The organism is Eubacterium sp. BIOML-A2, from assembly GCF_009680135.1.
Taxonomy (GTDB): domain Bacteria; phylum Bacillota; class Clostridia; order Lachnospirales; family Lachnospiraceae; genus Faecalicatena; species Faecalicatena contortus_B.
Genome location: NZ_WKZK01000032.1, coordinates 1 through 51,193, shown reverse-complemented (window position 1 = coordinate 51,193; position 51,193 = coordinate 1). Strand labels below are relative to the sequence as shown.

Annotated in this window: 41 protein-coding genes and 3 pseudogenes; 37 read left to right on the top strand and 7 right to left on the bottom strand. The window is 48.1% G+C overall.

Features of this window, described 5'->3' with window-relative positions:
* Nucleotides 1–404 precede the first annotated feature (404 nt).
* The 6 genes and pseudogenes from GKG43_RS12655 to GKG43_RS12630 form a co-directional block, all read left to right on the top strand.
* Nucleotides 405–1,283: a YicC/YloC family endoribonuclease gene (locus tag GKG43_RS12655; RefSeq protein ID WP_055151261.1), complete on the top strand. Its 879-nt coding sequence runs from the start codon at nucleotides 405–407 to the stop codon at nucleotides 1,281–1,283.
* 12 nt (nucleotides 1,284–1,295) lie between these two features.
* Nucleotides 1,296–1,934, top strand: a complete 639-nt coding sequence (gene gmk, locus GKG43_RS12650) for a guanylate kinase (RefSeq protein WP_050642457.1) — start codon at nucleotides 1,296–1,298, stop codon at nucleotides 1,932–1,934.
* A gap of 3 nt (nucleotides 1,935–1,937) precedes the next feature.
* Nucleotides 1,938–2,183 carry a DNA-directed RNA polymerase subunit omega gene (gene rpoZ / locus GKG43_RS12645; protein ID WP_050642456.1) on the top strand — a complete coding sequence of 82 codons (246 nt, stop codon included), beginning with the start codon at nucleotides 1,938–1,940 and terminating at the stop codon, nucleotides 2,181–2,183.
* A 93-nt stretch (nucleotides 2,184–2,276) separates the two neighbouring features.
* Complete coding sequence (gene rimO, locus GKG43_RS12640; protein WP_055151258.1) at nucleotides 2,277–3,599, top strand: 30S ribosomal protein S12 methylthiotransferase RimO; 1,323 nt, start codon at nucleotides 2,277–2,279, stop codon at nucleotides 3,597–3,599.
* Nucleotides 3,599–4,141, top strand: a complete 543-nt coding sequence (gene pgsA, locus GKG43_RS12635) for a CDP-diacylglycerol--glycerol-3-phosphate 3-phosphatidyltransferase (RefSeq protein WP_050642454.1) — start codon at nucleotides 3,599–3,601, stop codon at nucleotides 4,139–4,141. Before rimO ends, pgsA begins: the two co-directional genes overlap by 1 nt.
* 46 nt (nucleotides 4,142–4,187) lie before the next feature.
* Nucleotides 4,188–4,673, top strand: a pseudogene (locus GKG43_RS12630) (CinA family protein); the annotation flags it as partial.
* Nucleotides 4,674–4,772: 99 nt separating this feature from the next.
* On the opposite strand, the gene GKG43_RS12625 reads toward GKG43_RS12630, so the two are convergent.
* The gene (locus tag GKG43_RS12625) at nucleotides 4,773–5,579 is read right to left on the bottom strand and encodes a class I SAM-dependent methyltransferase (protein ID WP_055151252.1); all 807 of its coding nucleotides are present in this window, start codon (nucleotides 5,577–5,579) and stop codon (nucleotides 4,773–4,775) included.
* Between the two features lie 216 nt (nucleotides 5,580–5,795).
* Between GKG43_RS12625 and GKG43_RS12620 the strand changes: the two genes are divergently transcribed.
* From GKG43_RS12620 to GKG43_RS12575, 10 genes are all read left to right on the top strand, one after another.
* On the top strand, nucleotides 5,796–7,772 hold the full coding sequence (locus tag GKG43_RS12620) for a hypothetical protein (protein ID WP_174518398.1): 1,977 nt from the start codon (nucleotides 5,796–5,798) through the stop codon (nucleotides 7,770–7,772).
* Nucleotides 7,773–7,809: 37 nt separating this feature from the next.
* Nucleotides 7,810–9,867: an HlyD family efflux transporter periplasmic adaptor subunit gene (locus tag GKG43_RS12615; RefSeq protein WP_055151249.1), complete on the top strand. Its 2,058-nt coding sequence runs from the start codon at nucleotides 7,810–7,812 to the stop codon at nucleotides 9,865–9,867.
* Nucleotides 9,868–9,882: 15 nt separating this feature from the next.
* A complete protein-coding gene (locus tag GKG43_RS12610; protein ID WP_055151246.1) occupies nucleotides 9,883–10,554 on the top strand; it encodes an ABC transporter ATP-binding protein in 672 nt (223 codons plus the stop codon).
* Nucleotides 10,551–11,732, top strand: a complete 1,182-nt coding sequence (locus tag GKG43_RS12605) for an ABC transporter permease (protein ID WP_055151243.1) — start codon at nucleotides 10,551–10,553, stop codon at nucleotides 11,730–11,732. The genes GKG43_RS12610 and GKG43_RS12605 overlap by 4 nt, the downstream gene beginning before the upstream one ends.
* 333 nt (nucleotides 11,733–12,065) lie before the next feature.
* The gene (locus tag GKG43_RS12600; RefSeq protein ID WP_025657629.1) at nucleotides 12,066–12,758 is read left to right on the top strand and encodes a nitrogen fixation protein NifU; all 693 of its coding nucleotides are present in this window, start codon (nucleotides 12,066–12,068) and stop codon (nucleotides 12,756–12,758) included.
* A 168-nt stretch (nucleotides 12,759–12,926) separates the two neighbouring features.
* Nucleotides 12,927–13,937, top strand: a complete 1,011-nt coding sequence (locus GKG43_RS12595; RefSeq protein ID WP_055151240.1) for a GGGtGRT protein — start codon at nucleotides 12,927–12,929, stop codon at nucleotides 13,935–13,937.
* A gap of 261 nt (nucleotides 13,938–14,198) precedes the next feature.
* Complete coding sequence (locus GKG43_RS12590) at nucleotides 14,199–14,963, top strand: ABC transporter ATP-binding protein (RefSeq protein ID WP_055151237.1); 765 nt, start codon at nucleotides 14,199–14,201, stop codon at nucleotides 14,961–14,963.
* On the top strand, nucleotides 14,960–15,685 hold the full coding sequence (locus GKG43_RS12585; RefSeq protein WP_050642446.1) for an ABC transporter permease: 726 nt from the start codon (nucleotides 14,960–14,962) through the stop codon (nucleotides 15,683–15,685). Before GKG43_RS12590 ends, GKG43_RS12585 begins: the two co-directional genes overlap by 4 nt.
* Before the next feature lie 14 nt (nucleotides 15,686–15,699).
* Nucleotides 15,700–16,464 (top strand): ABC transporter permease, encoded by a 765-nt coding sequence (locus GKG43_RS12580; protein WP_050642445.1) that lies wholly within the window; start codon nucleotides 15,700–15,702, stop codon nucleotides 16,462–16,464.
* A gap of 145 nt (nucleotides 16,465–16,609) precedes the next feature.
* A complete protein-coding gene (locus GKG43_RS12575) occupies nucleotides 16,610–16,936 on the top strand; it encodes a cupin domain-containing protein (protein WP_050642801.1) in 327 nt (108 codons plus the stop codon).
* A 195-nt stretch (nucleotides 16,937–17,131) separates the two neighbouring features.
* Here the strand turns inward: GKG43_RS12575 and GKG43_RS12570 are convergent, their stop codons facing one another.
* Complete coding sequence (locus GKG43_RS12570; protein ID WP_242857522.1) at nucleotides 17,132–18,196, bottom strand: ATP-dependent RNA helicase; 1,065 nt, start codon at nucleotides 18,194–18,196, stop codon at nucleotides 17,132–17,134.
* Between the two features lie 242 nt (nucleotides 18,197–18,438).
* On the opposite strand from GKG43_RS12570, the gene GKG43_RS12565 reads away from it, so the two are divergent.
* Complete coding sequence (locus GKG43_RS12565) at nucleotides 18,439–19,770, top strand: MATE family efflux transporter (RefSeq protein WP_055151234.1); 1,332 nt, start codon at nucleotides 18,439–18,441, stop codon at nucleotides 19,768–19,770.
* A gap of 89 nt (nucleotides 19,771–19,859) precedes the next feature.
* On the opposite strand, the gene GKG43_RS12560 is transcribed toward GKG43_RS12565, so the two are convergent.
* The 5 genes from GKG43_RS12560 to GKG43_RS12540 are packed head-to-tail and all read right to left on the bottom strand — an operon-like array spanning nucleotide 19,860 to nucleotide 23,177.
* On the bottom strand, nucleotides 19,860–20,399 hold the full coding sequence (locus GKG43_RS12560) for a hypothetical protein (RefSeq protein ID WP_050642443.1): 540 nt from the start codon (nucleotides 20,397–20,399) through the stop codon (nucleotides 19,860–19,862).
* Nucleotides 20,400–20,421: 22 nt separating this feature from the next.
* On the bottom strand, nucleotides 20,422–21,153 hold the full coding sequence (locus GKG43_RS12555; RefSeq protein WP_154253315.1) for an ABC transporter ATP-binding protein: 732 nt from the start codon (nucleotides 21,151–21,153) through the stop codon (nucleotides 20,422–20,424).
* A complete protein-coding gene (locus tag GKG43_RS12550) occupies nucleotides 21,140–21,544 on the bottom strand; it encodes a GntR family transcriptional regulator (RefSeq protein WP_242843901.1) in 405 nt (134 codons plus the stop codon). Before GKG43_RS12550 ends, GKG43_RS12555 begins: the two co-directional genes overlap by 14 nt.
* Nucleotides 21,541–22,323, bottom strand: coding sequence for a hypothetical protein (locus tag GKG43_RS12545; protein ID WP_050642440.1), 783 nt, complete (start codon nucleotides 22,321–22,323; stop codon nucleotides 21,541–21,543). Before GKG43_RS12545 ends, GKG43_RS12550 begins: the two co-directional genes overlap by 4 nt.
* Nucleotides 22,320–23,177: an ABC transporter ATP-binding protein gene (locus GKG43_RS12540; RefSeq protein ID WP_050642439.1), complete on the bottom strand. Its 858-nt coding sequence runs from the start codon at nucleotides 23,175–23,177 to the stop codon at nucleotides 22,320–22,322. The genes GKG43_RS12545 and GKG43_RS12540 overlap by 4 nt, the downstream gene beginning before the upstream one ends.
* A 148-nt stretch (nucleotides 23,178–23,325) precedes the next feature.
* Here GKG43_RS12540 and GKG43_RS12535 point away from each other — a divergent pair, with 148 nt between their 5' ends.
* The 20 genes and pseudogenes from GKG43_RS12535 to GKG43_RS12440 all read left to right on the top strand — a co-directional run bounded on the left by GKG43_RS12535 (nucleotide 23,326) and on the right by GKG43_RS12440 (nucleotide 51,121).
* Nucleotides 23,326–24,261: an L-lactate dehydrogenase gene (locus GKG43_RS12535; RefSeq protein WP_050642438.1), complete on the top strand. Its 936-nt coding sequence runs from the start codon at nucleotides 23,326–23,328 to the stop codon at nucleotides 24,259–24,261.
* Between the two features lie 503 nt (nucleotides 24,262–24,764).
* Nucleotides 24,765–25,406: a flavodoxin family protein gene (locus GKG43_RS12530; protein ID WP_050642437.1), complete on the top strand. Its 642-nt coding sequence runs from the start codon at nucleotides 24,765–24,767 to the stop codon at nucleotides 25,404–25,406.
* 149 nt (nucleotides 25,407–25,555) lie between these two features.
* A complete protein-coding gene (locus GKG43_RS12525; protein WP_055151231.1) occupies nucleotides 25,556–27,367 on the top strand; it encodes an ABC-F family ATP-binding cassette domain-containing protein in 1,812 nt (603 codons plus the stop codon).
* A gap of 273 nt (nucleotides 27,368–27,640) precedes the next feature.
* A complete protein-coding gene (locus tag GKG43_RS12520) occupies nucleotides 27,641–29,128 on the top strand; it encodes an aldehyde dehydrogenase family protein (protein WP_055151227.1) in 1,488 nt (495 codons plus the stop codon).
* A 630-nt stretch (nucleotides 29,129–29,758) separates the two neighbouring features.
* Nucleotides 29,759–30,679 carry a sugar phosphate nucleotidyltransferase gene (locus GKG43_RS12515; RefSeq protein ID WP_055151224.1) on the top strand — a complete coding sequence of 307 codons (921 nt, stop codon included), beginning with the start codon at nucleotides 29,759–29,761 and terminating at the stop codon, nucleotides 30,677–30,679.
* Nucleotides 30,680–30,744: 65 nt separating this feature from the next.
* Complete coding sequence (gene galE / locus GKG43_RS12510) at nucleotides 30,745–31,767, top strand: UDP-glucose 4-epimerase GalE (protein ID WP_050642433.1); 1,023 nt, start codon at nucleotides 30,745–30,747, stop codon at nucleotides 31,765–31,767.
* A 28-nt stretch (nucleotides 31,768–31,795) separates the two neighbouring features.
* The gene (locus tag GKG43_RS12505; protein ID WP_055151221.1) at nucleotides 31,796–39,133 is read left to right on the top strand and encodes a non-ribosomal peptide synthetase; all 7,338 of its coding nucleotides are present in this window, start codon (nucleotides 31,796–31,798) and stop codon (nucleotides 39,131–39,133) included.
* Nucleotides 39,133–40,956, top strand: coding sequence for a histidine kinase N-terminal 7TM domain-containing protein (locus GKG43_RS12500; protein WP_055151218.1), 1,824 nt, complete (start codon nucleotides 39,133–39,135; stop codon nucleotides 40,954–40,956). Before GKG43_RS12505 ends, GKG43_RS12500 begins: the two co-directional genes overlap by 1 nt.
* Nucleotides 40,957–40,961: 5 nt before the next feature.
* Entirely contained in the window at nucleotides 40,962–42,533 is a 1,572-nt protein-coding gene (locus tag GKG43_RS12495; protein ID WP_055151215.1) for an HD domain-containing response regulator, read from the top strand.
* Nucleotides 42,511–44,142: an AMP-binding protein gene (locus tag GKG43_RS12490; protein ID WP_055151212.1), complete on the top strand. Its 1,632-nt coding sequence runs from the start codon at nucleotides 42,511–42,513 to the stop codon at nucleotides 44,140–44,142. The genes GKG43_RS12495 and GKG43_RS12490 overlap by 23 nt, the downstream gene beginning before the upstream one ends.
* A complete protein-coding gene (locus GKG43_RS12485) occupies nucleotides 44,139–44,414 on the top strand; it encodes a phosphopantetheine-binding protein (protein WP_050642428.1) in 276 nt (91 codons plus the stop codon). The genes GKG43_RS12490 and GKG43_RS12485 overlap by 4 nt, the downstream gene beginning before the upstream one ends.
* Nucleotides 44,415–44,540: 126 nt before the next feature.
* Nucleotides 44,541–45,041, top strand: a complete 501-nt coding sequence (ilvN, locus tag GKG43_RS12480; protein WP_050642799.1) for an acetolactate synthase small subunit — start codon at nucleotides 44,541–44,543, stop codon at nucleotides 45,039–45,041.
* A 124-nt stretch (nucleotides 45,042–45,165) separates the two neighbouring features.
* The gene (ilvC, locus tag GKG43_RS12475; protein ID WP_050642427.1) at nucleotides 45,166–46,185 is read left to right on the top strand and encodes a ketol-acid reductoisomerase; all 1,020 of its coding nucleotides are present in this window, start codon (nucleotides 45,166–45,168) and stop codon (nucleotides 46,183–46,185) included.
* A 228-nt stretch (nucleotides 46,186–46,413) separates the two neighbouring features.
* A pseudogene (locus GKG43_RS12470) lies at nucleotides 46,414–46,602 on the top strand (hypothetical protein); the annotation flags it as partial.
* 158 nt (nucleotides 46,603–46,760) lie between these two features.
* Nucleotides 46,761–47,705, top strand: a complete 945-nt coding sequence (locus GKG43_RS12465; RefSeq protein WP_002604485.1) for a DUF6017 domain-containing protein — start codon at nucleotides 46,761–46,763, stop codon at nucleotides 47,703–47,705.
* 36 nt (nucleotides 47,706–47,741) lie between these two features.
* On the top strand, nucleotides 47,742–48,215 hold the full coding sequence (locus tag GKG43_RS12460) for a PcfB family protein (RefSeq protein ID WP_002604484.1): 474 nt from the start codon (nucleotides 47,742–47,744) through the stop codon (nucleotides 48,213–48,215).
* Nucleotides 48,212–48,511 (top strand): annotated as a pseudogene (locus GKG43_RS12455) (type IV secretory system conjugative DNA transfer family protein); the annotation flags it as partial. The gene GKG43_RS12460 and the pseudogene GKG43_RS12455, both read left to right, overlap by 4 nt.
* A 32-nt stretch (nucleotides 48,512–48,543) precedes the next feature.
* Nucleotides 48,544–50,418, top strand: coding sequence for a recombinase family protein (locus GKG43_RS12450; protein WP_022030171.1), 1,875 nt, complete (start codon nucleotides 48,544–48,546; stop codon nucleotides 50,416–50,418).
* Nucleotides 50,419–50,496: 78 nt separating this feature from the next.
* A complete protein-coding gene (locus tag GKG43_RS12445) occupies nucleotides 50,497–50,691 on the top strand; it encodes a transposon-encoded TnpW family protein (protein ID WP_022030172.1) in 195 nt (64 codons plus the stop codon).
* 133 nt (nucleotides 50,692–50,824) lie between these two features.
* Nucleotides 50,825–51,121: a hypothetical protein gene (locus GKG43_RS12440; RefSeq protein ID WP_129879163.1), complete on the top strand. Its 297-nt coding sequence runs from the start codon at nucleotides 50,825–50,827 to the stop codon at nucleotides 51,119–51,121.
* Nucleotides 51,122–51,193: the final 72 nt, after the last annotated feature.

Here is a 51,193-nt window from a genome sequence, read left to right as displayed (position 1 = left end):
CTTTTATGTCCCCAGTAGGTGTACATAAGCAAAGGGATACGGTTCCAGTATCAAAATAATTCAATACACATCTTGAAAATGAAAAGACACGCATAGCCAATCCACATCCGCTGCCCTGGTCCGGGATCCCACCCGGTTGGCGAGTTTTCCAGCCGATTGGATGAACCAGCTTTATGACAGGGAGGCCGGGAAGGTGCTGGGGCTGTATATGCCGTTGCGATATGCACCCGTGCCTTCCCGGTCTCCCTGTCATGAAGCGTCCCCGTCCGTCGACCAGGCTAAAGCTAGCCGACTAACTCCCGAATTTATTTTGCAGAGAGGTTGACCGCAGAGCCCCAAGAGAGGTATAATGTTTCATAATGTGTATGAAACAAACTATTACTGTACAAGAAGGAAGAATAACCATGATAAAGAGCATGACTGGTTTTGGCAGGTGTGAGGTACAAAAAGAGTCCAGAAAGTTTACGGTAGAGCTTAAAGGCGTGAACCACCGTTATCTGGATGTGAACATCAGAATGCCGAAAAAACTTAACTTTTTTGAAACATCCATACGGACTCTGTTAAAGAAGTATGCAAACAGAGGCAAGATTGATATATTCATTACCTATGAAGATACGTCTGAGAATCAGGTTTCCCTCAAATATAATGCCTCCCTGGCGGCAGAGTATCTGAAATATCTGAAACAGATGGAGGAGGAATTCGGCCTGGAGAATGATGTTCGTGTGTCCACATTGTCGCGCTATCCGGAAGTGATTACGATGGAAGAGCAGTGTGAGGACGAGGAAGAACTCTGGAACGGGCTGGAAGAAGCGCTGAAAGGGGCATTCTTACAGTTTGTGGAGACCCGGACCAATGAGGGGGAGAACCTTAGAAACGATATACTGGAAAAGCTGGAAGGCATGGAGAAGCTGGTCGCTTATATTGAAGAGCGTTCTCCGGAGATTATTGCAGAATACCGGACAAAGCTGGAGACAAAGGTTCGCGAGCTTCTGTCGGATACGCAGATTGAAGAAAGCCGTATTGCTGCGGAAGTGGTTCTTTTTGCTGATAAGATCTGTACGGATGAAGAGGTAGTACGCCTGAAAAGCCATATCGGACACATGAGGGATACCTTGGGGGAAAAGGAAGGAATCGGGAGAAAGCTGGACTTCATAGCCCAGGAGATGAACCGTGAGGCGAATACAATTTTGTCCAAGGCCAATGATCTGGAAGTTTCCAATTGTGCGATCGGTCTGAAGACGGAGATTGAAAAGGTCCGCGAGCAGATACAGAATATTGAGTAAAGGATGTCAGTTATGAACAGAAAAGGAATTCTGATAGTAGTATCCGGTTTTTCAGGAGCAGGCAAGGGAACTTTGATGAAAGCGCTGCTGGCGCGTTATGAAGAATACTATGCACTTTCGATCTCGGCAACCACACGCCGGCCGAGGACGGGGGAAGCAGACGGAAGAGAATATTTTTTCAAAACTAAAGAAGAATTTGAAAAAATGATTGCGAAAGGAGAGCTGATAGAGTATGCTAGGTATGTGGAAAATTATTATGGAACACCGCGTGCTTATGTTGAAAAGCAGCTCAATACAGGCAGGGACGTGATTCTGGAGATAGAGATCCAGGGTGCCCTGAAAGTAAAGAAGGCATTTCCCGAGACCCTGCTTTTGTTTGTGACTCCTCCAACGGCGGCCGAGCTGAAGAACCGGCTTGTGGGACGGGGTACGGAGACGATGGAGGTCATCGAATCCAGAATGAAGCGCGCAGTAGAGGAAGCGGAGGGCATGGACAGATATGATTATCTGATTGTCAACGATGAACTGGAAGCCTGTGTGGAAGAGATGCATGGGATCATTCAGGCGGAGCATCGGAGAAGTTTTCGAAATACAGAATTTATGAAAAAAATAAAAGAAGATTTGAACAAGAGTTTGAAAGGAGAATCATAAGATATGCTGCATCCATCTTACACAGATTTAATGAAGGTCGTTAACAAAGACATTGAGGAAGGCGAGACAAAGATTGTAAACAGCCGTTATTCCATCGTACTTGCAACATCGAAGAGGGCAAGACAGCTGATTGACGGGGAACTGCCTCTTGTAAATGCAAGAAGCGAAGAGAAGCCGCTTTCAACCGCAATCGAAGAACTGAACGAAGGAAAGCTGAAGATTATCGCTGAAAATGCAGAAGAAGAATAAGAAATAAAAAGGCAGATGCACTAGAGTATCTGCCTTTTATGAATATCTGCCGGGCATCAAAAGGCGCCGGCAAGGCAGAATATGGGAGGTTTTATGAAGATACTATTTATTTCTCTGGGGTGCGATAAGAACCTGGTGGATACGGAGGTCATGCTGGGGCTTCTGGCATCCAGGGGATATCAGATGACGGATGATGAGTCAGAGGCGGATATTATCGTGATCAATACATGCTGTTTTATTCACGATGCCAAAGAGGAGAGCATCCAGAACATTCTGGAGATGGCCGAATATAAAAAGGACGGCTCTTTGAAGGCGCTTGTTGTGACGGGGTGTCTGGCAGAACGCTACCGCCAGGAGATACTTGATGAGATCCCTGAGGTAGACGCGGTACTGGGGACTACATCCTATGATAAGATCCTGGAAGCCGTGGACGGAGCTCTCAAAGGGAAGCATTCTGTTACGATGTCTGACATTAACGGGATTCCGGATGTGGAGGCAAAGCGTCTTGTGACAACCGGAGGCCATTTTGCTTATCTGAAGATTGCTGAAGGGTGCGATAAACACTGTACTTATTGTATTATTCCAAAGATTCGGGGGAACTTTCGAAGTGTTCCGATGGAAAAGCTAATAACAGAAGCGCAGTATCTGGCAGACCAGGGTGTGAAGGAATTGATCTTGGTGGCACAGGAGACGACACTTTACGGCATAGATATTTACGGAGAAAAGTCGCTGCATCTTCTGTTAAAAGAGCTGTGCAGAATACAGGGAATCCGCTGGATCCGGATACTTTACTGCTATCCGGAGGAGATTACGGACGAACTGATTCAGGTCATGAAGGAGGAAGAGAAGATATGCCATTACCTGGATCTTCCGATTCAGCACGCCAATGACGACATCCTGAAAAGAATGGGCAGAAGAACCTCCAAGCAGGAATTGACTGACATGATCCAAAAGCTGAGAAGAGAGATTCCAGACATCTGTCTAAGGACGACCCTGATTACCGGTTTCCCCGGGGAAACAGCGGAGCAGCACGAGGAACTTATGGAATTCGTGGATGCGATGGAGTTTGACCGGCTGGGAGTCTTCACATATTCACCGGAGGAAGACACGCCGGCAGCGCTTATGCCGGACCAGATTGACGAAGAGGTAAAAGCAGAGCGGCAGGCCGATCTGATGGAACTTCAGCAGGAGATCGCCTTCGACAATGCGGAAAGTATGATCGGCAGGGAAGTGCTGGTTATGATCGAAGGTAAGGTGGCGGATGAAAATGCCTACGTGGGCAGGACTTACCGGGATGCACCGAATGTGGACGGACTTATTTTTGTGAATACGGAAGAAGAGCTGATGTCCGGAGATTTTGCCAAAGTCAGCGTATCCGGCGCAGTAGAATATGATTTGATAGGAGGTCTTGTGTAATGAATTTACCAAACAAACTTACTATTTTGAGGGTGATCATGGTTCCCTTTTTTGTCCTGTTTATGCTGACGGACATTGGGGGACCAGCTAATAAATGGATTTCCCTCATACTTTTCGTGGTAGCCAGCCTGACGGATCTGCTGGATGGGAAAATTGCAAGAAAATATAATCTGGTTACGAATTTTGGAAAATTCATGGATCCCCTGGCGGACAAGCTTCTTGTCTGCTCCGCCATGATCTGCCTGATTGAGATGAATAAACTGGATGCATGGATCGTAATCGTGATCATCAGCCGGGAATTCATCATCAGCGGATTCCGGCTGGTGGCATCCGACAGCGGGGTCGTTATTGCGGCGAGCTACTGGGGTAAGTTCAAGACCGTATTCCAGATGGCAATGATTATCGTTCTGATCGCAGATCTGGGCGGATTCTTTGACATGCTCGGCACCGTACTGGTGTGGGTTGCTCTGGCGCTTACAATTATTTCCCTGCTGGATTACGTGTTTAAAAATAAACAGGTTCTGACACAGGGAGGAATGTAGGATGTATCCGGAATGGGTATTGCATAAAATGAGTGAAGAGGGCAGGAGCCTGGAAGAGTGCCTTGTGGAAAAGCTGGCGGCAGAAAAGCTGACCATAACCACTGCGGAATCCTGTACCGGCGGTCTGATCGCAGGGACAATTGTCAATGTGGCAGGGGCCTCTGATGTGCTGAACGAGGGATATGTGACTTATTCCAATGAGGCAAAGGAAAGGCTGGTGGGCGTCAGCCACGAGACACTGGAAACTTATGGCGCGGTCAGTGAGCAGACCGCACGGGAGATGGCAGAAGGAGCTGCTAAGGCGGCTCGTGCGGATGTGGCTCTCAGCTCTACCGGAATCGCAGGGCCGGGCGGAGGAACTGCAGATAAACCGGTGGGTCTGGTCTATGTGGGGTGCTGCGTCTTCGGAAAAACAAAGGTCATGAAATGTCAGTTTTCCGGTGACAGGGCAGAAAACAGGGCACATACTGTGAAAGAAGCGCTTTCCCTTGCGCTGTCACTTCTGCAGGACGAGGGATCAAATAACAATTAACTTACTGTCTAATAAATATTCACAAGCCGCTGTTCTGGAATGCCAATGGATTTATCCGGCAATTCCAGAACAGCGGCCTTTTCCTATGTGTTGATTAATTTATTGGGGCTGCATGCTTTTTAGTTTTAACTCCAGCATAGCTGCGTAATGTTTCACGCAGAATGTTTCGGGTGCAATCTTTTCCAGCAAAGTCCTGTGTTCCGCTTCCCACTCTATAATTTCTTCCGGAGATAAAGATGCCCCGACGCCGCGGCAGGCCTTCATTCTTCCGTTCCAGCTTTCCCTGGTAAAGGGAACCTCAATATCGTATTCCTCATGATAAACTGCTTCAAAGGTTTCATAGACAATATCAGGCACGGCTATCGGATGTTTTCTCTCGCCCGCCCCCGACCACTTGGGACTGTACTTCAGTACCAGCTTTTCACTCGCACCGGCAATCTCATCCTCAAACGGGAGCCATGCCATGTATAACAGCAGAAGTATTCCGTCCTTTTTCAGTATACGGGCCAATTTTGGCATCACTTTCTTATGGTCAAAATACCAAAAACACTGGCAGGCGGTTATGACATCAAATGAATTGTCAGGGAACTCAAGCTCTTCCGTGGCTGCGGCGTAGTATTGGATGTCCTGATTTAATTCGGCGGACATTCTTTCAGCCTCTGTAACCTGCATATCTGAAATATCCGTTCCTGTCCATTTTGCACCGTACCGATACATATTTCTCGGAAGCACACCGGTCCCCGTACCAATATCTAATACTTTCTGCCCGCTTAAACATAGATTCCGTTCTATGATTTTCTCATAAAAAATCTGTGGATAAATATCCCTGTATCTGGCATAGTCGGCCGATGTCTTACCCCAGTCAAATGCTTTTCCGGAATCTATCTTCTCGTTGCTTATTTCCATATAAACTACCTCCGTTTTCTTCCTGAGAATCCTCGGTAAATCTTTCTGAATGACCTTTTACATTTAAGTATACTACTGTATTCTTATTATTACTATTGAAAACCTCACATAAATTTCACAGAACACGGCGGATTATTTAAGGTTCAGCTAAAGTAACAACTTTATACTACGAAAGAAGTCAGCTATGAAACGGTAATTGAAAGGACAGAGTGTTGTATGAAAAAAAGATATGCAGGTGTTTTAATTGGGATAACAATAACTTTGGGATCGGCTATGCTCAGCGGATGTGCAGAGAAAGAAAATACATCAGATACAGGACAGACAATATACGGACAGGTGAGTGAGATAAGGGGAAAAACTATAACTATAGAAGTTGGTACACAAAAAGAAATGGAATTTCCGGATGATACGGAAAAGTCAGACGATACGGAAAAGTCAGACGACATGGAAAAGCCGGATGATATGGAGGCGGGAGAGATGCCTCAGGGCGGCGGGCAGCCTTCTATGCTGGATTTGACCGGCGAGGAGCAGGATATTAAAGTGGCGGCTGACACGGTGATAAAACGTCAGAGTATAGGCGGCGGAAAACCGGGAGAAATGGGGGAAGCGCCGAAGGGCGGTGCACCTGAAACACAGGAATCCGGTGGAGAACAATCCGCCGACGGAACCGATGGGGCTGTACAGCCGGGAGAGGAAGATGGCAGTGAGAGGCCTTCGGAAGAAAAACCAGATGGAGCCCCGGATGGAGAAGCGCCGGAAGAATTCCAGGAGGAGATAACGCTGGATGACATGGAAGAAGGGGATACCATTGCAGTGACTTTAGATGAGGATGGAAGTGCCTCTGAGATTCTTGTGATGTCTTCGGACGGTATGGGGCAGCCGGGCGGTGTGGAGAGCTATAGTGCGGCAGAAGAATTTACGGAAGATAGCGAGATAGAAGGGGAGAGCATTACATCCACAGGAACGGATGAGAATGCTGCCCATATTTTTGAAGGCGCCTCCGTTGTCATGAAAAACATGACCATTTCAAGGTCGTCAACTGACAGCACAGGCGGGGATAATTCCAGCTTTTATGGTGTAGGCGCGGCAGTGCTGAATACGGACGGGACAGCTTACATCAGTGGAAGCACGATTGAGACAGACGCGGCAGGAGGCGCAGGTATTTTTGCCTATGGAAATGGGACAATATACGCCTCGGATACGAAAATTACTGCAAAACAGGATACCTCAGGAGGAATCCATGCGGCAGGAGGCGGTACCCTGTATGCCTGGGATCTGGAAGTTGATACATCCGGAGAGTCTTCCGCAGCGATACGAAGTGACCGGGGCGGAGGGAGAATGGTCATAGACGGAGGCAGCTATACCTCAAATGGGGTGGGTTCTCCCGCAGTGTACAGTACGGCCGATATTGCAGCCAGCAATGCGGACCTTACGGCCAACGGATCGGAAGCTGTCTGCATTGAAGGACTGAATTCGCTCCGTCTGTATGACTGCAGCCTGACAGGAAATATGAGTGATGCTGAACAAAATGACTGCACCTGGAATGTGATTCTGTACCAGAGTATGTCCGGTGACTCAGAGGTAGGAAACAGTACTTTCGAGATGAAGAACGGAACACTGACAGCCAAAAATGGCGGAATGTTTTACACAACAAATACGGAATCTACGATCACCCTGTCCGGGGTAGATATACAATATGCGGATAACAGCGAATTTTTCCTGCAATGTACAGGAAACAACAATCAGAGAGGCTGGGGGACGGAAGGAGAAAATGGAGCAGACTGTCTGTTTACGGCAGTCCGCCAGAACATGGAAGGCGATGTCATTTGGGACAGTATCAGTAAACTGGACTTTTATATGACAGAGGGAAGTACACTGACCGGTGCGGTTCTGGATGACGAGACTTATGCCAAAGACGGCGGGGATGGCTATTGCAATCTGTACATTGCCGAAGGAGGTACGTGGACGGTGACGAAGGACAGCGTGCTGAGCAGCCTTTCCTGTGCCGGCGCCATTCAGGATTCAGACGGAAAAAGCGTGACCATAAAGGGGAGTGACGGAACTGTGTATGTGAAGGGCGACAGTAATCTGCAGGTAACAGTAGAAGCATATGACGGGAACGGGGATGTATCCGGTGCATCTGTTTTGACAGAATGGTCCGATTATGAGACCGAAAAGCCATCACAGATATAATTGGAAAATATGAGGAGCGGACTGACAGGAGGAAAAGATGGAGAATCAAAATAAAGAGAAAAAGCTGCCGACCTGTATTGAAGGCATTCAAAAATCAGGCAGATTCAAAAGATTAAGAAAGAAAAAAACATTTTGGGCAGGGATATTGTCTGTTGGATTAATAACAGTTATTGTGGCGGGACTTTTATTCCGCAATCAGGCATCAGAAAACAAGGCCGCCGGGATGAGCGTGCAGTCGGCCACAGCATCCACTGGCAGCATCAGTACGACTGTGGTTGGCACGGGAACACTGGCGGAAGGATCAGCCACTGATGTAGCGGTGCCTGTAGGCATTAAAGTAAAAGAAGTGCTGGTAGAGAGCGGCGAAACGGTGAAAGAGGGACAGGAGCTGGCTGCCCTGGATGAGGCATCCATCGCCAGCCAGCTGCTGGAGGTGAAGGAAAGTATCGAAAGCGTAGAAGAAGAGATCAATAATCTGTCTGATGAGGCACAGACCGCCGGTACAACGGAATATCTGGAATCTAAGGTGTTGAACGGGCAGCTTGCGGAATTGAAAGAAGCTCAGGACACGCTGAACACGCTTCTGGAATCAAAAGTCATTACCGCGTCCTGTGCTGGTACAATCAGCAGCATCCATGTTACAGCGGACACAGTGGTCACACAGTCTTCGGGGAACACCGCCGGTTCGGCGTCAGGAACCAGCAGTTCATCGGCTTCGGCATCGGGGAGCAGCTCCTCAGCCGGGACATCGTCGGGGAGTAAAAATATGAACATGTCCGGGACGGCATCCGGCAGCCAGGTGAATATGGTGTATCTTACAGCGGATATTACACAATCTGAGCCTGAAGCTGCTGATCAGGCCGGTACAGATGCTCCTGCGGCAGTCAGCGCAGCAGACGAAGATGAAAGCGGCGCAGCGGATAGCAACGAGGATATAAACAGCCAGGAGGCGATCCGTATTGAGTCCTGCGCTGTAAAGGTGTCAGCTCCTGTCACCGGAGAAAAGCCGCAGACAGAAATTCCGTCAACGGATCAGTATACCGGAACCATTTCATGGAATTGTTCAACGGAAACCTTCCTGGAGAAAACGGTGTATACTGCAACCATAAAGCTGACAGCGAAAGAGGGATATGTTTTTTCGGCGAATATCCTGCCGGAAATACAAGGTGCGGACGTGTCAGGCGAGGTGCTTGCGGATGATGCCGGTAACAGTATTCTAAAAATCAAGGCGGAATTTGCAAAGACCGCAGCGGATAAAGACGCTGCACAATCAGAGTCAGACCAGCCATCAGATAATAACGGGACTGATCAGAACGGAGGCAGCACTTCAGACGATGCCGCAGACGGAGGGAATGCGTTAAGCGGAGGAAGTCCGGCAAGCGGAGGAAGCACGGTAACCGGGGGAGGCGTTACAGCAGGAACCGGCCAGAGCACGGCGGCAGCTTCTAATGATTCAGGAAGCTCCGGCGGCAGTTCTTCAGACGGAACTTCATCATCCGATTACAGTGTCTATGAGGCGGCAGCTTTTTCCATAGCAAGTCCTGATGAGGCGGTCGTATCGATCAATGTAGACGAACTGGATATTCTATCTGTTGAAAAGGGACAGATGGCTGTCATTACATTAGATGCGCTGGAAAACCAGGAATTCGAGGGAACGATAACGAAAGTCTCTGCTACGGCCTCCAGCGGGAGCAGCAGCGCCAAATATCCGGTGGAAATCACGATGAAAAAGACGGATGACATGAAGCTTGGTATGAGTGTTTCTGCAACAATTCAGATTGATGAATCTGAGGATGCGGTTCTCATTCCCATAAACGCTCTTCAGGAGAAGGGGAATCGTACTTTTGTCTATACAGGCACGGATGAAGACGGAAATCCGACCGGTGAAACAGAGGTTGAGACAGGTCTTTCCGATGGAAGCCAGGTGGAAATTATCAGCGGCCTCAAAAGCGGTGACACCGTGTATTACCTGAAAGCAGATGGTTCAGAAAGCGGCTTTGATATGTCCCAGGATATGATGGGCGGCTTCGGACAGGATATGCCCGGTGGAGGCATGCCTGAGGGCGGTCCCGACGGTTTCGATTTTTCAAAATAGCGGAGGGACTAAAATATGATTGTGTTAAATGATGTGTCGAAAGTATACCAAATCGGTGAGTCTGAGGTTTATGCGCTGGACCATGCCAGTATGCGCGTCAGGGAAGGGGAATTTGTCAGTATCATAGGCCCATCCGGAAGCGGGAAATCGACTATGATGAATATTATCGGCTGTCTCGATATGGCAGACAGCGGACAGTATCTGCTGGACAGACAGCCGATCGAGGAGTATACGGAGACAGAGCTGGCAAAAATCAGAAACCGAAAGATTGGATTCATTTTCCAGAGCTTTAACCTGATTGGTAATATGACGGCGGCAGAAAATATAGAACTGCCGCTGATCTATCAGAAGATTCCCAGAGAAGAGCGGAAAGAGCGGGTGGCACAGGCTCTTGAAAAGGTTCGTCTTACGGGCCGCGGCAGACATAAACCTAACGAACTCTCAGGGGGACAGCAGCAGAGAGTTGCCATTGCCAGGGCAATTGCATCCAGACCGTCTCTTTTCCTGGCCGATGAGCCGACCGGCAATCTGGATTCTGCAACCGGAAAAGAGATTATGGAACTGTTTCATGACCTGCACAGGCAGGGCAGTACCATTGTCCTGATCACGCATGACGATTCCATAGCTAGTCAGGCAGACCGGAGCGTCCATATACTGGATGGGAAGATCAGGGAGGTGGCACGATGACAGCACAGTCAATGAAAATGGCATGGAAGTCTATTTCCTCCAATAAAATGCGCTCCTTTCTGACCATGCTGGGCATTATCATAGGAGTGATTTCTCTGGTCGTACTGGTTTCTCTGGTCAGTGGTACAACGGAATCTGTGAGCAGCCAGATTTCCAGCATGGGCAGTAATCTTCTGACAGTATCGGTAAAGGATGACAAAGGCAATCCCATGAAACTCGCGGATGTTGCGGATCTGGCGGACGACGAAGAGATCCGGGAAGCGGCGCCGGTGGCGCAGAGCAGTGTTACGGCTTCCAGTACTTATTCAGAAGAAACTGCCAGCATATACGGCACAACAGGGGCGTATGCCGATATACAGGACTTAGAGCTGTATGCGGGTAGATTTCTGAAGAATACGGATGTAGAAAACCATACGAACGTGGCAGTTATCAATGCAGGACTTGCGACGGATGTAATGGGCAGAATGAACGTGGTTGGCGAAACGGTCAGCCTGAACGGCGTGGCCTATGAGATTATCGGCGTGCTCGCCGCCAGAGACAGCGATTCGACCACAATTCAAAACTATGAGGCCTATATTCCGTATACGTCTTTGATCCGTTTGACGGAAGACGTATCATCGAATATCACCTCATTTTGTGTATCCGCCTCCAGAGAAGATACGCTGGATCACGCAGAAGCTGTTCTGACAGAGGCTATGATGGAACGGTTCAGCCAGGATGAGGATGCATTTACAATTGTGAACCAGTCAACAATCATGGAGGCAATGGAAAGTGTGAATAATACACTGGCACTTCTGCTTGGTGGGATTGCTGCAATATCGCTTCTCGTAGGAGGGATTGGCATTATGAATATTATGCTCGTATCGGTAACAGAAAGAACCCGGGAAATCGGGATTCGCAAGGCGATCGGCGCGGACAGGGGGACGATTATGCTGCAGTTTCTCATAGAAGCGCTGATGCTCAGCCTGCTTGGATGCGTAATAGGAATCCTGCTGTCATGGGGGATATTGCAGATTATTTCTGCTGCAGGAGACAGTGATACGGTATACACACTGTTCGTCAGTGTGGTGTGGATATCTATAGCGTTTTCCATGGGTATCGGGGTGATATTTGGTATTTATCCGGCAAATAAAGCGGCCAAGAAACGGCCGATTGATGCTTTAAGGTATACTGGTTAGACAGATAGAAGAGAACTTCAGGGGTTACTGTGCAGACCGGGCCGTGTACCCCGCTGCACGGCATCGCAGCCGATGAAGTGATGGTCTCGGGCATCTGCAGCAGAAGAAGGAAGCTCTTCGTCCTCTTAGATTATATATGAGGGCGGAGAGCTTCATTTGCTTACTGATGCAGAGCAAATGTTGTCTGAAAAATGCGTCCATCTCCCGCTAAACTTGTAGAATCTTACAATTGACGAAAGTTGAAAATTATGCGAAAATATGACATATATGGCGTTAAATAAATATCAAGCGCATATAGGATGAAAATCATACATATTTGAAAGGAGTTTTAACATGATTTATTCACATGAAGTAGAAATGATGTGTCCGGTAGCCCAGGGTACAAATCACGGACCAGCTCCAATTCCGGAAGAAGCAAAATGGGTACAGGCTAAAGAGATTAAAGATATTTCTGGTTTGACACACGGTGTAGGCTGGTGTGCGCCTCAGCAGGGTACATGTAAACTGACTTTAAATGTTAAAGATGGTATCATTCAGGAAGCTTTAGTTGAGACAATCGGATGTTCAGGAATGACACATTCAGCAGCTATGGCATCTGAGATTCTCCCGGGAAAAACTATTTTAGAAGCACTTAACACAGACCTTGTCTGTGATGCTATCAATACAGCAATGAGAGAACTTTTCTTACAGATCGTTTACGGAAGAACACAGAGTGCGTTCTCAGAAGACGGACTTCCGATCGGCGCTGGTCTGGAAGACTTAGGAAAAGGACTCCGTTCTCAGGTTGGTACAATGTACGGAACACTTGCAAAAGGTCCTCGTTACCTGGAGATGGCTGAAGGCTATGTAACAGGAATCGCTCTGGATGAAAATGATGAAATTATCGGTTACCAGTTTGTAAGCCTTGGTAAGTTAACAGACTTTATCAAAGCAGGCGATACACCGAACGATGCATGGGAAAAAGCAAAAGGCCAGTACGGACGTGTTGCTGATGCTGTGAAGATCATCGACCCACGTAAAGAGTAGTCTGCACAGGCGAAGCGAGTGCCGCAGTTATCGGCAGTTTAATGCATATATAGAAGCTGACAGTAACTGTGGAGTGAAGGCACGTAGCGCCGCATGGTTTTTGTCCATGTATTGCGCTTAGCTAAGTGTCATATAGGTAACGTTAGAATAAATCAGGAGGACAATTAAATGGCTTTATTTGAATCATATGAAAGAAGAATTGATAAAATCAATGAAGTATTAAATAGCTATGGCATTGCTTCTATTGAAGAGGCAGAAAAGATTACAAAGGATGCCGGTCTTGATGTTTACAATCAGGTAAAAGGAATCCAGCCAATCTGTTTTGAGAACGCATGCTGGGCATACATCGTAGGTGCAGCAATCGCAATCAAAAAAGGATGTAAGACAGCAGCTGACGCAGCGGCAGCAATCGGTGAAGGACTTCAGTCTTTCTGTATCCCGGGTTCTGTAGCAGATCAGCGTAAGGTAGGTCTTGGCCACGGTAACTTAGGAAAGATGCTTCTGGAAGAAGATACAGACTGCTTCGCATTCCTGGCAGGACACGAATCTTTCGCAGCAGCAGAAGGAGCAATCGGTATTGCTGAGAAAGCAAACAAAGTTCGCCAGAAACCTCTGCGTGTTATCCTGAACGGTCTTGGAAAAGATGCAGCAAAGGTTATTTCCAGAATCAACGGATTCACATATGTTCAGACAGAATATGATTACTATACAGGAGAACTCAAAGAAGTTCAGAGAACAGCATATTCAGAAGGTCTCCGTGCAAAAGTTAACTGCTACGGTGCAAACGATGTACGTGAAGGCGTTGCAATCATGCACAAAGAAGGCGTAGACGTATCTATCACAGGTAACTCTACTAACCCGACCCGCTTCCAGCATCCGGTTGCTGGTACATACAAAAAGGAATGTATCGAGCAGGGAAAGAAGTATTTCTCCGTAGCATCAGGCGGTGGTACAGGACGTACACTTCACCCGGACAACATGGCTGCAGGCCCGGCTTCCTACGGTATGACAGATACTCTGGGACGTATGCACTCTGACGCTCAGTTTGCAGGATCCTCTTCCGTACCGGCTCACGTTGAGATGATGGGACTGATCGGGGCAGGGAATAATCCGATGGTCGGAATGACGGTAGCTGTTGCGGTCAGCATTGAGGAGGCTGCAAAAGAAGGCAAGTTCTAAAAATTGGATTGAGATAAATGATTATGAGGACTGCATCAACTTTTCACGGTTGGTGCAGTTTTTATTTTGGAATTGTAATAATCCTCATCATTACCTATTAGAAAGACAATTCGCCACAAGCGAAGTATTGCGAAAGGTAAACAAGAAGAGAATTAATCGCCAGAGTTTAAGACATTTAAAATGTAAGATAACTGTAAGGTTGCAATAAAGTTAATGTCAGGATAACGCGATACCATAGAGATATCGAAAGGAGATGTTTCTATGGATTATATTATTACAACGGACCAGCTGACGAAAAGTTACAAAAAGTTTACCGCCGTCAATCATGTCTCGCTTCACATTCAGAAGGGTACCATTTACGGATTCCTCGGCCCGAACGGTGCAGGCAAGTCCACAACTATGAAAATGCTGCTGGGGTTGACCGCGCCGACGGGCGGAAGCTTCAGCATCGCCGGAAAGCATTTTCCGGAGGACCGTCTGGAGATTTTGAAACAAACCGGTTCCCTAATCGAGTCGCCTTCTTTCTATGCCAATCTGACGGGCCGCGAAAATCTGGATATTATCAGGCGGATTTTGGAACTGCCCAAAAAAGCGGTAGAGGACGCACTGGAACTGGTAGGCCTGAAGGAATTCGGCGACCGTCTGGCCAAAAAATATTCGCTGGGGATGAAACAGCGGCTTGGGCTTGCAGGAGCACTTCTTGGCAGGCCGCCGATTCTCATTTTAGATGAGCCGACCAATGGCCTTGATCCATCCGGCATACATGAAATCCGCAATCTGATTAGATCACTTCCCGAGCTCTACGACTGTACAATCCTGATTTCATCCCATATGCTGTCTGAAATCGAATTAATAGCGGATGATATAGGGATTCTTAATCATGGAAGCCTTTTATTTGAAGGAAGTCTGGATGATTTGAAACAGAGCGCGCTGCAGGCCGGATATGCCGCAGAAAATCTTGAGGAGATGTTCCTTGCAATGATAGAGAAGGACAATGCGTCCAGAAAGAAGAGGGCAAAGCTATGAAAATGCTGGCAATTGAACTCCGGAAAGAAAAACGAACCGGTGTAATTCCCGTGCTGCTGGCAGTGGGCGCCCTGGGTGCGCTCTATGCTTTTGCTAACTTTTTAGTGAGAAAAGACACACTGCTGAACCTGCCCCTGAAGCCAATGGATGTTCTGTTGACCCAGCTTTACGGTATGCTTATGGTCTTAAACATGTTTGGTATCGTTGTGGCTGCCTGCATGATTTATAACATGGAGTTTAAAGGCGGTGCCGTTAAAAAGATGTATATGCTGCCAGTGAACGTTCCTGGTATGTATTTGAGTAAATTCTTTATTTTAACAGCCCTGATTTTGGCAGCAATTGTGCTGCAGAATCTGGCGCTTATGCGGATCGGGATGACAGAGCTGCCGCAGGGTACTTTCGAATTGTTTATACTGATACGATTTGCCGCATATTCATTTATCACATCTATGCCGGTACTGGCATTAATGGTACTAATATCATCCCGCTTTGAAAATATGTGGATTACACTGGGGGCGGGAGTAGCCGGTTTTCTGAGTGGGATGGCTTTGGCAAATGGAAAATCGAAGCTGCTGATGATTCATCCATTTGTGGTAATGCTGAAGCCTGCAGTTGCTATGAGCGCCGAACCGGATATCACGGTGCTGCTTGCCGCCTCGGCTGAGACACTGCTTTTTCTTGGGATCGGAATATGGATGACAAAAGTACTGCGATATGAGTAAGGAGGAATGTGCAAATGAATTTTTGGGAACTGCTCAAAATCGAGTTTATGAAGGTAAAACGTTCAAAAATGATTCCCCTGATTTTTATAGCCCCTCTGCTGGTGGTGGCATCGGGGATCGCTAATTTAAGCAGCTATTTCACACCAGAGTATACGAATGCATGGCCTGCGATGTTCATGCAGAGTGCGCTTGTCTATGCCTACTATCTGCTGCCTTTTTCCATGATTGTTGTCTGTGTCATGATTGGGGGGCGGGAAGTGCAGAACAATGGAATTTTAAAAATGCTGGCACTGCCTGTCGGACGGCATACACTGTCTTTCGCAAAATTTCTTGTGTTGGTGTTTTATCTTTTTATGGAAATGGTGGTTTTCCTTGTAGTTTTTGCGGCAGCCGGACAGATTGCCGTGCGTACAACAGGGATTATAGAAACGATGCCGATCCTCTATCTGCTGAAATGGTGTACGGGGCTGTTTCTCACCATGCTCCCCTCCATTGCGGCTATGTGGGCCATTACGGTACTATTTGAGAAACCAATTCTCAGCGTTGGACTGAATCTGCTGCTTGTAATTCCAGGGGTTTTGGCCGCCAACACGCCGCTTTGGATAGCCTATCCATACTGTTACAGCGGATACCTTGTGTCCTGCTCGATTCACACCTTTACAGTGCGGACATCAGAGACTGCATTTCCCATATTTCCCTTCCTGCCGTGCGCGGTTCTGGTTTTCCTGCTGACGCTTGCCCTGGCCGTCACCAGATTTGGGAAGAAAGAGATGAAATAAGTACAGAGAATAATAGGGCTGAACCAGATTAAGAAAGCAGAGGCGTATCTTATAAATAAAAAGTCTGCATTGCAGCAGCCGGCGCAAGGTGTTAAAATGATGCTGTCAGGAAGAGGCATAAAACAGGATGGAGGAGACATTTATTATGAAGACTGAAAGAGTAGAGAATATGTGCGGAGGAGAAGGGCACGTAATAATCAAACATATTCTCGGAGAAACAGAACTAAACGGAAAATGCGGACTATATGCAGAAGTAACACTGGAGCCTGGATGTACTCTCGGATACCACGAACATCACGGGGAGAGCGAGACTTATTATATTCTCTCGGGAGAAGGAATGTACGATGATAATGGGAACAGCCGGGCGGTAAAGGCAGGGGACGTAACCTATACACCGGATAACTGCGGACATGGGCTGCTGAATACGGGGCTTGAAGATCTCGTGTTTATGGCTTTGATTATTAAGGAATAGGGGCGGAGGGCAGCTTTTTGTTTTCAGCCGGTCAGCCGGTTTACTTTGACCGTATTGTAAACCATACCGAACGTTCAAATGTCCATTATCTTACCAGGGGGCAGTGGGTAGAAAACTGCAGGCAATAGTAATGGACATTTTATGTTAGTATATAAAATTAAGGAAATGCTGATTTGAGGATATTTTTAAATTTTGTTAATTCATATGTCTGCGTACGAGACAGGAGATTACACCTGCGAGACACAGGCCGAGCAGTATATTATGAAGGGAGCCGAATACGTCCAGGGCTCCTTTTATTCCGTTCAGGACTGCCAGGGAACCTAAGGTGTCCGGCAAAAATGAGCACAGCAGGAACGAAAGGTAGGATGCAATATAAATGAAGATAAAAGAGAACAGGCCTCTGCCTGTATCTTCTTTGTATACTTTCCGTCCTTCACGGATCCGCATCTTTGTCATGGACCAGAACAGAGCGATCAGTTCAAACAGAAGAAAAACAGCGGCAACAGCCGCGTAGGCGGCCAGGGCGTAGTTTTTTTCTGTAAGGATGGTTTGTGGATCGCCGTAAGGTGCAGCACCGCGCCAGAAATTATAGGCGAGTACGCCAAAAGTTCCGGCAGTTATAAGCAGGGATACAATCCTGACTACGGAACGGGCAACACGATAGATCCCTTTTGTTCCGTATTTCGCCGTTTTTTTGACAGGAGAGAGCAGACGGGATACGTTCGGGCCTGCATTTTTTCTGCGCCGCCGGGGAGCATCCCTGTAGCCGCCGCGCGTGTGGCTGTCATAATCATCATCCATATAATCATTGCGTGAACGCCTGCCGTAACCCTCATCCATATAATCACTGCGTGAACTTCTGTCGTAATCCTCATCGATATAATCATTATCCCTGTAATCACTGCGGGAGCGGCGGCCATAGCCGTCATCTATGTCATAATCATCGTCTTCGTAATCATCGCTGTCAAAGTACTCCACATCGAAGTCTTCAGAATCGTATTCATCAGTATATCCGCCGTCTCTGCCGTCATAGCTGTCTTCATACCGGTTTTTATATATTCCTTCCGTATTCTTGGAAGGCTGTTTGGAGCATACTCCGGACACACTTCGGTAATCCGGGGCTTCCAGTACTACGGTCGCATCGGATAATTTATTTGTTGTCTGTTTGGTATCAAAGTTATATGTGATAGGGACATCTTCTTCATATGTCACTTCAAAATCGTCATCAAAGAATGTGCTGTTCTTCTTTGCATTGCTCATGCAGATCCTCCTCAAATGTCAATATTACTGGTGGTCATTGTATAACTTTTTTTATGTATACTCAAGTGTTAACATCAAAAATTCATAAAGTTCTAAGAAATCTTTCATATTTTTTCCAAAAGTGGTAGAATGGAAAATGTTGCGGCGCCAACTAGTACAACGTAAAATAAGGTTAGCTTATGTGGCAGTTAATTATGATACGATGTACTAATACATGATACGAAAGACGGGAGTGATACTTTATGATAACAGATATGACAGTAGGAAAGCCATCAGGGGTTCTCTGGAAATTTACGATTCCGATGCTGGTAAGCGTCATGTTCCAGCAGATGTATAATATAGTAGACAGTATTGTTGCAGGAAAGTTTGTTGGTGTGAATGCACTGGCTGCGGTCGGGGCATCTTATCCGATTACTATGATATTTATGGCAGTTGCGACCGGGCTTAATATTGGGTGCTCTGTCGTCATTTCCTTGTATTTTGGGGCAAAAGAATATAAACAGATGAAAAGCGCTGTCAGCACTTCGCTGCTGACTGTCCTGGGAATCAGCGTCCTGCTGACCGTTTTGGGGCTCATATTCAGCAGGCCGCTGATGGTTCTCTTAAAGACTCCGGGAGATATTTTCGGCGATTCGGCACTCTATCTTAACATATACATAGGTGGGCTGATCTTCCTGTTTCTGTATAATATCTGCACAGGAGTGTTTACCGCCCTGGGCGATTCCAGGACGCCGCTGTACTTTCTGATTGCTTCTTCGCTGGGGAATATCGTTCTGGATCTGGTGTTTGTGATCAATTTTCATATGGGCGTAAGCGGAGTGGCGTGGGCTACATTTCTGGCACAGGGGCTGTCCTCATTACTGGCATTTCTTACATTAAGGAAGCGCCTGAAGGCAGTGGAAAGCCCAAAATACAAGCTGTTTTCCGGTTCTATGCTGAAAAAGATCATGGAGATTTCTATACCAAGCATCCTGCAGCAGAGCTTTATCTCCGTTGGAAATCTGTTTGTACAGGGGTTGATCAACAGTTATGGTTCTGCGGTGGTAGCCGGGTATTCTGCAGGAATGAAGATCAATACCTTTGCAATCACGTCTTTTACAACGCTGGGAAATGGTTTGTCCAGCTTTACGGCGCAGAATATGGGGGCACAGAAAACGGAACGTGTGGCAAAGGGATTCCGCTCGGGGGTGGTCATGGTTATGAGCGTGGCCGTTCCTGTGTTTCTGCTTTTCTTTTTTGGGGGAAGGCCCATCGTACAGTTGTTTATGAGTGAAGGAGGAGAACAGGCCGCGGATGTAGGCGTGGAATTTCTAAAGATTGTTTCGCCGTTCTACATGATCATATCCTTAAAATTAATCTCAGACGGTATTCTGAGAGGGGCGGGGGCAATGAAGGCATTCATGGCGGCCACTTTTTCAGACCTTATCCTGCGTGTTGTGCTCGCCTTTGTATTCTCGGGAATATGGCAGTCTACGGGGATCTGGCTGTCCTGGCCCGTTGGCTGGCTGATCGGAACCGCATTGTCCCTGGAATTTTATTTTTCAGGAGTATGGAAGAAGAGCAGACTGATATAAAAGGGAGGAGGCCGGCGGTGCATGGGGATGCATCGCCGGCCTCCTCTTTATCAATCAAAGGGTTCGAAAAAGGCTTAATAAAAATCCTGTCAGCTGCCTGTGCGCCGATCCTGCAGCCAGTCCATGCCAAGCAGCGCCAGGATTATGAGAAATCCGAGGACAAAGCAGAGCAGTATCCCGGGGATCGGTTCCAGCCATAGGGCATTTGATAAATAGTTCGATAAGATAATTTCATAATAAATGATTAGGAAAGCGATCAGATAAATAGCGTAAGCTTTCAGCATAACTTTTGCTTTTGCTATATAGAGATCACGTCTGGAAACCGGAAGGGTATCATATTTTCTGAGAAGAAATGCTAAGCGCCCCCTCTCGCGGATCCAGAATAAACGGTGATTCAGATAGAACATTTCCAGCACAATTCCGATCCAGAATGCGGAGTGGCTAAACGACACCGGTGAATCCGGCGCCAGAATCACACTATCCCCGACACCTAATCCGGCATTCATGGCGCTGATCTGCAGTGATGTTTCGCTCTGAACCTGCATGAAAAAGAAGTACATGCAGGCTGCCATGATAAAATAGTGATAACCGATGCGGATGCGAGCTTTTTCTTTTTGATAAAGGTTCATACCGTAGTCCTCCTTCTTCATGTCAGGATAATAAATCACGGATGTGAAATCTCTCAAACGAGGCATCCGGCTCTTTTCTTTTTGGGGCAGTGTTCCGGTGCTGATCCTCCAGGACTTCACGAGTGTTATTCTGTACCAGCTTTCCATCCTTAAGCACAAGGACATAATCGGCCAATTTGTCCAGATCTTCTGTGATATGCGTGGAAAGCAGGATGCCGATATTTTTGTTCAGAATATCCTGCATCATGGCAAGAAAATCCCTACGGAATACCGGATCAAAACCGGCCATAGGCTCATCCAGGAGCAAAAAGCGCGGACGGTGGGCCATGGCGAAACAGAACTGCATCTTCATCATTTCCCCCTTGGACAGCTGATAAAGCAGCTTTGAAGGGGGGAGTTCCATCTTATCCAGATAGGTATAATAGTCTTCCATGGACCAGTCAGAGAAAAATGTCCCCAGAAGATGTCCGTTTTCCAATATAGAGCTTTCCAAATAAAAGGATAGTGTCTCGGACACAAACCCGATCTTCTCCTTATACTTTTCCGGCTCGCTGTGCAGCGAAATCCCATCAATAGAAGCATCTCCCGTGAAATTGCGGGCTGCCCCGGAAATACATTGGAACAGTGTAGTCTTGCCTGATCCGTTCGGTCCGATGAGTGCCGTAAGATACCCGCTCTCCAGCCGGAAGGAGATATCTTTTAGGGCAAAGTTCTTATATGTTTTATTAATATTTGCACACTCAAATACTGTCATCTGAATCCTCACTTCCTTCCCAAAGAATCTGTATCATATCCTGAAACTGGGCGCAGGTCAAATCAAGACGCCGCCCTTCTTTGACGCATTCTGCCATAGCGCCCTCAAGACGTTTCAGCTGTTCTTCCCGAAGTGCTTCCCTGTCAGGTTCTTTTACAAAGAATCCTTTTCCCTGCTGGGAGTAGATCAGGCCCCCGGCCTCCAGGTCTTCATAGGCACGTTTTGTAGTAATGACGCTGATCCCCAGGTCTCTGGCAAGAGAACGGATGGAGGGAAGCATGCTGCCGGGGAGCAGTTCTCCGTTTAATATGGAATTTTTAACGGCCTGCACGATCTGTTCATATATAGGCAGGCTGGAATCTTCTTTTATAAATATATTCAAAGGGCTCACTCCTTTTTATCCGGAAGAGGATAGTACATTTTCTCATAGGAGAGCATATAGGACAGGATAGGGGAACTGCACCGCACGGCAATCAGGGCATTGACTGCAAAGAGCAGCATCCATACAAGGAATATCCAGTGGTTCCATGCTATGTGTGTAACGGCGAGGGTATAGAATACAATGTTTTCTACGATCAGCAGTGCAAACCAGTAAACTCCTGCCATGACTTCCTCGCTTTTTTCAGTGACCATATCAGGCGCTGCCTCCAGCGCCTCTTTCCGGTTTCCCGGGTCTGTGCGCAGGTTCAGCGCCAGAATCAGGAAAAACCATAACCCAAGCTGGACAACGATCTCCATCCAGCCGCCGGAGAGAAAGAAACGTCCGGACATAAACAGCTGTACCAGGATGGTGAGCAGCAGGCTAAAGATGACTTTTACGACAAGGTGAAGGCGGAGATAATGCATTTTTTCCTTTTCGCCCACTGCACAGACGTAAAGAGGCATGGCAAGCCGGATCGGCATTTTTCTCAAAACCAGCCATAAAAACAGGATTGTTGCAACAGCGGTGATCGATACGGCAGATGCCTGGAGCGTTGGGGAGGACTCCATGGCGGCAAGTATCTCAGTACTGTAATCCTTGCCGGAAGTCTGGAGATCCCTCAAAAACTGAACCAGTGTAATCTGTACGCCCAGAATTGTAATCACAGCGTATACGATAAAGTACAGAATAAAGGTTAAAAAGTTTCTCTTAACATCCAGCCACAGATCATTTAAAATAATCCGGATCATTTGATAAAACCCCCTTTGCTAAGATAATACATCAAATCCTCCAGTGTCGGCCTTGCTGTTTCAAGTCCCAGCAGCTGTCCTTCCCGCGGATATTCGATCAGCAGGGAACTTCTGTAGGCTTCGTGGAGACGGCAGATCACATTGGCGCCAAAAAGGTGTTCAATCTGTTCCCGGGTACCATATGCGATATAAAATCTATCATTTAGTTCCTCTTTATCCAGCTGGAGGCAGAGACTGCCGTTATCCATAAGGGCGATATAATCTCCAATCTGATCTAAATCGGAGGTTAGGTGGGTGGAAAACAGAATGCTGCGTGTGCCGTTCTCAACGATGTCCTGCATGTAACCAAGCAGTTCTCTGCGAAACAGCGGATCCAGGCCCGCAGAGGGTTCATCCATCAGGAAAAGCTTTGCATCATGGGAGAGGGCAAAGGCCAGCTGAAACCGGGTCTTCTGTCCTTTGGAAAGCTTTCCTGCCTTCTGCCCGGGGGCTATTTCAAATCTGCTGCAGAACTTCAGAAACAGTGCATGGTCATACCGGGAATACAGGGAACCGAAAGATTTCCCGTTTGTTTCAACGGTAAGATTGTCTTCAAAGGGTGATTCATCCAGCACGAAGCCAATGTCATCCTTTGCCTGGCGCTCCTGGGTGTCCATGGAATGCCCGTTGATGAAGACTTCCCCGCTGTCTTTCTGATAGAGGCGCAGGATTGTCTTGATCAGAGAGGTTTTTCCTGCACCGTTCCTGCCGATCAGTCCCATGATATATCCAGGTTCCAGTGTGAGATTAATATCTGTGAGCTTTAAACTTCCAATTGCTTTGTTCAGATTTTTGATTTCAAGCAGATTGTCCATTGCGATCCTCCTGACTGTGAATCATACTGTATATATACTGTATATGTTTATATATACAGTATACCCTAAATATATATTTGTCAATAGGGGAATACAAAATATAGGTGATGGGAAATAATAACAGAAAACAGAAAGGAAATGAAGAAGAATGAATGTTCAAAAATGTGGAATTATCGGATGCGGCGGCGTAGGCGCCACAACCGCATATACATTGGTAGAAAGCGGGTTGTTCAATGAAATGGTCCTGATCGATATTGACAAACGCAAAGCGGAAGGAGAGGCCCTGGACATCGGGCACGGTATTCCGTTTACCGTCCCCTCTGATATCTATGCCGGAGATTACGAGGATCTTAAAGATGCATATCTGGTCGTGGTGACGGCAGGTGCTAATCAGATGCCGGGTGAGACAAGGCTGGATATCTCCGCAAAAAATGCAAAGGTTTTCAGACAGATCATTCCGGAAATTGTAAAATACAATTCCGAGTGTATCTTGCTGATTGTGACAAATCCGGTAGATATCCTAACCAGTCTGGCGCTGAAGCTGTCCGGTTTTCCGGCCAGCCGGGTAATCGGAAGCGGAACCGTGCTGGATACCGCAAGACTTAAATATCTTCTGGGCAAGAAGTTCAATTTGGATTACCGGAATATCCATGCCTGGATGATCGGGGAACACGGCGACAGCGAGCTTGCAGTCTGGAGCAGCGCAACAGTGGCGGGCCTTCCTGTAGACGAATACTGCCGCCAGCACGGGCGAACCCGCGCCAGTCTTCAGCTCAATGAAATATACGAAGAAGTCCGCGACAGCGCTTATGAGATTATAGACAGAAAAGGCTCTACTTTCTATGCTGTCGCGATGGCGGTAAAAAGAATCGCTCAGGCGCTGGTGCGTGATGAGCATTCCATTATGACAGTCTCCAGCCTGGCACAGGGACATTACGGCCTCAATCACGTCTGCATTGGCCTGCCTACTGTGGTAGGGAGAAATGGGGCGGAGGATATTATAGAGATACCTCTGAATGCACAGGAGAGAGAAGCTTTGAGTGAGTCGGCACAGGGGCTTCAGAAAATTATGGAATCTTTGTAGAGAGGGGGACGCTTTAAAACCGGGAAGCCTGGCACCTGGCGGGAGCATATATGCCATTTTAAAAATCCGCTCCGTTGCCGTAAGAATCCCTAAAGGAAAAAACATAGAAAATGGTGGTCCAGCGGCATGCAACCCGAAATTTGGTAATTTCGGGTCTTAGGCCGCTTCAGAATTTGACGTGAGACGTCAAATTCTGCCCACCATTTTCTATGTTTTTTCCTTAAGGGATTCTAACGGAAACTCTAGGACTTTTAAAATGGCATATATGCTCCCGCCAGGCGCCAGGCTTCCCGGTTTTAAAGCTGGTGCATCCGGGCGGTAGGAAGGCCGTCCTCGGGAGGAGATCTTAGCGGTGGCGGCTTATTGAATTGCTCGGTGGAACGTGATGGTTTAGGGAAGGGAGCGGGGCTGTTCGCGCCGGTAGCTTTGCAAGGGAGATTCTTGTTTATGGGCTGGGGTGCTGATATAATTATGGTAAAACGTTGGTTTAGGAGGTAAGATTTATGAAGGTTTTGATGCTGAATGGAAGCTGTAACTTGAAGGGATGTACATACACGGCTTTGGAGGAGATCGGAAGGGTGCTTTTGGATGAGGGCTTGGATTATGAGATTTTTCAGATTGGGGCGAAACCGGTCAGGGACTGTCTTGGGTGCGGCAAGTGCAGGGATGGAAAATGTGTTTTTACGGACGATGGAGTGAATGAGTTTGTGGAAAAGGCCTATGAGGCGGACGGGTTTGTATTTGGATCTCCGGTTTATTATGCGCATCCGAGCGGACGGAGTCTTTCGTTTTTGGACAGGGCATTTTATGGGAATAGCAGCGATGAACGCTGCAGGGCATTTAAGTATAAGCCGGGGGCAGCTATTGTATCCGCGCGGCGGGGTGGCACAACGGCCTCACTGGACGCAATCCAGAAGTATTTTGGGATTGCGCAGATGCCCACGGTTGGATCTACTTATTGGAATATGGTGCACGGGCAGAAACCGGAGGATGTCATGAAAGACGAAGAGGGACTGCAGACAATGCGTAATATAGGAAGGAATATGGCCTGGATGGTGAAGTGCTTTGCGGCTGGTAAGCAGGCGGGGATTGTGCTTCCAAAGACGGAACTGGAGTATTCTACGAATTTTATCAGGGAAGTATAGATAAATAGCACGGTGGAGGCCGTGCTTTTTAGCGGAAATGAAAGCGATTCTTATGGATTTAGCATGTTGGCGCAGCATCCCAAAAAGTTTATTGACGGATTTTGGAAAATCCCTTATGATTATTAGGTCGAAAGGGGGTGCTGAGTCTGATGAATGTTTTGAATATAGAGCATATAAGTAAGATATTTGGAGATAAGGTTATATTTGATGATGTATCGTATGGGGTACATGATGGAGATAAAATTGGGATTATTGGAATTAACGGGACAGGAAAAACAACATTGCTTAAAATTATTGCCGGCCTCGAAGAGCCGGATGAGGGGCAGGTTGTTAAGCAGAACGGCTTGAAAATGAATTATTTGCGGCAGGATCAGGAGTTTCCGGAAGGGGCAACCGTGCTGTCCTATGTGAGCTCTGGGAAGAAGCAGGAGGAATGGGATGCAGATAATGAGGCTAAAAGTATTTTGAACAGCCTTGGCGTCACAGATCATGAAGCCGTTATCGGGCCTCTTTCTGGTGGTCAGAAAAAACGGGTGGCTCTTGCGCGTGCGCTTGTTTCCGAGGCGGATATCCTTCTTCTTGACGAGCCGACCAACCACTTGGATGAAGAGACCGTGAACTGGCTGGAAGATTATCTGAAACGCTACCGGGGTGTTGTGATTATGGTAACTCATGACAGATATTTTCTGGATAAGGTAACGAATAAAATTTTGGAGATCAGCCATGGAAATCTGTTCGGATATGACGCGAATTATACCGGTTTTCTGGAGATGAAAGCCCAGCGTGAGGAGATGGAGCTGGCGAGCGAAAGAAAACGCCAGAGCGTGCTGCGCGTGGAACTGGAATGGGCCAGACGCGGCTGCCGGGCGAGAAGCACGAAGCAAAGGGCACGTCTGGAGCGCCTGGAGGCTTTGAAAAGCGGTACGGTTCCGGTTCAGGACCAGACGGTAGAACTGGAATCCATGGAAACCAGGATGGGGAAGAAAACGATTGAACTTCATCATATCAGTAAAGGTTTTGGGGACAGGAAACTTATCGAGGATTTTGACTATATTTTTCTGAAGAATCAGAGGATCGGGATTATCGGTGAAAACGGTTGCGGAAAATCAACCTTAATTAAGATGATTGCAGGTCTGATCGAACCCGATACAGGGAGCATTGAAATCGGAGAAACCGTTAAGATCGGTTATTTTGCACAGGAAGAACAGGACATGGATGATGGCCTGAGGGTGATTGATTTTGTGAAAGAGATCGCAGAATATATTCCGACCAGAGAAGGGCGGATTAGTGCGTCTCAGATGCTGGAGCGTTTTTTATTTACTCCTGATATGCAGTATGCACCCATTGGTAAATTATCCGGCGGGGAGAAGCGAAGGCTGTATCTGCTGAAAATTCTGTGCTCCGGCATTAATACGCTCTGCCTGGATGAACCTGGAAATTCCCTGGATATCCCCACACTGACGATTCTGGAAGATTATCTGAATTCATTTCCCGGGATAGTGATCACAGTATCCCATGACCGATATTTCCTGGACAATGTGGCTGACCGCATCTTTGCCTTTGAAAACGGACATTTGGTACAATATGAGGGAGGCTACACAGATTACCTGGAGGCGAAAAAGAATAAGGGGGCGGCGGAAACAGACCATAATACATCTGGGAAAGAGCAGGAAGATAAGAACCAGGCATACAAAGAGTGGAAGCAGAACCGCCCGTCAAAATTAAAGTTTTCCTATAAGGAACAGAAAGAATTCGAATCCATTGATGAGGATATCGCGGCGCTGGAAGAGAAGATAGAGTCGCTGGATGCCGACATTATGGCAAATGCTACTAATTCCGGGAGGTTAAATGAACTGATGGCTCAGAAAAGCCGGGCAGAGACAGAACTGGAAGAAAAGATGGAGCGGTGGGTATACTTAAATGATCTGGCAGAGCGAATAGAAGAGCAGAAAAACACATAATTATGAATAGTATTAAAAAATCAGAGCAGCAGCGGACTGCTCTGATTTTTATATTAATGTGATCTCTTCTTAAATCTGTTTACATGATTTTTTATGATAAGTATAATTGTTTGTTAAAACACAAACATTATTGCTATATATTACATAATAAAAAGTATATATTAAAATAATCTGAAAAATAATTGAAATAGGAATATTTTGTGCTATAATAATCATAGATATTGGAGCAGGCAACAGGAGTGTTTATTTTTGAAGATATGAAAGGAGAAACATATGAGTCATGTAGAATTGCAGGAGAACTATCAGCTTTTTATTAACGGCCAGTGGAAGGATGCTTCCGACGGTGCGGTGTTTACCTCCACATGTCCGGCGAACGGAAAAGTCCTAGCATCCTGTGCACAGGCGACAAAAGAAGATGTGGATGAGGCGGTAAATGCGGCGTGGGCGGCATTTGAGAGCTGGAAAAAGACAAGCGTCAATGAGCGTGCCGCAATCTTAAATCAGATCGCAGACATCATAGACAAGAACGCCGAATTTCTGGCAATGGTGGAATCCGTGGACAATGGGAAGCCGATCCGCGAGACAATGGCAATCGATATCCCTTATGCAGCCAGTCATTTCCGTTATTTTGCCGGCTGTATTATGGCGGAAGAGGGCAGCGCGGTTATGCTGGGCGAGGATACACTCAGTCTGATTCTGAGAGAGCCGATCGGTGTGGTTGGACAGATCGTTCCGTGGAACTTCCCGTTTTTAATGGCTGCCTGGAAACTGGCTCCGGTTCTTGCCAGCGGATGCTGTACGGTATTTAAACCATCCAGCTCTACATCGCTAAGCGTACTGGAATTTGCCAGGCTGGTGCAGGATGTAATTCCGGCGGGCGTATTTAACGTGATCACCGGCGCGGGTTCAAAATCCGGGCAATACATACTGGATCATCCGGGATTCAGAAAACTGGCGTTTACCGGTTCCACGGAAATCGGCTGCAGCGTGGCATGTGCAGCGGCAGAACGCCTGATTCCATCCACACTGGAACTGGGAGGCAAATCGGCCAACATCTTCTTCGATGACTGCAAATGGGATATGGCCATGGACGGACTTCAGCTGGGCATCCTCTTTAACCAGGGTCAGGTATGCTGTGCAGGTTCCCGTGTATTCGTACAGGAAGGAATTTATGACAGATTTGTAGAAGAGGCGGTGAAAGCATTCAACCAGATCAAAGTTGGCTTACCTTGGGAAGCAGAAACCCAGATGGGTTCCCAGATCAACGAGGCCCAGATAGAGAAAATCCTGAGCTATGTCGAAATCGGCAGGCAGGAGGGCGCTGTAGCAGCATGCGGCGGCGAGAGGGCATCGGAAGAAGAACTGGCCAAAGGCTGTTTCATGAAACCAACACTGCTTGTCAATGTAACCAACAACATGCGTGTAGCAAGAGAAGAGATATTCGGACCAGTAGCATGCATTATCAAGTTCAAAGACGAAGAAGAAGTAATAGCCATGGCCAACGACAATGACTACGGTCTGGGAGGCGCTGTATGGACACGCGACATCAACAGGGCCATCCGGGTATCCCGTGCAATAGAAACCGGCCGTATGTGGGTAAACACATACAACGCAATCCCCGAGGGCGCTCCATTTGGAGGATACAAAGCATCAGGCATAGGCCGTGAGACACATAAAGTAATCCTGGAACACTATACACAGATGAAAAACATCATGATCAACCTGTCAGAGGCCCCCTCAGGATTCTACCCTCCAAAATAAGCAAGAATCCAGAGAATGAGCTTTAGCCTCATTCTCGTACGTGTAGTAGGAACAAAGCAGTTCCGCCCCGTGCACATCACAAATATTAGCCAAAAACCATCCGCCGCCCCCGTCTGTTTCCCCCTAAAGTGGAGCCGTCCTACCGCATTGAAGAACCAGCTGCAGAGGAAACGGATATGTGGTGTGGCAGGGCATAGAATAAGTACTACTGCCCCTTAAGGAAATACAGCCTGACTTTATGGATGAAATTTTTTCACCGAAAAAAATTTCAAAGAGAGCTGAGCTTAGCTGTCATCAAGACAGCTAAGTGAATCTCTCTGGTTCCATAAAATCAGGCTGTATTTCCTTTAGGGGCAGTTCACGAATGGACAGCCCTGCCACACCACATATCCGTTTCCTCTGCAGCGTCAGCCAATCCGCCCCCGCGGTCCCCACTTTCCAAACTATCTATTTATATGTTATAATTATTTAATGCATTGACCCGGGCTGCATTAGGAAGTATAATATTACATGTGATTAACAAAACGAAAGAAAAGACAACAAACGCAGATACATGTGATTATTTTTAAATTATATGTGATTATATAGTCCGGGAAATCTTGTGACATAAGTGATAGAAGGAGAAGAAGCATGGAAAAACCAGTACTTGTGATCATGGCGGCAGGAATGGGAAGCCGTTATGGCGGTTTGAAACAGATTGACCCGGTGGATGAGGAAGGCCATATTATTATGGACTTTTCTATTTTTGATGCCAGGAGGGCGGGGTTTGAGAAGGTCGTTTTTATAATAAAGGAAGAAAACGAAGAAGAATTTAAAACCTGTATTGGAGACAGAATCAGCGAATATATGGAAGTAGCCTATGTATTTCAGAAGCTGGATGATCTTCCGGAGGGATTTGCGGTGCCTGATGGACGTGTGAAGCCGTTCGGGACGGGGCATGCAGTTTTATGCTGCAGGAATGTGATCGATGGCCCTTTTGCTGTTATCAACGCGGATGATTATTACGGTGTTCATGCTCTGGAGGAGATTTACCGTTATCTTTCGGAACATGCGGATGATGAGAAGTACAGGTATGCCATGGTGGGGTACCGACTGGATAATACTCTAACAGATAATGGGTATGTATCCAGGGGGATCTGCGAGACGGATGAAGAGGGCTATCTGACCGGAATTATTGAACGGACTCACATTGAGCGAACAACGGAAGGAATTGAATATACAGAGGATGATGGAAAGACATGGAACAAGATAGACAAGAACTGTATCGTATCTTTGAATATGTTTGGCTTTACGAATAGTTTTTTGAGAGAACTGGAGGAGCGGTTCCCGGTATTTCTGGAGAAGAACCTGAAGGAATCACCTTTGAAGTGTGAATATTTTCTGCCGTCGGTGGTAGGTGAACTTCTTGATGAGGATAAGGCGACTGTGAAGGTGTTGAAATCCGAGGACAGATGGTATGGGATCACATATAAGGAAGATAAGCAGAGTGTTGTGGATGCGGTTGCAGAGATGAAGGGAAAGGGAACCTATCCCCTGCACCTCTGGAGATAAACAGGCATACGGTATCAGGCAACAGACAAAGAAGAACAGCAGACAGAAAGGAAAAGGTAAGTATAATGGCAGTTTTAGTAGCAGGCGGCGCCGGATATATAGGAAGTCATACATGTGTGGAACTCTTAAAGCGAGGCTATGATGTGGTAGTCGTTGATAACCTCTACAATTCCAGTGAGAAAGCGCTGGAGAGAGTGCAGAAGATTGCAGGAAAGGAACTGAAGTTTTATAGAGGTGATATTTTGAACAGGGAGGATCTGGAACCCATATTTGAGCAGGAAGACATTGAGGCGGTTATTAACTTTGCCGGATTGAAAGCTGTGGGTGAGTCCGTTGTGAAGCCCTGGGAATATTATCACAACAACATTACCGGAACGTTGATTCTCTGCGATGTGATGCGCAGACATGGCTGCAAGAACATGATATTCAGTTCTTCCGCAACCGTATACGGAGATCCTGCTGAGATTCCGATTACGGAGAAGTGCCCGAAGGGGGAGATCACCAATCCGTACGGACAGACGAAAGGCATGTTGGAACAGATCCTTACGGATCTGCATACCGGGGATCCGGAGTGGAATATTATGCTTCTGCGTTACTTTAATCCGATCGGAGCGCACGAATCCGGCCTGATAGGGGAAGACCCGAAGGGAATCCCGAATAATCTGGTTCCTTATATTGCGCAGGTGGCAGTTGGAAAGCTGGACTGTCTTGGCGTGTTTGGTGACGATTACGATACCCATGACGGTACGGGCGTCCGGGATTATATACACGTTGTAGATCTGGCTGTGGGCCATGTGAAGGCGATCGAGAAGATGAAGAGCAGCAAAGGGGTGCACATCTATAATCTGGGAACCGGGACAGGTTACAGTGTTCTGGATGTCGTAAAGGCATATGAAAAGGCGTGCGGCAAATCTATCCCTTATCAGATCAGGCCCCGGCGCGCAGGAGACATCGCCACTTGTTACTGTGATGCGTCCAGGGCGAAAGAGGAACTGGGATGGACTGCCGAGCGAGGAATTGAGGAGATGTGCGCGGATTCATGGAAATGGCAGTCGATGAATCCGAATGGTTACAGGGACAGTGAATAGATGAAAAAGTGGACAGGAGAAAGGTGTAATGTGCGCAGAAGGTAAATTGACAGATGTGGAATACCTGCCATTATCCTGCAGCCAGATGAATATCTGGAATCTGGAAATGGCACACCCGGGACTCCCGATTAACAACATATGTACGGCACTTAAGATTGAAGGGAATCTGAATCTGGAATATCTTCAGACATGTATTGAGCTTGTATACAGGGCCTTTCCGTCTCTCAGAACAAGAATTACCATTAGGGACGGGCAGCCTTATCAGTATGTGACAGAAGAGATACCTGCCAGAACGGCATTTTTTGATTTTACTGAGACAAATGAGCAGGGGGTGGGAATCTGGTTTCAGTCCGTTGCCAGAGAGCACTTTACACTGTATGATTCTCCGCTGTGCCAGATGGTGATTTTTAAAACGTCCGGGAACAGCGGGGGAATCCTGACCAGAGTGCATCATATCATAGCAGATGCATGGTCTCATGCACTGATTACAAATTATATCATACATAATTATTTTCAACTTCTTCTGGGAGGCAGGGCGGACAGTTTTGCGGCGCCTTCGTATGAAGGTCATATCTTAAGCGAGCAGAAGTATCTGAAGTCCAAAGCTTTTGAAAAGGATAAAAAATACTGGAGCGGGGTGCTAAGTGATATCCTGCCAGCGGCGGCCAAGGAATATCAGTGTCCGGTCATAAGCCCTGTGGGTCTCAGAAAGTCGTACCGGCTTTCTAACCGGCTGAACCGGCTTATTGGAGGATTCTGCTCGAAGAATAAAGTTTCTCCGTTTGCTGTTTTCTATATGGGCCTGGCTGTCTATCTGCGGCGCATGAAAGGGCAGGAACGGTTCTGTGTCGGTGTACCTACCATAAACAGGCTTAATTTTCAAGATAAGCAGACCGGTGGTATGTTCGTGAATACTCTGCCTTTTGTGAATGAACTGGATATTTCCATGACGTGGAACGAGTTCAATGAAAAGCTGCAGGACGACTGGTTTGCGTTACTCTGTCATCAGCGAATTCCATTTGAATCAATAAAAAAAATAGTAAGCCAAAATGGCAGGAATGTATCGGACCCCTTATTTGATATCGTATTGTCCTATCAGAACGGAAAGATGGACCACCTGAAAGGCGCAAGAGTTTCTCTGGAGGGACGGTGGCTGTACAGCGGCTATCAAAGCGAATCTCTCTGCATCCATCTAAGCAGCAGAGATCAGGAAAACCAATATACAGTAGATTATGATTACCTGACCCAGATATTTTCGGAAGAGGAAATTGATCGGCTGCATGAGAGTCTTTCCCGGATTCTTAAGGAGGCGCTGCAGAATCCGGATGTTCCGATAGCCGGCCTTCAGATCTTAAGTGAGGAGATGGAAGAGCAGGTCATCTACGGATTCAATCAGACCGATGTCTGGTATAACAGGGATGTGGGTATCGCAGACCAGTTGTCAGAGATCTTCAGGCTGAACCCCGGGAGAGCGGCAGTTATATTTGAAGGCAGAAGGATATCCTATCAGGTACTGGAAGAGTCCTCAAGGAAAATAGCGTGTGGGATTGCGGGAAGAACCGGTGCCGGAAAAGGAACTGTGGCTGTCCATATGAGGAGGTCGGAGAAGATATTTACGGCGCTGTGCGGGATTATTCTCTCCGGAAACAGCTGGCTTTTGATTGATATAGATTTGCCTGGACAGCGGAAACGGGAGATGGTGAGCGACAGCCAGGCGCTTTTCTGCATATGCACAGAACCTGCAGAGGAGCTGTCCGGCTGTGTGGAGCTGGTTCTGTTAGAGGAGCTGGCAGATGTGAATAAATTGCCGGATTGTGTAACGGCAGAATATAAGGCGGCCGAGGCTGGGCCGGATGACCTGGCATACCTGGTTTACACATCGGGCAGCACGGGGACGCCAAAGGCCGTGGAGGTGGAGCAGCACAGTGTGCTGAATCTGGCGGCGGCTATGCAGCCGCTCTATCCGAAGGGCGCTGTTCTCGCGATCTGCAGTGTAGGATTTGACGCATTCTTACTGGAGAGTGTGATTGCCCTTCTTTGCGGCCGGACAGTCGTGCTGGCCTCAGAGGCGGAAATGAACCATCCACAGAGGCTGGGCAGCCTGATCCAAAATTATGACGCCGGTTTTATGGCGTTGACTCCGTCCCGTTTGTCTGCATATTTGAAGAACGCAGATTTCTGTGCATCACTGGTGCATATGGAGACGGTGATCTGCGGGGGAGAGAGCCTGCCATCCGAGCTTTCTAAAAAGCTAGCTGATCATACGTCTGCGGCGCTGTATAACCAGTATGGCCCTTCCGAGGCGGCAGTCGCGGTCAGCCATGATGTGGTAAACGGCAGAGAGTCCGTACATATAGGCCGGCCCCTGCAGAACTGCAGGATCTATATACTGGATGAATTCCAGAATCCTCTTCCCCCGGGATCCGTCGGAGAACTATATATTGCCGGTGATTGTCTGGCGAGGGGATACCACAACAGGGAAGAGCTTACTAAAGAGCGGTTTATGAACGATCCTTTCCGGGACGGCGGGCGCATGTACCGAACCGGGGATTTTGGTAAATGGTCAAAAGACGGTAAAATCTTTTATTTGGGCAGAAGGGATGACCAGGTAAAGCTGCTCGGACACCGGGTTGAACTTTCCGAGATCGAATCCGTTCTCATGCGGCATGAGAAGGTAGAGACCGCTGCGGCCGGGATATGGGAGAACCGGCTGATCGCCTATTATACAGGGGATGCCCTGCTTACGGAAAGCGAACTGCTTACATTTGCCGCCAATTATCTGCCGCGGTATCTTCTGCCTGCGGCGGTGGCCAGGGTGGATGCTTTTCCGCTGAACAATAACGGAAAGATCGATTTCACGGCCCTTGAGAAGCCTGTATTAACAGGCGGCGGGGATTCCCCGGCCGATGAAGTGGAAGAAAAACTGCTGGCTGTCTGGCGGAAAGTACTGGAACGGGAGGAACTGGACGTTCATTCCGATTATTTTATGTCGGGAGGGGATTCACTGAATGCCGTGCTGATGCTTCTGGAAGTAGAAAAACAGTTTTCCCGGAGCATTACCGTACAGGAGCTGTACGCGAATGCAACACTGAGACGGCTGGGCAATCTCATCAGAGGCAGAGAGATCCGTCCGGAAGTACAGCGTGCGGAGATCCGGAGAGCTTCGGAGAGGAACTGGTATCCGGTGACACCGTCACAGGCAGGATTTTACGTTATGCATCAACTGGATGAGACGAAGATCGGCTACAATATGCCAACCGCGTTCCATCTCAGCGAATGGCTGGATTATCCGCGGCTTGAGCGCGCATTTGTCAGGATGATAGAGGAGGATACTTCTCTGCGGACTACATTTCATATAGAAGACGGCCGGGTAATTGCCAGAGTCAGCCCAGGAACGGAGTTTCGGATGCAGTGGATGGAGTGCGGCAGCACAGAGGAGGCAATGGCAGGCTTTGTCAGGCCCTTTGACCTGACGGAAGGACCGCTGCTTCGGGCGGCTATGCTAAAGTTGCCGGACAATGAACCATATCTGCTGCTGGATATGCACCATATCATCTCCGATGGCTTAAGCAGCCAGCTTCTGCTGGGCCGGCTGAACCAGTATTATCAGGAACTGCCGGTTTCCATGCCGGAGCTGGATTATATTGATTATGCCTGGTGGGTCAGCGAGAAGATCAGCCAGGAAGAAGATCCGTGCAGGGCATTCTGGCGGAAACAGCTGCCGGATAAGCTGCCGGAGCGGGAGCTTACGCCCGACAGACCCAGGCCGCCTGTATTTGACGGGGCAGGGGGGCAGTACGAGTTTGATCTTTCCCCGTCCCTGAGTGAGAGGGTCGCAGGCTTCTGTGAAGAACAGCATGTTACACCCTTTGTGCTCCTTCTTGCCGTCTACGGACTTTTCCTGAGCCGGTATTCCGGAAGCACGGAAGTTGTGGCAGGGACGCCGTTTTCCGGCCGCCGCCGGCAGCATATGGAGGAGATGACCGGCGTGTTTGTCCAATCTCTTCCGGTATTTATGCAGGCCGGGCCTAAGGAAACATTCACAGCGTACCTGGATTCGGTGAAGCAGACGGTTTCGGGGATGCTGGATCATCAGGAAATTACCCTGGAAGAACTGCTGGAAATTGCCAAAACGTCGAGGACTAGAGACAGGAATCCTCTTTTTAGCGTGATGTTTACCATGACGCCTTTGAAAAGCGGGGATATATCGATCGGAAATGCGAAGCTTAACTACATCCCCGGCAATACACATGCCGTGAAGATGGATCTGAATCTGGAGGCCGTGCATCTGGAGGGAAGATATCATTTTCGGTTCGAGTACGCCAGGAGTTTGTTTGACGAGGTGACGATCGCATTTTACAGCAGGTGTTATCTGCAGGGGCTTAAGGAAGTGCTCCGAAATCCGGAGGCGCTGCTTTCAGAGTTCACCATGCTGGATAAGGCGGATCAATACAGACTGCTGGATCAGCCCGTGCGCCTCAGGACGCCTTATGATGCGACAACGGTGGATCAGGCCGCCGATTATTATGCCTATGCGGATCCGGAGCGGACTGCTGTACATTGGGGAAACGATTCCTGTTATTCTTTTGGGGAGCTGAAGGAGAAGACCGATGTTTTGGCGGGAATTCTGAGGACTGAGGGAATCGGCCTGGGAGATAAGGTGGCTTTTCTTACGAAGAGAACGGGTCTGCTGCCAGTTTTTATGTTCGGTATTCTGAAAGCCGGTGCGGCTTATGTCCCGATCGATCCCGAATTTCCAAAGGAGCGGATTCTTTACATGCTGACGCAGGCAGATGTCAGGCTGGTGCTTTATGGACAGCAGGAACTGGTTCTGGGGGATCTGCCCTGCAGGGAACTGGTCTGGGATGGACGAGAAGCGGAATCTGTTTTGGAAGTACCGGCTGCAGAGCATGGAGCCCAGGATGCGGCAAACGTGATCTTTACTTCCGGAACCACAGGGAAGCCGAAGGGCGTGGTTATGTGCCACAAATCCCTGTCAAATCTGCTGGCGCACCTGGAACCTCTGCTGGGAGGCAGGGAGGAAAAGATCCTGTGTGCATCGAACTGTGTCTTTGATGTGTTTACGACGGAGACGATACTGGCGCTTGGAAAAGGTTACGCGGTCAGTGTTGCCGATGAGGAGGAGATGCTGCTTCCATGGAAGATGGCGGAGCGGATCCTGCGTGACCATGTTACTGTGCTCCAGCTGACGCCGTCGAGAATCCAGATGTGCCTGGGCGATGAGGCATTCTGCAGGGCACTGCGTGGGATACACCGGGTGATCCTTCTGGGTGAACCGTGGAGTATGGAATTAAAAGACAGGCTGAACGGTCTGACAGATGCCCGGATCTTCAATATTTATGGTCCAACGGAGACTTCCGTGCACAACTGCCAGGGAGATATTACGGATGAGAATAGTATCCATATCGGAAAGCCCATCGGAAACTGCCGGTATTATCTGCTGGATGAGGAACGCCGCCCCGTGCCGCCCACAGCCGTCGGGGAAATCTATATTGCCGGGGAATGCCTGTCACCGGGGTATATCAACCGTCAGGACCTGACGGATCAGGTCTTTCTGCCGGATCCATATATCAAAGGAGAAAAGATGTACAGGACCGGAGACAGGGGCAGGCTCAGGGCCGATGGAAACTGGCAGTGCCTTGGACGGGTGGATACTCAGATTAAACTGAACGGGCATCGGATCGAGCCTTTGGAGATTGCGCAGATTATGTTGCAGTCGGGGCTGGTGAAGGAGGCCGCCGCCGTGCCTGTCCTGCATCAGGGCGCGGTTCACTTCCTCAGGGCCGCGGTAGTCAAATCGGAGGGATATACGGAAGAATTACTCCGGGCTTATATGAAGAAGAAACTTCCGGACTATATGATTCCTTCAGAGATCCAAGTGCTTGAGGAATTACCAAGAACGGCCAGCGGCAAGACGGATCTGAAAAAACTGGCGGAGACTGAGGCAGAAGTGCATGAGGCCGGAGCCTGTGTATCGGGGATTGCCGAGTTATGGAAAGAAGTGCTGGGACGGGAGCCGCTGAGAGACGTATCGTTCTTTGAACAGGGCGGAACCTCGCTCCAGGCAATTCTTATTTTAAATCGTTATCACCAGAAAGAGTATGATTTTGGCATCAACGATTTTTACCGTTGTCCTACGCTGGGGGAGCAGGAAAAAATGCTTTGCGTCTTGCCAGGGAAAGACAGGGAACAGGCGCTGCCAGCACAAAAAGAAGCACGCTGGGAACTGCCGGATGTGCTTTCAGAGCAGGAAGAAAAGATGTGCAGGCCCGGGAATATATTACTGACTGGCTGCACAGGTTATCTTGGAAGTTATATATTAAAAAAACTGCTGGAATACGGCAATGAGGAAATGTACTGTCTGGTAAGAGGGGGAAATATCCGGCTGGAGGAAAGCATGAATTATTACTTCGGCGCCGGGTATCTTGACAAATATAAGGATCGGATTCATGCATTTGACGGAGAACTGACGGCTGATCAATTTGGGGCGGATCCATCCGTTTATGAAGAAATGCTGCATAGTGTCACGCGGGTATTCCACTGTGCGGCGGACGTCCGGCATTATGCGCCGGAAGAAGAGCTCATCAGCACGAATGTTGAGGGTACCCGGCAGGTGCTCCGCTTCGCAGAGGCTTCCAAAGCGGCGGTAATGCATATATCCACAATCAGTGTTGCAGGGATGCAGACGGCCCGGACAAAGGAACGGGGAGCAGCATTGACGGAGAAGGATCTGGATATCGGCCAGAATTGGTGGGAGAACCCCTATGTCAAGAGTAAAATCATGGCGGAGAAACTGGTGGATGATGCAGTACGGAAAGGGCTTGGCGCCAACATCTTCCGGATCGGAAGGCTGGTCGGCAGTTCCTTTGACGGGAAATTCCAAAAAAATCCGGAATCGAATGCATTTTACAGGCTGGTCAAAGGGATGATAGAATTAGGGATGCTTCCGGAGGTTCTGTACCATCAAAGGCTGGAGGTGACTCCGGTCAATCTGGCGGCTGAGGCGGTTGTAAGGCTGAGCAAAACGACAAAGTCCGCCTATCATATCTGCAGTCCCAACGAGATTGAAATCGGCAGTCTGGCGGAAGCGTGCGGACCTGTACAGATAACGGATGCAGAGACGTTCGCAGGGGTATTAGTGGAAAAGAGCATGCAGTCGGACTCTCCGTATATCCAGGCATTGGCACAGACCTGGTTTGAACTGCAGAGCCGGGAGGCCGATGTAGAGCCTGACACGGCTTTTTCGCAGGAAGCACTGGCTGCATTGGATTTCTGGTGGCCCAAGCCAGATCTCAGGAAAATGAAATTGTGCTTTACCAAAGAAGAGGGGAGGGAAGCTCGGTGATGACAATAGCCGGACATATACTGGATATATCAGCAGCAGTACTGGGCTTTTTCATAGTCAGCTGTCTGATGAAGGGCAGGCTGTCGGCAGTTCAGAAGCTTTATCTTTCCTCGGCCGGATTTCTGCTGATCTGGCTGCTGGCAATCATTGGGATGGAGTACACCGAGAATATGGCGGCGCTGCAGGTCATGGATGCAATTACATGTGCCTGTTCCGCTATGCTCATTATGACTATACTTCTGATTTCCCTGATTTTTACGAAAAATCAGGTGAAGATACCGCGGCATTACTGGTTTTTATATACACTGCCGGTGCTCTCGTCTCTCGTTGTATTTACGAATCCTCTGCACCATCTGTTTTACAGACAGTTTTCTATCTATGCATCGGAAGTAAGGTTTGGGCCTCTGTTTATCATCTCGGGGCTGCAGTATTATGCTTATTCCATTATCGTAGTTATTCTCATGTTCCGATATGGAATCAGGCGCAGGAGCAGAAGCGTATGGGGACAGGTGGGGCTGTTTATCGGAGGGCTGTTTGTTCCGTTCTTCACGAATCTTCTGGCAACCCTTAAAATTGTAGACCTGCCGATATCTGCCACTCCGCTGGCCTTTCTGGTCACGATATTGTGTCATGGAATTGCCATGTATTACCTGAATTTTCTGAATATCAAACCGGTAGCCCTGGAAAGCATGGTAGATAATGTGTCGGAAGGGTACGTCATTCTTTCTTCCGACAGATGCATTATTTACTCAAATGCTGCATTTGATGAAGTATTCGGGGAACAGTATAAAATGAAAATCAACAGTTATTTGAACCAGGTGGTTGAGGGACTGGAGGAGCGGAAACGGGATGTGATTTACAATCTGCTTAATTTTTTTGATGTCTGTAAACAGTCTGTAAATGTCATCTCTTATGAACAGGCGATTCTGTGTGAAGAAGGCAAGGTCTACTATTCGGTAGAACTAACGCCCATTTTTGTCAAGCACAGCATGGCCGGTGTCCTGGCAATGTTCCGGGATGTGACAAAGCTAAAAGAGGAGATGAAAAGAAAGCAGCAGAATCTGAGCCGGGCAATGGAGAGGGAGCGCCTGATTTCACTTGGGCAGATGATTGGAAGTATTTCCCACAATCTCAAGACCCCGATTATGGCTATATCGGGGGATGTAACGATTCTGGAAGATTTAGTGAGAGAGTATTCCCAGAGTGTGGGAGATCCGGAGGTGACGATTCAGGACCATCAGGAAATCGCCGGGGAGATGGATGGCTGGCTGGCAAGGATTAAAGAATGCTGTGCTTATATGTCAGACATCATAACGACGGTAAAGGGTATGGCTGCAAATTTAAGTACATCCTCGGAGGAGGATTTTACAATGGATGAAGTGTTCAAAAGAGTGGAAATGTTTCTGAAGGGTAAGCTGGTCAAAAATGGCTGCAGGCTGATCACGGATAACAGGCTTTCAGAGAACACTGTGATACAGGGGGATATCAATAATCTGGTCCAGGTAGTCAATAATCTTTTGGACAATGCATGTGATGCCATGGAGGGGAAGGGCGGAGACGTTGAACTTAAGGCCTGGAAAAAGGACGGCAGTGTCTACATTGCTGTGAAGGATTATGGAACGGGCATCTCTGCAGATGTGAGGGAAAAACTGTTCCGTTCAATGTGCACAACAAAGGGAACGAAAGGAACCGGACTGGGCCTGTATAGCTCGGCGGAGATTATACGGGCACGGTTCGGCGGCAGAATATGGGGTGAGAATCACGCAGAAGGAGGAGCCTCCTTCTATATCGAGCTTCCAATAGAGGAAGAAGAGAGAGGATAAAGGGAATGCGGAAGAACAGAGCTGGAAAAGAAAAAAATGGTTTTAAAATGTTCATTCTGGACGATGACAGAAATATTCTGGATGCTTTGAGTGCCAATTTCCGCACAAAAGGCTACGAAGTAGAAACACAGGAAAATCCGCTTACAGCATTGGAACAGCTGAAGAACGGCCATTATGATATTCTGATTCTGGACTTTATCATGTCCCCGATCTGTGGGGATGAGGTGGTTGCTCGGCTGAGAAAGTTCGATAACAGAATTTATGTAATCATGCTGACGGGGCATAAAGAGCTGGCGCCGCCGTTAAATACGATCCGTGAACTGGAGATTCAGGGATACTGTGAGAAGAGCAGCCGGTATGACCAGCTGGAACTTCTTGTGGAAAGCTGTGTGAAATGCATTCGGCATATCAATACGATCTACCGGTATCAGGACGGGCTGTCCAGCATTCTGGACGCGATACCCCACCTGCACCAGATGGTGCCTGTCGATGAGCTGTGCGGGCAGGTGCTGAAGGAGTTGAAGGCTCTGGTACAGACAGGTGATGGTTTTGTGTGGGTGAAACCGGATGGTGTACTGACGGATCCGGGAAATGCCGAATTGCCGGCGGATATATACCGAGGGGCCGGCTCTTACGATAAGCCGTTTTTTGAGTTTGAGAATGAGGATTTCCCGGTAATTGTAGAACACGTCAGAAAGAGTATGGCGGAGCAGCGGATTATCTTTCATAATGGAGTCCTGCTTGTGCCTCTTCTTGGGAAACGGGAGATCATCCTGGGTGTCATGGGAGCGAAGACCGGGACGGCACCGGATACCACGCTGGAGGCGCTCTTGTCGGTGTATGCGGAGCAGGTATCCACAGCCCTTCACAATACACTGCTGAAAATGCTGTTAAATGCCAACAATAAGAGGCTCTCAGGCATGAATAAGCGGCTGATGGACAGCTATATGCAGACGGTAGAGGCGCTCAGGCTGCTGGTGGATGCCAAGGATATCTACACAAGAGGGCATTCCGACCGGGTATCCTATTACGCGGTGAAACTTGCGGAACGCCTGGAATATGACGCGGAATTTGTGAAACGGGTCAGGGTGGCAGGACTTCTGCACGACATTGGGAAGATCGGTGTATCGGACGCAGTGCTTAGCAAACCAGAGCGGCTAAGCGAGGAGGAATTCAGAGAGATCAAAAAGCATCCCGGCATGGGCGCTAATATTCTGTCCTGTATGGAGATGTTCAGCAATACGGGAGAGATTGTGTGTGCGCATCATGAGCGCTATGACGGGACGGGTTATCCCAGAAAACTGAAGGGGGAAGAGATTCCGCCGGAGGCCAGGATCATAGCAATTGCGGACGCATTTGACGCGATGATGTCCGACCGTCATTACAGAAAAAAACTCTCATTTGCAGCGGCTGTGAGCCAGCTGGAAGAGGGAAAAGGAGCCCAGTTTGACGGCCATTATGTGGATGTATTTCTGGAAGTGCTGAAGGACTATGATACAATCAATGAGCAGCTGCGATGGACTTATGATGAAAATAAAGGAAGAAACGAAAATTATGGAGCAGAAGAATATTTATAAACAGGTAAAACTATATAAAACACTGCAGGAGTGCCTGCTTGACGTGCAGGATGCATATGCAGAGAGACCGGCTATCACGTCTTTCGACAGAGCGGGTACCCAACGGGATGTTTCTTACCGGGAATTTGTAAAAGATGTGCAGGGAGCCGCCTATATGATGGTGCAGAAAAAAATGGCGGGTAAACACATTGCCCTGGTGGGAGAAAATACTTACGAATGGATTGCTGCATTCTGTGCGGCCGGCTGCATCGGTTCCGTGGGAGTCCCGATCGACGTGGAACAGCCGGAGAAAGAAATCCTGAATCTGGCTGAATTTGCGGATGCTTCTTACGCGGTAGTGCAAAAAGATTTTAAAGATGCATTTCAGGGATGGAAAAAAGAACGCGTGATCTGCATGGACACCGGAATCAGGGAGATGATAGAAGAAGGCAGAAGAAAGGTGGAGCAGGAACAGATCCAGGGATTTTCATTTGCCCAGGACATCGGGCCGGATACAACGCTGGCAATTGTTTATACGTCAGGAACGACCAGTGTTTCCAAAGCCGTTGTACTAAGCCATTACAATATGATGTATGATGCCTGTTGCTGCCAGGCTTCGGTACAGCTGGAGGACAGGATGTTCAATCCGCTTCCTCTTTACCATACATATTCCCTGGGATGCGGGATTCTGGATATGATCGCGCACGGCCAGAATATCTGCATCAACGGAAATCTGAAAACGCTGTTCCGCGACATCAGGCTTTACAGGCCGAGTATTCTCATGGCGGTGCCCCTGATTTTAGAAAATCTGCTCAAAGAAATTCACCGGATCCAGGAAAATATGGGAATCCGTGAGCAGACAGCCCAGGCAGTAGAAAAATATAAAAAAGGAATCTTTACAAAAAAACCCGTGAAGGTCAACGGCATGGACCTGATCCTGGGGGATCAGCTGAAGACGATCTGCTGCGGCGGAGCACATTTGAATGAAAAAATAGCAGAGGAATTTGCAGCTTATGGTATTGACGTGCTTCAGGGCTATGGAATTACAGAGTGCAGTCCACTGATCAGCAACAGCATCCGGGGACAAAACAGAATCAACTCCGTCGGCCTTCCGCTTCCGGGGGTGGAATTAAAGCTGGCAGACGGGGAGATCCTGGTGAAGGGGCCCATTGTATTTAAAGAATACTATAAGAATCCGGGCGCTACGGAGGAAAGTTTTACAGATGAATGGTTCCATACAGGGGACATTGGCTATATGGACAGAAAAGGCTTTCTCTATATTTGCGGGAGAAAGAAAAACCTGATCGTTTTCAATAATGGAAAAAAGGTAGTTCCGGAGGAACTAGAAGCTTATATCCAGGAACTTCCTCTTGTGAAAGAAGTAATGGTGTACGGTGCAAGTACGGGAAATGCACTGGATGAGGTGAAGCTTTCCGCACTGGTCTGCGTGGACGCGGAGAAGACCAGTGAGACAGACAATTACAGGATACTGGAAAGTATACAGGAGTCCATTGCGGAGTTGAATGCAAAACTGCCGGTCTATAAGAGAATCCAGTCTGTAAAGCTGTCCGAGTCTGAATTTAAAAAGACCTCCATGCAGAAAATCCAGAGAAGGAAGGTGACGGTATGACAGAGGAGGAAATGCTGCTCCTTGTAGAAGAGATCGTAAGAGAGGTGACAGGGGTGAAGAAGCTGACCATGGACACCGAGTTTGTAAATGACCTGGCGCTGAATTCCATGGATGTGGCCAATCTGGTATGCGCGTTCGAGGAGAGATTTGATACGGATATTCCCATGAAAGACGTGCGCAACCTTATGCAGGTGAGAGACGTGATCCGGTATATGCAGAAATGGGAACATATGCGGGACGCAGACGGCCGTACCGATGAGAACGATTTGTAATTTGTAAGAAATCACAGGAAATTATGAAAATCTCTTGACAAAGAAATGGGAACTTGATATTATTAAAAAAACAGAACGCACTCTGTTTTTGCATTTCTGAAGTTAGACAGGAAAGTAGGGAAGCATATGAGAAGACAGGTTTTTTCATTGCTGGTTGACAACAATCCGGGTGTACTAAGCAGGATTGCTGGGCTTTTCAGCAGAAGGGGATACAGTATTGACAGTATTACGGCAGGAATGACGGCCGATCCCAGATTCACAAGGATTACGGTTGTTGCAAGCGGAGACGAACTGATACTGTCCCAGATAGAAAAGCAGGTCCGCAAGCTGGAGGATGTTATTGAGATCAAGGTTCTTAAGGACGGTGAATCCGTTTACAGGGAGCTGATCATGGTGAAGGTTCGTGCCAGCGCAGCACAGCGGCCGGAAGTGATTTCCATCGCAGATATATTCAGGGCCAAGATCGTTGATGTTGAGAAGGAATCTATGATGATCGAGCTGACAGGGAACCAGTCCAAGCTGGAAGCGTTTCTGAACCTGCTCGACGGCTATGAGATACTGGAGCTGGCAAGGACGGGGATCACGGGGCTTGCGCGTGGGATCAAGGATGTCACATTTATAGACTGACATGCAGTACATAGGGACGGGAAGCTAGAGGCTGACAGCCTTTAACTCATATAAAAAGCAATTTATCATCAGTTAATGCACACGAAAGCACATTGATGAAAGAGGAATTAGGAGGAATATCAAGATGGCAGCAAAAATTTATTATCAGGAAGACTGCAACCTTTCGATGCTGGAAGGAAAAACAATCGCAATTATCGGTTACGGAAGCCAGGGCCATGCACATGCACTGAATCTAAAAGAATCAGGCTGCAATGTGATCATCGGTCTGTATGAAGGAAGTAAGTCCTGGGCAAAAGCAGAGGCACAGGGATTTGAAGTATTTACAGCCGCTGAGGCAGCTAAAAAAGCGGATATCATCATGATTCTGATCAACGATGAGAAGCAGGCTGCAATGTATAAGAAAGATATCGAGCCAAATCTGGAAGAGGGCAATATGCTGATGTTCGCACACGGTTTTGCAATCCACTTCGGCCAGATTGTACCTCCTCCGTATGTAGATGTTACTATGATTGCACCGAAGGGACCGGGACACACAGTACGAAGTGAGTATCAGGTTGGCAAGGGTGTACCTTGTTTGGTGGCTGTACAGCAGGATGCAACGGGCAAGGCTTTGGATAAAGCGCTTGCATATGCGCTGGGAATCGGCGGTGCCAGAGCCGGCGTACTGGAGACTACGTTCAGAACAGAGACGGAGACAGACCTGTTCGGCGAGCAGGCAGTACTCTGCGGCGGCGTATGCGCATTGATGCAGGCAGGCTTCGAGACTCTGACCGAGGCCGGATATGATCCGAGAAACGCATACTTCGAGTGTATTCATGAGATGAAGCTGATTGTAGATCTGATCTATCAGTCAGGCTTTGCAGGAATGAGATATTCTATCTCCAATACGGCTGAATTCGGCGATTACATAACAGGACCAAAGATTATCACGGAAGATACCAAGAAAGCAATGAAGAAGATTCTTAGCGATATCCAGGACGGATCTTTTGCAAAGGAATTCTTGCTTGATATGTCCGACGCAGGCGGCCAGGCTCACTTCAGAGCAATGAGAAAGCTTGCAGCAGAACATCCGGCAGAGAAGATCGGTGAGGAAGTAAGAAAACTTTACAGCTGGAGCGATGAAGATAAGTTGATCAATAACTAATCAAAGAGACAGCATAGTAATCATAGGATATAGACCCCGGCGTTTCTAATAATGAGGTGTGATAGCGATAGCGGCAAAAAGCTAATAAAATCAATGGTTTTGCGGACAGCGGATAGACAGGGAATGTGTTAAAAACTGAATACGCACACAAACGGCGTTACCTTAACCCCTTTGGGGGAGAAAGTAACGCCGTTTTTTTATGCCCGCAGGAAAGGAGGTGCAGCCGGAATGTATTTCACAAAGGGCAAGCAGCGGGCGTTTGAATTGCTCATGCAGCAGAAGCCGGGATTTGACCGCTATCAATCCGGTTGTGCCGGAGATGATGAAGATTGCGGCACTTGCCGTTTCTACCGCCCCGGGTGGAAATATGAGTTTTGCGTTTTCAAAGAGTGTCCCTATTGCCCCGGCAAAAGGACGCGGAAAACGCACGCCAGCATGGACAAATAGACGGGCAAAAGCCCTTGTGCCATGCGGCTTTGCAGACGCGAAAACGGCAAAGGGCATATTGCAATACCAAAACAGCCGAAAACGGCTTTCTAATTGTCCACGCATACCAAGAGAGGAAGTGAGGAAATATGGCAGTTTTCAGAGTGGAGCGAAATACGGGATATACCGTTATGAGCAACCACCACTTGCGAAACAAGGAATTGTCCTTAAAGGCAAAGGGCTTGTTGTCGCAAATGCTTTCGCTGCCCGAAGATTGGGATTATACCCTTGCGGGCTTATCCCATATCAACCGGGAGAAGATCGACGCAATCCGCGAAGCGGTAAAGGAACTCGAAAAAGCCGGATATATCGTGCGCAGCCGGGAGCGCGACGAAAAGGGACGCTTGCGGGGCGCAGATTACGTCATATACGAGCAGCCGCAGCCGCGAGAGCCGGAAGCAGCTACCAGCGGCGGACAGCCGCCTATATTGGATTTACCTACATTGGAAAATCCAACATTGGATAATCCAACGTTGGAAAAACCTACGCAGGAAAAACCTACGTTGGAAAATCCAACGCAATTAAATAAAGATATATTAAGTAAAGAACAATCAATTACTGATTTATCAAGTACCGATTCCATTCCTTTCCATTCCCTAAACCCCTTGCCCTTTGCGCATGGCGAAGCGGCTACGCCGCCGGAAAGGAAAAGAACGGAAGCGAAAAGCAATAGCGCAGTAGAGATTTACAGGGAGATTATCAAGGACAATATCGAATACGACCATCTCATTCAAAACTGCAAAATTGACAAAGACCGTTTGGACGAGATTGTTGACCTTATGCTGGAAACCGTCTGCACAGCCCGAAAGACAATCCGTATTGCCGGGGACGACTACCCCGCCGAATTGGTGAAATCCAAGTTTTTGAAGCTGAACAGCAGCCATATTGAGTTTGTTTTGGATTGCATGAGGGAGAACACAACCAAAGTGCGCAACATCAAGCAGTATCTAAAAGCGGTGCTGTTCAACGCGCCGAGTACCATTGACAGCTACTATACCGCCCTTGTCAATCACGACTTATACGGCGGCGAATGAGCATAGCCGCACTTTACCGGGAAAGGAGTTGATACCTTGCAGGAGGAAGTAACCCAAAAAACGATTGCCCTATACGTCAAAGTGGGAAAAGGCGCGGCGCGGCTTACCGAACAGGCGTTACAGAAAGCAATCCAAAAGTTTTTGGAGCAGAAAAGCAAACCCGCGCATGGGAAACAGACCATGCGGCAGCTTATGAAGCAGAACGCGGGTGTTTCCAACATCGAGATCACCGACAGCAATATTAAAGCCTTTGAGAGTACGGCGAAGAAATACAACATAGATTTTTCGCTAAAAAAGGTTAAGGGCGAGCAGACCCGTTACCTTGTGTTTTTCAAAGGCCGGGACGCGGACGTTATGACCGCAGCGTTTCAAGAGTTTTCCGCAAAGAAGCTGAACCGGGAGAAAAAGCCCTCTATCCGCAAAGCCCTTGCCGCTGCAAAGGACAAGGCGAAGCAGCTTAACGCCGCCCGCGACAAGGTAAAGAAAATGGACAGGGGGCGCGAGATATGAAGCAGATCAACTACAAAAAGCTGATACTTCCGAATATCCCCTATGTGTTCTTTGTCTATCTCTTTGATAAAGTCGGACAGGCGGTGCGGCTTGCCCCCGGCGCGGATATTTCTGCAAAGATACTGAATATCACACAAGGATTTTCCGCAGCCTTTGAAAACGCCTTGCCGAGCGTTTACCCGTTGGATTTGCTTGTCGGCATTGTCGGTGCGGTGATTATCCGCTTGATAGTCTATGTCAAAGGGAAAAACGCGAAGAAATACCGCAAGGGCGCGGAGTACGGCTCTGCCCGATGGAGTGCATAATTTTAAGTGTAAAGGAAGCCTATATGGACGCACAGGAGGTTATGCACATGACTGATTATAGTAAAATTACAGCCCTTTACTCCCGCCTTTCCGTGGGCGACGAGGACAGGGACGGCGGTGAGAGTAACTCGATACAGAACCAAAAAATCTTTTTGGAGAACTACGCCAGAGGGCAGCACTTAACCAATATCCGGCACTACATTGACGATGACGAAAGCGGCAGATTTTTTGACCGTTCTGCCTACTCCCGCATGATGGACGATGTAGAGAACGGGAAAATCGGTGTCTGCATTATGAAAGACCTGACACGCTGGGGGCGTGACTATCTCCAAGTCGGCAATGCGATGGAGATATTCAGACGGAACAATGTGCGCTTTATCGCAGTCAACAACGGGATAGACAGCGAAAAGCCCGATACATTGGAGTTTGCGCCCTTTATCAACATCATGTCGGAGTGGTACGCAAAGGACATCAGCAAGAAAGTAAAGACCGGCATTAAGACGAAGGGCATGAGTGGAAAGCCGATTGCCACCGAAGCCCCCTATGGCTATGTCAAATCCCCGGACAACAAGGATTTTTGGATTATCGACGAGGAAGCCGCCGGAGTTGTTCGTTTGATTTTTCGCCTGTTTCTGGACGGAAAAAACCGAAACCAAATTGCCGTATATCTCACGCAGGCGCAAATCCCAACGCCCACATTCTACATGAAAGAGCGCGGGCGGGGAACCTGTAAAAACAGGGCGCTCAATGAGGCCAACCGCTATAAGTGGAACAAAGCCACCCTGACCCATATCCTCACACGGCAGGAGTATTGCGGTGATGTTGTCAACTTCAAGACCACAAAGCACTTCCGCGACAAGCGGAACCACTATGTAGACCGGAGCCAATGGCAGATAACCGAAAATGTGCATGAGCCGATTATTGACCGCACCGACTTTGAAACCGTACAGCGGATTTTGGAAAATGCGCCCGTCAAACGCCCCAACGGGGACGGGGAAATCCACCCTTTGTCGGGCTTGCTTTTCTGTAAGGATTGCGGTGCGAAAATGCACATTCGCATAGATTATCGGAATGGCGGCAAGCGTCATGTTGCCTATTGCAGCGAGTACCACAAGGGAAAAGCCAAAAACCCCAAATGCAATTCCCCGCACATCATTGACGCGGATTTGCTCATGCAGACCATCGCGGAAGTGCTGAAGAAAATCGAGGACTATTCTATCAGCAACTGGGCGGAATTTGAAGCCTTAGTGAAAAAGAACCTTGCCATGCAGCAGACCGACAAGACCAAGAAACAGCAGAAGCGTATCCCGCAAATCACGACGCGCCTTGAACAGATTGACAAGGTGCTGAACAAGCTCTATGAGGACAACGCCCTCGGCACGATCCCGCAAGACCGCTATGAGCAAATGTCGCAGAAGTATTCAGAAGAATACTATGCGCTGAAAGCGGAGCTTGCCGAGCTGCAAGAGCAGCTATCCGCTTTTGAGAACGCGGGCGGACGGGCGCAGAAGTTTTTGAAGCTGACGGAACGCTACGCTGCCTTTACCGACCTGACCCCCGCCATTCTCAACGAGTTTATCAGCCGGATTGAAGTGCATGAGCGCGACAAGAAAAGGGCAAAACAAGCCATTCAGCACATCGGGATATATTTCAACTATATCGGCAAATTTGAGAACGAAGTGACACAGCTTACAGAGCCAACGGAGCAGGAAATCCGGCAAATGCGGGAGAAAATCGAGGAAGCCCAAAAGGAAAAGAGCCGCGCCTACCACCGGCAGTATTCAAGGGAGTACCGGGCGCGTAACCTTGAAAAGCGACGGGAGTATGACCGCATGAAAGCACGGGAATACCGGGCAAAGAAAAAGGCACAGGAAGCCGCCGCAGCACCCGCACAGTAAAACCGAATACTGACAACCAAGAGGGATTTTCCGGGCTACGGGAAATCCCTCTTTTGCACCCAGAGAAAGGAGCCGCCTATGGCAGAACAGAACGGGACACCTCAATCCCCCGACAGTGTTATCACGACACAGAGGGACGGACAGACCATCGTTGCGGAGTTGTTTTTCAACCACAGCGGCACAGAAACATTCCGCGACAAGCTGCTCAAAGTGATACTTGCCGACAGCTTGCAGGACGGTCAAGAGCCGGAAAAAACGAAAATCACGCGATAGGAACCGCCCGGACGAAGAATGGTTCGCCGGGGCGGTTTCTATTTGAAAATCCCCATTTTCCCCAAGTCAAGAGCCGGGAAAATTCCCTCAAAAATGCCCCTCTCTCCAAACGAGGGCGCAGAAAGGAGAGTTTATGCGAACAGGGCTTCCCAAGCAAAAAAAGATCACAGACATCTGGTTTGATGAGAAAGACCCGTTGATCCATATCCGTACCCACAACACCGACTTGAAGAAGCGGCTTGCCGCCTATGCCGAGCAGCACCCCGATGTGTGCCGCCAGACCGACGCAGACCCGGAAACGGGCTGCATGGAGTTTGACATTGAGAAAGGCCGCTTCTCTTTCCGTCTGACCGCCCCATACAGCGAGGAACGGCGGGAAGCGGCGCGGCGGTATGCCAGAGAGAGCAACGTCGCCGACAGGCTGAGCTAGCGTAAAATTTTATTCGGATTAAATGAAAAGAGGACACCACTTTGTGATAAAGTATTTATGGCTTGCAACCAA

What these genes read in the sequence shown, in the direction of transcription:
- GKG43_RS12655 (WP_055151261.1), top strand. Translation starts at nt 405, where the DNA reads ATGATAAAGAGCATGACTGGTTTTGGCAGGTGTGAGGTACAAAAAGAG.
- gmk (WP_050642457.1), top strand. Translation starts at nt 1,296, where the DNA reads ATGAACAGAAAAGGAATTCTGATAGTAGTATCCGGTTTTTCAGGAGCA.
- rpoZ (WP_050642456.1), top strand. Translation starts at nt 1,938, where the DNA reads ATGCTGCATCCATCTTACACAGATTTAATGAAGGTCGTTAACAAAGAC.
- rimO (WP_055151258.1), top strand. Translation starts at nt 2,277, where the DNA reads ATGAAGATACTATTTATTTCTCTGGGGTGCGATAAGAACCTGGTGGAT.
- pgsA (WP_050642454.1), top strand. Translation starts at nt 3,599, where the DNA reads ATGAATTTACCAAACAAACTTACTATTTTGAGGGTGATCATGGTTCCC.
- GKG43_RS12625 (WP_055151252.1), bottom strand. Translation starts at nt 5,579, where the DNA reads ATGGAAATAAGCAACGAGAAGATAGATTCCGGAAAAGCATTTGACTGG.
- GKG43_RS12620 (WP_174518398.1), top strand. Translation starts at nt 5,796, where the DNA reads ATGAAAAAAAGATATGCAGGTGTTTTAATTGGGATAACAATAACTTTG.
- GKG43_RS12615 (WP_055151249.1), top strand. Translation starts at nt 7,810, where the DNA reads ATGGAGAATCAAAATAAAGAGAAAAAGCTGCCGACCTGTATTGAAGGC.
- GKG43_RS12610 (WP_055151246.1), top strand. Translation starts at nt 9,883, where the DNA reads ATGATTGTGTTAAATGATGTGTCGAAAGTATACCAAATCGGTGAGTCT.
- GKG43_RS12605 (WP_055151243.1), top strand. Translation starts at nt 10,551, where the DNA reads ATGACAGCACAGTCAATGAAAATGGCATGGAAGTCTATTTCCTCCAAT.
- GKG43_RS12600 (WP_025657629.1), top strand. Translation starts at nt 12,066, where the DNA reads ATGATTTATTCACATGAAGTAGAAATGATGTGTCCGGTAGCCCAGGGT.
- GKG43_RS12595 (WP_055151240.1), top strand. Translation starts at nt 12,927, where the DNA reads ATGGCTTTATTTGAATCATATGAAAGAAGAATTGATAAAATCAATGAA.
- GKG43_RS12590 (WP_055151237.1), top strand. Translation starts at nt 14,199, where the DNA reads ATGGATTATATTATTACAACGGACCAGCTGACGAAAAGTTACAAAAAG.
- GKG43_RS12585 (WP_050642446.1), top strand. Translation starts at nt 14,960, where the DNA reads ATGAAAATGCTGGCAATTGAACTCCGGAAAGAAAAACGAACCGGTGTA.
- GKG43_RS12580 (WP_050642445.1), top strand. Translation starts at nt 15,700, where the DNA reads ATGAATTTTTGGGAACTGCTCAAAATCGAGTTTATGAAGGTAAAACGT.
- GKG43_RS12575 (WP_050642801.1), top strand. Translation starts at nt 16,610, where the DNA reads ATGAAGACTGAAAGAGTAGAGAATATGTGCGGAGGAGAAGGGCACGTA.
- GKG43_RS12570 (WP_242857522.1), bottom strand. Translation starts at nt 18,196, where the DNA reads ATGAGCAATGCAAAGAAGAACAGCACATTCTTTGATGACGATTTTGAA.
- GKG43_RS12565 (WP_055151234.1), top strand. Translation starts at nt 18,439, where the DNA reads ATGATAACAGATATGACAGTAGGAAAGCCATCAGGGGTTCTCTGGAAA.
- GKG43_RS12560 (WP_050642443.1), bottom strand. Translation starts at nt 20,399, where the DNA reads ATGAACCTTTATCAAAAAGAAAAAGCTCGCATCCGCATCGGTTATCAC.
- GKG43_RS12555 (WP_154253315.1), bottom strand. Translation starts at nt 21,153, where the DNA reads ATGACAGTATTTGAGTGTGCAAATATTAATAAAACATATAAGAACTTT.
- GKG43_RS12545 (WP_050642440.1), bottom strand. Translation starts at nt 22,323, where the DNA reads ATGATCCGGATTATTTTAAATGATCTGTGGCTGGATGTTAAGAGAAAC.
- GKG43_RS12540 (WP_050642439.1), bottom strand. Translation starts at nt 23,177, where the DNA reads ATGGACAATCTGCTTGAAATCAAAAATCTGAACAAAGCAATTGGAAGT.
- GKG43_RS12535 (WP_050642438.1), top strand. Translation starts at nt 23,326, where the DNA reads ATGAATGTTCAAAAATGTGGAATTATCGGATGCGGCGGCGTAGGCGCC.
- GKG43_RS12530 (WP_050642437.1), top strand. Translation starts at nt 24,765, where the DNA reads ATGAAGGTTTTGATGCTGAATGGAAGCTGTAACTTGAAGGGATGTACA.
- GKG43_RS12525 (WP_055151231.1), top strand. Translation starts at nt 25,556, where the DNA reads ATGAATGTTTTGAATATAGAGCATATAAGTAAGATATTTGGAGATAAG.
- GKG43_RS12520 (WP_055151227.1), top strand. Translation starts at nt 27,641, where the DNA reads ATGAGTCATGTAGAATTGCAGGAGAACTATCAGCTTTTTATTAACGGC.
- GKG43_RS12515 (WP_055151224.1), top strand. Translation starts at nt 29,759, where the DNA reads ATGGAAAAACCAGTACTTGTGATCATGGCGGCAGGAATGGGAAGCCGT.
- galE (WP_050642433.1), top strand. Translation starts at nt 30,745, where the DNA reads ATGGCAGTTTTAGTAGCAGGCGGCGCCGGATATATAGGAAGTCATACA.
- GKG43_RS12505 (WP_055151221.1), top strand. Translation starts at nt 31,796, where the DNA reads ATGTGCGCAGAAGGTAAATTGACAGATGTGGAATACCTGCCATTATCC.
- GKG43_RS12500 (WP_055151218.1), top strand. Translation starts at nt 39,133, where the DNA reads ATGACAATAGCCGGACATATACTGGATATATCAGCAGCAGTACTGGGC.
- GKG43_RS12495 (WP_055151215.1), top strand. Translation starts at nt 40,962, where the DNA reads ATGCGGAAGAACAGAGCTGGAAAAGAAAAAAATGGTTTTAAAATGTTC.
- GKG43_RS12490 (WP_055151212.1), top strand. Translation starts at nt 42,511, where the DNA reads ATGGAGCAGAAGAATATTTATAAACAGGTAAAACTATATAAAACACTG.
- GKG43_RS12485 (WP_050642428.1), top strand. Translation starts at nt 44,139, where the DNA reads ATGACAGAGGAGGAAATGCTGCTCCTTGTAGAAGAGATCGTAAGAGAG.
- ilvN (WP_050642799.1), top strand. Translation starts at nt 44,541, where the DNA reads ATGAGAAGACAGGTTTTTTCATTGCTGGTTGACAACAATCCGGGTGTA.
- ilvC (WP_050642427.1), top strand. Translation starts at nt 45,166, where the DNA reads ATGGCAGCAAAAATTTATTATCAGGAAGACTGCAACCTTTCGATGCTG.
- GKG43_RS12465 (WP_002604485.1), top strand. Translation starts at nt 46,761, where the DNA reads ATGGCAGTTTTCAGAGTGGAGCGAAATACGGGATATACCGTTATGAGC.
- GKG43_RS12450 (WP_022030171.1), top strand. Translation starts at nt 48,544, where the DNA reads ATGGACGCACAGGAGGTTATGCACATGACTGATTATAGTAAAATTACA.
- GKG43_RS12445 (WP_022030172.1), top strand. Translation starts at nt 50,497, where the DNA reads ATGGCAGAACAGAACGGGACACCTCAATCCCCCGACAGTGTTATCACG.
- GKG43_RS12440 (WP_129879163.1), top strand. Translation starts at nt 50,825, where the DNA reads ATGCGAACAGGGCTTCCCAAGCAAAAAAAGATCACAGACATCTGGTTT.